Source organism: Achromobacter insuavis (genome assembly GCF_902859645.1).
Lineage (GTDB): Bacteria > Pseudomonadota > Gammaproteobacteria > Burkholderiales > Burkholderiaceae_B > Achromobacter > Achromobacter insuavis.
In genome coordinates, this window is record NZ_CADIJR010000038.1 from 1 (window position 1) to 55,193 (window position 55,193).

A 55,193-nucleotide genomic window follows, 5' to 3' on the forward strand; every position below is an offset into this window, starting at 1 on the left:
GGTCGCCGCGTGGCTGGCGCCCGGTCCGGCCAGGCTCGATGTGCAGGTGGCGGGCGTGCTGGCCGGCGGCGGCCGCGGCGCGGCGGTGCTGTCGGTCAACGGCGGCCCGCCGCAGGCCTACGCGATCGGCGACAAGCTCACCCGTTCGGCGCGCCTGGTCGGCATCGACGCGCAGGCGCTGATCGTCGAGCATGGCGGGCGCGAGGTCCGGTTGCCGCTGCCGACGCAGGCCGGCGACGACGGCGAAGGCATCAAGCGGGTGCCGTAGCGCCTCGGGTCAGAGGCCGAGCTCGGACAGTCCCGGATGATCGTCGGGGCGCCGGCCCAGGGGCCAGCGGAACTTGCGGTCGGCCTCCTGGATCGGCAGGTCGTTGATGCAGGCGTAGCGGCGCGTCATCAGGCCGTCCTCGCCGAACTCCCAGTTCTCGTTGCCGTACGACCGGAACCAGTTGCCGGAATCGTCGTGCCACTCATAGGCATAGCGCACCGCGATGCGGTTGCCGTCGTGGGCCCACAGTTCCTTGATGAGGCGGTAGTCCAGTTCCCTGGCCCATTTGCGGGCCAGGAAGGCGCGCGCTTCCTCGCGGCTGTTGACGAACTCGGCGCGGTTGCGCCAGCGCGTATCCAGGCTGTAGGCCAGCGCCACCTTGTCGGGGTCGCGGCTGTTCCAGCCGTCTTCGGCCAGGCGCACTTTCTGTATCGCGCTGTCGCGGGTGAAGGGAGGAAGAGGAGGGCGGGTGGTGGGGGTCGATGTCATCGCGCAGGCCTCGCAGGCGGGTGGGAAAAACGGGAACGCCACGGGCATGGCCGGGCGCTAGGGTCGGGCGGCGCCATCGCCTCAGTCGCCGGGACCCAGCAGCGTGGCGGCGGCGCGGCGCGCGCTGTCGGCGATGGCCGGATCGCGCGAGACCAGCGCCACGGCGATGGCGCCGTCGACCAGCACCAGCAGCTGCGCGGCGGCTTCGTCGGATTCGGGCAGCGCGGCCGCCCGGACCAGCGCGCGGATGTGATCGAGCAGCCGCGCCTTGTGTTCGCGCGCCACCGCCAGCACCGGGCTGGCCTCGTCGCCGATCTCGCCGGCGGCGTTCAGGAAGGCGCAGCCGCGGAAGTCCGCGCTGGCGAACCATTCGCGCAAGGCGTCGAACATGGACAGCAGCCGCGCCCTGGGCGTGGCCGCCCGCGATGTGGCGTCGATGAACCAGCGCATCCAGCGTTCGTCGCGCGCCCGCAGCGCCGCGGCCACCAGCGCGTCCTTGTTCGGGTAGTACTGGTACACGCGCTTGCGCGCCACGCCGGAGGTCTTGACGATGAGATCCATGCCGGTGGCGTGGATGCCGCCGGCGTAGACCAGCCGTTCGGTCGCCTGCAGCAGGCGTTGACGGGCGTCGTCGGCGGGGAGGTCGGGCGTGTCGGACATGATTGAGAATGATCGTTCTATCTGGATTGAGGGCAATCGTAGAACGATCGTTCTCCGCAGTCAAGCGGGTGTGTGGCGCAGGCAGCATCTCCGCACCATTCAGATACATAAGCAAAACTCAAGATGCTTGCTTTATCTGTTAATTAATACTAAAATCATTAGATCGTCACGCAAAGATCCGGAAACTATTTCGGATGCCTGCCAAGGCGTTGGCCGCCAAGCCAACCCAGTCCGCCAGGACCAAGACCGCTCTGGTCCTGGCCTTCCCCCAGGCGGTTCCATTGAAGCTCCATGCTTGGCCGCCGGCTTTTACCCGTCGACGACCCCAGGGCCATGCCCTGGCGCCCGTTCCTGATGCCTCCCTCGCATTGCCACCAGAGCATCCCGGGCGCGCTGGATATCCGAGTCGTTCCCTGCGCAGGGCAGGCCGACATCGCACACAGGAGTACGCACATGTCCCAACTGATCGCCAAGAAACCGCGCTTTGAAGTTCCGCCGCTGAACTGGAAGGCGCCAGGCTCGCGCCCGGACCCCGAAACCTCCTCCCGCCCGGAAACCACCGAGGCCACCCAGGACAAGAACGCGACCCGCGTCCCTGACTGACCCGCTTCAAGGCAAAAACGCCGCGTCGAATCCGACGCGGCGTTTTTTTTGGGCGGCGCGAAGGCGGCTGTCCGCCGTCAGCCGGTGTCTCCGGGCACCACCCGGTTCTTGCCATCCATCTTGGCGCGATAAAGCAGTTCGTCGGCGCGGCGGAACAAGGTGTCGGCCGTGCCGGCTTCGGGCCCGCGCGCCAGGGCCACGCCGAAGCTGGCGGTCAGCCCGAACACCGTGCCGTTCTCCGCCGTCACCCGGGCCTGGGCGATGCGCTGGCGCATGCGTTCGGCCATTTCCACCGCCTGGTCGGCCGTGCCGACGTGGCACAGCACGGCGAATTCCTCGCCGCCCACCCGCGCCACCACGTCCGCCTGCCGCAAGGTCTGCCGGCACAGCTCGGCGACCGTTTTCAGGGCTTCGTCGCCGCTGGCATGGCCGTAGGTGTCGTTGATGCCCTTGAAATCGTCGATGTCGAACAGGATGAAGGCCAGCGCCGCGCCGGCGCCGCGCCATTGCGACAGGGCCTGATCCAGGCGGCTCTCGAAGGCGCGGCGGTTGAGCAGGCCAGTCAGGAAGTCGGTCTCGGCCATGACCGCCAGGTCGACGATCAGGCGGTCGCGTTCCAGTTCGGCGCGCTTGCGCGCGGCGGCGTTGTCCTTGAGCACGCTCAGCGCCTCGAACATGCCGTCGACCTCGCCGCGGTACTTGCCCACCGGAATCGCGGCGGCTGGCGTGCCGTTGGCGATGGCGCCGATGATGCGGGTGGCCTGCACGAACGGCCGGATCACGCGCAGGCGGAATTGCCGCAGCGACAGCATCAGCGCCACCGCCAGCGCGGCGGCGGCCACCAGGGTGATGACCAGCAGCCGGATCGCATGGCGCCGATGCTCGCGCATGCTCGCCTCCATCTGGTCCAGCATCAGGTCGCGGAACTGGCTGATGGCATGCATCAGCGGCACGTAGGTCGCGGCCAGCTCGCGCGCGCTGATGGTGGCGCCGCCGGGTTGCAGCGCCGCCATGTCGCGCACCTCCGCCAGATAGCGCATGCCCTCGCCGAAATAGAAGTGCCGCAGGTCGCCATAGGCCAGCGACGCGCGCAGGTCCGGCCGCGCCGCCAGCCGCATTTCCAGCAGGTCGTGCAACTGGTCGATGCGCCCCAACACCCGCTCCATGCGGTATTCGTCGGATTCGGTCAGTTGGCGGTGCTTGGCCAGCGCCGGCGTGAAGGTCGAACCCAGCAGGCCCGCCTGTTCGCGCAGCTCGCTCGCCAGCAGCGCCAGGGTCAGCAGATTGGGCGCGTCGGCCTCGTTCTGCATCACCACGCCGGCGCTCTCGGCCATCGCCGCCTGCAGCTCGGGCACCAGCGCCACCATGCCGTTCACCGCCGCCAGCACGCGCTGGCCCGAGATGTCGGCGCGCGGCGTGGCGATCAGCGCGTCGGCGTTGTCGCGGGCCTTGATCAGCGCGTAGCGGATGCGCTGGATGTTGGTGAATTCCCGCGCGCTGTTCGGATTGAGCGGGGCGCGGTAAAGCGCCAGCAGGTCGGCGATGCGGGTATCGCTGCGCTCGCGCGCCGCCCGCAGCTCATCCAGCAGCGATTCGGCGACCGGGTAGTCGGCGCCCAGGGCGGCATTCATGGGGCCGCGCTCGGCGGACACCGTTTCCATGGCCGTGATGGTGGTGCGGACGATGGCGAAGGCGCGCAGCGCGTCGCCGGTGGCGAGATAGGCGGCGCGGCTCTGGAGCAGCAGGATCCCCGTCAGCACCGACATCGGCAGCAGCACGCCCGCCGCCAATATCAGGAAATAGCGTTCCAGTGACTTGATCGAGAATCTACTGCGCAGCATACGGGTGGGCCGGCCTGATGCGATGTGACTGTGCGCGCAGGATACTGTAATTGCGCGGCCCCCAGGCCCGCCGCGATACATGGCATTGCGTTATCGCCGCTGCCGGCGCAACAGTCTTGCAATTGAATGCAGCCGATTACGCCATGGCGCGAAATTCACGCAATCCGGCTGCCCGCGCGGGTAAAACACGCGCTCGGCGGCCCGCCCGACGGTTCATGGCCGTTCGAGGATGCGCGGCCCCGGTCCGTCGCGGCCCAGCACGTCGTCCGGATTGCGCAGCGGACAGTCCGTGAGCGACAGGCAGCCGCAGCCGATGCAGCTGTCCAGCTCGTCGCGCAGCCGGGTCAGCTTGCGGATGCGTTCATCCAGGTTGGCCCGCCATTGCGACGACAGCGCTTTCCATTGTGCTGGCGTCAGCTTGTTGCCGTCCTGCGGGAAGCGCGACATGGCCTCGCGGATTTCCTCCAGCGGAATGCCGGTGCGTTGTGCCACCTTGATGATGGCGATGTAGCGCAGCACGATGCCGGGAAAGCGGCGCTGGTTGCCGCCGCTGCGCGAGCTCTGGATCAAGCCCTTGGCTTCGTAGAAGTGGATCGTCGAGACCGGCACGCCGCTGCGCCGGGCGACTTCGCCCACCGTCATGAGCCGCGTGATGTCGATCGGCTTGTCGCCCGCCATGGAAGTTGACCTCAAGTTAGGTTGAGGTCTTATAGTCCGTCGCGCCGGATTTGGCAACCCGCCGGATCCGCATGCCGCCCCGTCCGCCGGGCGGGGCAGCGCCGACCATCAGGAACAGGACCCATGCAGACGCCGCAGTACATCGAATCCCTGCTTCAGAGCTCTTGGCTCTGGTTCATCGCCCGGCTGTGCCTGGCGGTGGTGTTCATCGCCTCGGGCGCCGCCAAGCTGATCGACTTTCCGGGCGGGGTGGCGGAAATGCGCGGCGCCGGGCTGGAGCCGGCGCGGCTGTTCAATATCGCGGTGGCGGCGCTGATGCTGGCCGGTTCGATCCTGATCCTGGCGGACCGCGCGGTCTGGCTGGCCGCCGCCGCGCTGGCGGTGTTCCTGGCGCTGACGATCTTCATCGTGCACGCCTTCTGGCGCCTGCCCGAACCGCAGGCCAAGCTGGCCCTGTTTTTCGCGCTGGAGCACGTGTCGGTCATCGGCGGCCTGTTCGCGGCCGCCATCGCCAGCCACTACCGGGCGCTGGCGGCGGCCTAGGGGGTGCCGTGCAGCACCACGCGGTTGCGGCCCTGCTGCTTGGCGGCATACAGGGCGGCGTCGGCCGCGTGGAACACCTGCACCACGTCCGGCCCGCTGGTCGGCCACTGCGCCACGCCCGCCGACATCGTGATGCCGCCCACCTGCGGGAATTCGCGTTCGGCGGTGCGCTGGCGCAGCCGCTCGGCCACGATCACCGCTTCTGTCGGCGCCACCCCCGGCAGCAGGATCAGGAATTCCTCGCCGCCGTTGCGGCACAGGATGTCGCCGGGGCGGGAGCAGTCGCGCATCAGCTGGGCGACGTCCTGGATCACCTTGTCGCCCGCGGTGTGGCCGTAGGTGTCGTTGACCTGCTTGAAGTGGTCGATGTCCAGCGCCAGCACCGAGAACGGCGTGCCCGAGGCCTGCAGGTGATCGACCGCGTCCTGCGTGCCGCGCCGGTTGCGCAGGCCGGTCAGCGGGTCGGTGATGCTGGCCAGGTTCAGCTTGCCGATCTTCTCCTGCAGGGTGGTGAAGCTCCAGATCACCGCGCGCTTGAGGCGTTCGGCCTCGAAATACCAGGCGCGCACCGATTTGACCCGTTGCATCGCCACCGCCACGTCATGGTGCTCGACGTTGGTGGCCAGTTGCGACAGCGGCAGCGAGATCTGCCGCGCGCACCACCAGATCGCCAGCAGGAACACCAGCGCCAGCGGCGCGGCGTAGCCCAGCAGCGCCCACAGCAGTTCGCGGATCGGTTCCAGGGTCACGGCGGTGGGGCGCTGGGCCACCACGCCCCAGCCGCTGGCGGGCACTGGCGCGTAGCCGGCCAGCATGTCCACCCCGCGTGAATTGACCACCCGGCGCGCGCCGGCCTGGCCCTCGATCACCGCCTCGATCACCGGATTGCCGCTCACCACCTCGCCGACCCGGCTCGCATCGGTGTGATAGATCAGCCGTCCGTCGCCATCCACCACGTAGAGGTAGGAGCCGTCTTTGTAGTGGTGCAGGCCCAGCAGGTCGTCCAGCGCGCTTTCCTTGCGCAGGTGCAGGGTGCCGGCGATATAGCCCAGGAAGCGGCCATCGGCGGCCAGTATGGGGTAGGACAGGTTGATCAGCAGATTGCCGGCGATCGAGACGTAGGGCTTGGTGATGACCGGATGGCGGCTTTGCAGCGCGGCGCGGCTGCCCGGGCTGTCGATGCGGGTGCCGAGAAAGCTGCGGAAGTCCTGGGTGGTGGCCAGGATCACGCCGTCGGGGCCGACCACGCCGACCGAATTGAAGGTGTCGCTCTGCTCCTGCACCCGCCGCACCTCGGCCGCCAGCATGTCCGGGGCGTTCATGTGCGCCGCGATCTGGCGCGCGCTGTAGCCCAGCTGGCGCTCGGCCGCCTTGAGGAAGCCGCCGGCGCTCTGCGCCAGCTTGGCGGCGTAGACGCGGTTCGCTTCCAGGGTGGTGGTGATGAGCTGTTCGCGCTGCAGCCGGTAGCTGGCGTACAGGGCATTGGCGGTAGCGGCGATGGCGCTGAATATCGTAAGCGCGAGCACCAGGCCGCGTAGATTGATTCGCATGGGGAGCACAGCAGGCATGGGTCTCGTTATGGGCGCGGCGCTGCGGTGTGCCGGCAGGCGCCATTGTATGCAAGCGCGCGCCGGGTCTCCCCGGGATCGAGCGGGTGTGGCTGGCGCGCTACGGTGTTTCGTCCCCGGATGGCGTGTCCAGCAGGCGCGCCGCGCGCGACCGGGGCGCGGCGCCGGCCCGGAAATACCCCATGACGGTGGCCACGCTGGCATGGCCGGTCATGGCCATGGCGTCGCCCAGCGGCACATTCTGGCGTCCGGCCTCGGTCACGAAGCCCGAGCGCAGGCTGTGGGCCGAGAAATCGCCCTCGATACCCGCCAGCCGGCAGCGCTCCTGGACGATGGCGCGCACCGCGGCGGCGGCCAGCGGCTCGCCGATCACGTCGCCGCGGCGGATGCGGCGGAACAGCGCGCCCTGGCGGATGCCGCTGGCGGCCAGCCAGGCGTCCAGGGCCCGCGCCGCCGCGCCGGCGATCGGCTTGCGGTCCTGGGCGCGGTCGGCGCCGGACTGGTTGGTCTTGGAGTGCGACAGCAGATAGAGGTAGTCCTCGCCCACCTTGCGGGTGTTCTCGACGGTGGCCCCGACCACCTCGGAGCGCCGCCGGCCGCCGCTGGACCAGGCGAACAGCAGCAACGCCCGGTCGCGCTGGCCGCGCAGGGAGTCGTCGCAGGTGTCCAGCAGGGCCTGCAGCGGCTCGCGCGTCAGGGCGTCCTTGCGGGCCGGCGTCGCGCCGCGGCGGGCGTAGGCGCGGCGGGTACGGGCCAGCAGCTCGCGCACGGCGGCGGCGCGGCAGGGGTTGGGCAGCCCGGCCAGTTCATGGGCCTTGGACAGCACCGACAGCCGCTGCAGCAGCGTGTTCAGGCTGGGCGGCCCGAGCCGGCCCTTGGCCTTGAGCCGCACCAGCTCGCTGTCCAGCGCCGGCGGCAGTTCCGAGGTCAGCCCGTGGGCGCCGGTGCGCTGGGCGTGGTCCACCACGAACTGGATCACCGCCGCCTCGGACAGGGGCAGGGCCAGCGGCTGGCCATAGCGCAGGCCGAACCAGGCCGACCAGTAGCGGATCGCGGCGCGATAGCTGGCGGCCGTATTGGGCGAACTGCCTTCGCGCAGCAGGTCGCGCATGGCGGCGTCGGCCTGGCGGTCGAGCGCGCGGGGGTCCAGCAGGGGCAGCGGGGCCGGGGAGGAGGGCAGCATGCGGGGCGGGAAATGACCGGGATCGCGGAGCCTGGCGTGGCAACGCCCGTGGATACTATCATTCCGCTACGTCGCTACCCGCCCCGAAGGTGCTGCCCGGATGCATGATTCCACCTACCGCATGATCGCCGCGCTGCGGATGCGCCAGTTCGAATTGCTGACGGTGCTGGCGGACACCGGCAGCATGCGCGCCGCGGGCGAGAAGCTCTGCGTGAGCACCGCCGCGGTCAGCAAGGGCCTGGGAGAAATCGAGACGCTGCTGGGCATCACCGTGTTCGAGCGCCATGGCCGCGGCGTGAGCCTGACGCGCGACGGCGACATCCTGGTGCACCGCGCCCGCCTGCTGCTGTCCGAGGTGGCCAATCTGGCCGATGACCTGCGCGACCGCAAGCTGGGACACGATGCGGTCCTGCGCATCGGCGCGCCGCCCTTCATCGCCTGGTCGCTGCTGCCCGACGTGCTGCGCGGCATGGCGGGCGACGCGGGATTGCCGCCGGTGCAGATCGTCGAAGGCCGCCTGGACGACACGCAGCGCAAGCTCGAAAGCGGCGAGATCGACGTCCTGCTGACCATGAACACCTCGTCCGAGCTTGGCGGGCTGTGCCAGGAGGGGCTGATGATCCGGCCGGTGGGCCGGGAACAGTGGATCGTGGTGTGCGCCGGCGATCACCCGCTGGCCCTGGCGCCGCGCGCGGCGCCGTGGACCTGGCGCGAACTGAAACAGCAGGCCTGGGTATTGCCGGCCCGGCCGACGCAGGCCCGGCTGATGATCGAGCAGTTGCTGCTGGACCACAACCTGCCGCCCATCGCGCCCGCCATCGAGTCCATGAACGCCATCACCAATCTCAAGCTGGTCGAACGCCGGCTGGGCCTGAGCCTGCTGGCCCGGCGCACGGTGGAGGAGCGCCTGGCCCGCGGCAGCCTGGTGGCGCTACCGGTCGAGGCGCTGCCGGAGCCGATCCCGATCGTGATGGTGTACCGGACGCCGTGGCACCAGGACGACATCATCGAGCGCTTTCACGATGCCGCGCACGCGCTCCTGCAGGCCGCCACCAGCGCCTCGGCCGACATGCCGTCGGGCAGCAGCGCGGCCAGCAGGTCATTGCGGTCGCGGAACGATTCGGCGTAGACCGCCTCCAGCAGGGTGATGCAGGCGGACAGCAGCGGGCAATCGATGCCCAAGAGGCGCGCCAGCCGTTCCTGGAACACCAGGCCGAACGGCACGTCCTCCAGCACGTAGCGATGCGCCAGCCGGGCCGGGCCGAGCGGGCCGGCGCCGCGTGCGTCGATGGCCCGCGCGATGTCCTCCAACGGGCCCAGCGGCACGTGGTACGAGCGCGAGTAATGCTGCGCCAGGGTCGGCAGCGTGAATCCCAGCGCCCCGGCCAGCGCCAGCCGTTCCCCATCCAGCGCCTGCGCCATGTTGGCGACCACGCCGGTGAAGTGGCCGAACAGCGGCCAGGCCTCGCCGCGGTCCATCCGGGTGAGGTTGGGGATCACCTCCGCCGCATGCGCGATCGGGTTGATGTTGGCCAGGGTGCTGGCCAGCAGGTTGTCGACCGGCGTGAACCGGTCGCCGAACAGGGTCCGGCAATCGGCCAGCGCGTCGCCGCCGCCCTCGGACGGGGCCAGCCAGGCCATGCCGATCTGGCCGCGCGGCGCGTTCAGGTGCAGGCGGCCGTCAGGCAGGAAGTGGGCGGTGGTGAGGGTCGTGCTCCAGCCGACCGCGGTGACGTCGGCGCCATGCGCCGCCGCCGTCCGCCGCAGCCACAGAGGCAGCAGCGACAGGGCGCCGCTGACGATCAGGGTCTGGCCGTCGCGCCAGTAGGGCGCCGCGTCTTGCAGGACCTGCCGGTACTGGGACGCGGGCAGGCAGATGAAGACATGGCTGTAGTCCGACAGGTCGGCCAGCCGCGCCAGCCGTTCCACCGCCACGGCGCCCTCCAGCGCGCCGACGCAGTCGAAGCGCGCCCGGCCGGGCTCGGCATGCGGCCGCAGGCGCCGCCCGGTGGGCGACCACATCGCCACCGGCAGGCCGCTGGCCCGCAGATAGGCCGCCGTGGCGCAGCCGATGCCGCCGGCCCCGACGATCGCGATACGGAAATCGTTGCGCGGCATGTCATTTCACCGAGATGTGGCGGTCGCTGATGATCTTGCCCCAGCGCTGGTTTTCACGCGTGGTGTAGTCGCGCAGCTCGGCCGGACTGGTGCCCATCACGATCACGCCCTGGTGGATCAGCTTCTGCCGCAGGTCGGCGTCGCCGAGCGCCTTGACCAGGGCGCCGTGGAGCCGGTCGATCACCGGGGCGGGAGTGCGCGCCGGCACGAACAGGGCGAAGGCGGTGGCGATCTCGAAGTCCTTGACGCCGGATTCGGCCACGGTCGGCGCCTCGGGCAGCAATGGCGAGCGCTGATCGCTGGAGACGGCCAGGGGCAGCAGCCGGCCCGACTTCAGGAACGGCAGCGAGACGCCCAGGTCCAGGAAGGCCATGTCGACTTCGCCGCTCATCACCGCCGTGGCGGCCGGCCCGCCGCCCTGGTAGGGAATGTGGGTCATCTCGATGCCGGTCAGGGCCATCAGCTGTTCGGCCGCCAGGTGGCTGGTGGACCCCTGGCCGCCCGAGGCGAAGGTCAGCCGGCCCGGCTTTTCGCGCGCCAGCGCCAGCAGTTGCGCCAGGGTCTTGACCTTCAGCGCGGGGTTGACGGTCAGCACCAGCGGGCTGGCGCCCAGCAGCGACACCGGCGCCAGGTCGCGTTCATGCTGGTACGGCAGCTGCTTGTACAGGTGCGGGCCGATCACGAAGGTGCTGTTGGTGGCGAGCAGGGTGGTGTAGCCGTCCGGCGCCGCGCGCACCGCCTGGGCGTGGCCGATCGAGCCGTTGGCGCCCGATTTGTTCTCGATCACGATGGGCTGGCCCAGCTCCTTGGCCAGGACGGTGCCCAGCTGGCGCGCCAGCAGATCCACCGCGCCGCCCGGCGGCCACGGCACGATCAGGTTGACGGGCCGTTGCGGGTAGGCGCCCGCGGCCGTGGCGGACTGGGCGCCGGCGTTGCCGCCCCATAGCAGGCAGAACGGAAGCAGCAAGGTTGCCAGGCGGATACTGCGCGGGAGGATCATGGCCATCTCCAGGGATTGACGGCCACAGTGTAGGAAGGCGGCGCGGGGCCGGCCATCGACAAATGGTCAACGCGCCTTAACGGGACGTTGAGCGTGCGGCGACGACGCTATACCGGGGTGACCGGCCCCCGTCCGAAGAACACGCCCTCCAGATTCAGCATGAAGATCCCGAACTGGGCGTCGATCGCCTCCGGCGACCAGCCGCCCACGTGCGGGGTCAGCAGCAGGCGGTCCTGCGCGATCAGTGCCGGGGGCGGGGCGGGTTCGCTTTCATAGACATCCAGCGCCGCCCCGGCGATGCCGCCGGACGCCAGCGCGGCGGCCAGGGCCTGCGTATCCACGATGCTGCCCCGGCCGACATTGACCAGATAGCCGCCCGGGCCGAGCTCCCGCAGCACGGCCGCATTGACCATGTGCCGCGTCGCCGCGCCGCCGGGCATGGCGCAGACCAGCACGTCGCACCAGTGCGCCAGCGCCAGCGCGTCATCGAAGTACTGATAGTCGAATTCCCGCCGCGCGCGGCGGTTGTGGTAGCCGACCGCCATCCTGAAAGCCTGGGCGCGGCCGGCGATGCGTTCGCCCACCGAGCCCAGGCCCAGGATGCCGAGGCGCTTGCCCGAGACGTTGGTGGGCAGGGCGATGGCCGTGCGCCAGACGCCTGCGCGGCACAGCCGGTCCAGGGTGCGGAAATCGCGCATCGCCGCGATTACCATGCCCATGGCGTGGTCCGCGACGCATTCGTCGTTGGCGCCGCGCCCGTTGGTCACCCAGATGCCGCGGGCCTGGGCCGCCGCCACATCGATGTTCTCGTAGCCGGCGCCCATGCTGGCGACCAGCCTGAGGCGGGGCAGCCGGTCCATTTCATCGGCGCGCAGCCCCAGCAGGCCGATGGTCAGCACCGCCTCGAATTCGGCGCCGCGGGTCTGCACGACGCGGGCCCGCTCTTCGGGCGTCAGCGCGAAGGTGGGTTGATGGCGCTGCCGCAGGGCCGCCTCTTGCGCGGGACCCAGCTCGCAGAGCACCAGAACGGAAATGCTCATAGACGGATTGCTCTCTCTGAAACTGCCACGATCTGCTCCTTGCTGTGCGTGTCGGGGTGCGACTGTAGTGGCCCGCTCAATGAAGAACAATCGCTAAAATCAACCGGAATTATTCAAAAAAACTGATCAATGACTTCCGACATCAATTTCAATCTGCTCCGCGCCTTTCTCCTGATCGCGGAGACCAGGAGCTTTCGCGGCGCGTCGGAACAGGCGCATCGCTCGCAGTCGGCGATCAGCGCGCAGATCAAATTGCTCGAGGCGCAGGTGGGCGCCGAGCTGTTCCACCGCACCACGCGCAGCGTCCAGCTGACGGCGGCCGGCAAGCAGCTGTTCGACGCCGCCCGGCGCGGCGTGCGCGAGGTCGAGGCGGGGGTGAGGGAGGTGCGGGAGACGCTGGCCCTGCAGGCCGGCCACGTGGCGGTCGCGGCCACGCCGATTGCCGCCGCCGCGTTGCTGCCGCCCGTGCTGGCCCGCTTCGAGACCCTGTATCCCGGCGTCCGGATGTCGGTGCGCGAGCGGCAGTCGGCGGACGTGCAGGCCCAGGTGCTGCAGGGCGAGGTGGATTTCGGCGTGGTGCCCGGTCCGATGGGCGCCGAATGCGAGTTCGAGCCGCTGGTGACCGAAGAGATCTGCGCGCTGATGGCGCCCCGTCTGTGCCCGGACGCGGCGGACCCGATGCCGTTGAAGGACGTCGCCCGCTTGCCCTTGCTGCTGCTCAGCGACGCCACGTCGCTGCGCATCCTGCTGGACCAGGCGGCGGCGCGGGCGCGCATCCGCCTGACGCCGAAGTACGAATGCATACAGGCCCATACCTTGATCGCGATGGCCGCGGCCGGGCTGGGCGTGGCCATTCTTCCGCGGCTGGCTTTGCCCGCCAGGCCCCCCAAGGGGCTGCGGATCTGCCGGTTGTCGCCATCGCTGACGCGCCAGATGGGGCTCCTGACCCTGCGGGGGCGCCGGCTGGCGCCCGCCGCCGACAAGCTGGCCGCCCTGGTTCGGGAGGCCGCGGCGAAGGTGGTCGCGCGCTAGGGTTGCCGCCGGGTCGTCGCCGCGCCGCGATGCTCGTCTCGCAACCGATGATTGCTTCCCCAAGGCCGCCATCGTCGCATCGTGGGGCGGCGACAACGGATCGCCTTTAAACTGTGTCTCTTTGCCAGATGCCGGAATCGTTGCCCATGAAAGTCCCCCGAGTCGATGACAAGCCGCCGCGCCCGCCGCGTACCAAACCCGCGGAGGTCCGGCTGGAGGAATTGATGGCCGCCGCCGAAAAGCTGTTCCTGGCCAACGGGGTCGAAGCCACCACCATCAATGCGATCGTGGAAGAGGCCCAGGTCGCCAAGGGCACGTTCTACCACTACTTCTCCGCCAAGACCGACATGCTGGCGGCGTTGGCCCAGCGTTACACGCGCCAGTACCTGGAAGCGCTCGAACGCGCCGTCGATGCCTGTGCCGCGGATGACTGGGTGGGCAAACTGGGGGCGTGGGTGCATGCCAGCGTCCAGACCTACGCCGACACCTACCGCACGCACGACATCGTCTACAGCAATCACCACCACCACGACCGCCAGAACCGCGACAAGAATGCCATCCTGGACCAGCTGCTCGGCATCCTGGAAGGGGGCAGGGCCGCCGGGGTGTGGGCGCTGCCCCGACCCCGGATCACGGCGCTGCTGATCTATTCGGGCGTGCATGGCGTGACGGACGACGCCATCGCGGCACGCCTGGAGGATTGCTCGGAATTCGCCCGTGACGTTGCCGCGGACTGCCTGTGCATGCTGGGCGTGCCGCCGCCAGCCATGTCTATGCGCTCCCCGCCAGCGCGTTGACCAGCGGGGCGACGCAGGGCGCCTGCGCCAGATCGTTGATCCGCGCGGCGACAAGGGGGGCGGCGCGGCGCATGGCGGCGCTGGCGGACAGGCTGCAGCACAGCATGAATTTGCGTTCGAGCGCGGCCTGGTCGAGCGGGTTTTCCGGCCATCCCCGTCCATACGCGGCCGCCACCACGACCGGCGCGGCATCGGCAGGCCGGATCTCCAGGCGGCAGGCATCGAAGCGCGCCAGCGAGGGATCTTCGATGATCTCCACCCGTTGCGCCAACGCCTGCACGGCCGGTTCCCGGGCCGCCCTGGCGGTGAACTGCGCCGGGGTGGCGGCGCCGCGCAGCAGGGCATTGGCCACGATATAGCGGGCGCTGAACTGCGCATCGATTTCGGCGGTTTCCGCCGGGGCATAGGGCGCGCCGCACACCATGCGCATGGTGGGCGACACATGCAGCCGCAAGGTGCTGCCAGCCAGCCGCGGTCGCGGCAGTTCATGGCGACGCGCCAGCAATGCGTCCGTCAGCGCCAGCAGGATGCTGCAATGCGGGTAGGGCTTGAAGCAAGTCGCCTCGCGCCCCAGGTAGCGGTGCCCCAGATCGGCCGTCAAGGCGCTCAAGTCCGGCTCACCCGGCGCGTAGAGTCGGAAAAAGCCATTTTCGCCGCCCAGGATGCGGCGGGGGCCGGTCAGGCCGGCCTGCGCCATTTGCGCGGCTTCGATCGCGTGGCGCGCCACCATGGCCTGGCCGATGCGGACCGCAAGGACCTTGTCCTGATAGTGCTGGAAGGTGCCGATGCCGGAATCGAACGCCAGCCCCACCGCCGACGTGAAGGATTCGCGCGGCAGGCGCAACAGCCTGGCCGCGATGACGGCGCCGGAGAACAGGCCCAGGACATTGGAATCGAAGCCGCGGTAGAAGAAACCGTGGGCCTGCGCGGCCAGATTGATACGCTGGCCGACATCCTGGCCGATGGCCAGCGCCGCGAGCAATTCGCGCCCGGAGGCGCCGCAGTGCTCCGCCATGGCCAGCGCGACCGGAATATCCGAGGAGCTTGGATGCCAGCCCGGAGAGATCACGTCGCAGAAATCCAGCGCCCGCGCGCGCACGGCATTGACGAAGGCCGCCTGGCCCGCGGCCAGGCGGGTGTCGGTGCCCAGCACGGTGGCTTCCTCGGCGCCGCTCCAGCGCCGCGCCAGCGACAGGGCGGCGTCGACCCCGGAGGCGTCGTAACCCGCGGCCAGGCAGGCCAGGTGGTCGAGCAGGCGCAGACGCTGGAACGCCAGGGTGGCAGGCGGGATATGGTCGCTGTGGACCGCGTGGGCGGCGTCGAGCAAGGGTGAGATCGGATCCTGGGCGTACATGGGGTTCTCCCGGTTCAAGGCATGAAGGCTGGGCGCGCGCCGACGGTGGCGCTGGCGTGGTCGTGGGCATGGCTCAGGCACAACGCATTCAGTCCGGCGTCCAGGCCCGAGTACCAGGCGCCGCCCGCCAGCATCATGCGTTCGCCGTAGTTGCGCAGATAGGCCTGCGCGCGCTCGGCGGCATGGCCAACGGGATAAAGCGCCAAGGTCTTGAGCAAGGCCGGCGCCTGGACGCCGGCCGCCGGGCGGATGGCGCCGAACGGCGCGTCCATGAGCCCGGCCGTGTTGGCGTTGCTGCCCGCCTGGCCGGCAAAGCAGTGGATGACCGCGCAGAGCAGCGGCGCGCCCGCGTTACCCTCGGGCGCGTGGCGCGGGCAATCGAACTTGGCCGTCCCGGCGGCGCCCGGCGGCACCAGCGCCCCGTCCGCCAGCCGGATCGCCCGCCAGGCGCCGGCGCGCGCGGACAGGTCGGCCTGCACGGCGTCGTTGTCGGGGATGATCTGGATTTCACCGTCCAGCAGCCGCAGGCCGGCGGTCCATTCCCACAGGTTGCCGCACAGGTCGGCAATGCCGTGCGCCGTGCCGTCGTGCCGCCAGCGGTCGGGCCCGGAGCCGGTCAGGGTGGCGGGGTTGCCCTGGGCGCAGCCGGGCGCGCGGCCATCGACCCGCACGCCATGCTGCCCGGGCGCCACGGCGTCCCGGCCTTGGTCGGTATTGCCGCGCGGGAGGTGGCCGCGTTCGCGGCACCATTGCGCCAGCGCGGCCCGTTCGGCATTGGTGGCCAGGTGCCAGCCGGGGCCGCAGGCCCGCGCGGCCCGATGGGCTTGATCGAAATCCATGCCGCTGCCGGGCGCCTGGCCGGGCAGGCTGAGCAGTTCGCCGGCGCGTATCACGCCGCCATAGGTGCCGTAGAAGAACACCTGCTGCTGCCGTCCGGCCAGAACGAATGCGGGGTGTTCGCCGCCGGGAAAATCCTGCCGCAGGATCAGGTTCATGTAGCTGGCCTGTCCGCGGCGGGTATACAGCACGGTGCGCCGTCCGCCCGAGGCGCGTTCCACGCGGGCGCGCAGCGCGTCCTGTTTCCAGTAGGTGATCATGGCGATGGCTCCGGTGAATTCTGGCGTAGCGAACCGTCGACAATGACCTGCCAGTGCCCTTGGGAGCAGGGCTCGACCCGCGCGTCGACGCCATAGACCCGCGCGAGCAAGGCCGGGGTGATGACCTGTCGCGGCGCGCCCTGGGCGAACACGCCTGTCTGGTGCAGCACCACGGCATGGTCGGCAAAGCGCAGCGCGTGATTGAGGTCATGGATCGCCATGACGATGCATAGCGACCGCTGGCGCGACAGCCCGCGCAGCAGGGCCAGCACCTCGTATTGGCGTTGCAGGTCGAGCGCGCTGGTGGGCTCGTCCAGCAGCAGGATGCGGGGCGATCGGATCAACGCCTGGGCGATCGACACCAGCTGGCGCTGCCCGCCGCTCAACGCCGCCAGTTCACGCCCGGCCAGGTCGCCGATCCGCAGGGCTTTCAGCAGATGCGTCACGGCGTCGAGTTCGGTCTCATCGACCGACCAGCCCGCCCCTTGCTTGGCCGCGAGCAGTACGGCCTCGAACACCCGCAGCGACGATCCGCTGGAGATGTCCTGCGGCACGTGGGCGGGGCGATTGGGGTGCTGCGGCGGCCACGACACGACCGACCGGCCCGCCACCGCGACCGCCCCCGGACCGGACAACTCCCCCGCGATGCGGCGCAACAGCGTCGACTTGCCCGCCGCGTTCGACCCCAGCAAGGCGGTCACGCTGCCCGGCATCAACCCGGGCAGGTCGATCCCGTGCAGCACGCGTCGGGCGCCGTATGACGCGCCCACGCCGCGCACGTCGAGCAGGGGCGCGCTCATGGCCGCCTCCGGCGCAGGATCAGGGTGAAGAACAGCGGCACTCCCACCAGCGAGGTGACAATGCCGATCGGCAAGGTCTGGCCGGGCAGCACCGACTTGCTGAGCACCGAGGCGGCGGACAGCAGCAGCGCGCCGCACAGCGCGGCGGCCGGCAGCAGGAAGCGCTGGTCTTCGCCCACCACCATCCGCGCGATATGCGGTCCCACCAGCCCGATGAACCCGATGGTGCCGACAAACGACACGCAGACCGAGGCCAGCAGGCTGCCCAGCAGGATGCTGCTCAGGCGCAGCCGGGCGACGGGAATGCCCAGGCTGGCCGCGCGCGCCTCGCCCAGCCGCAGCGCCGTCAGGGCCCATGCCTGGCGCGCAAAGACCAGCCAGACCCCGGCAAGCACGCCGCCCATGATGGCCAGCTTGAGCCAGTTCGCGCGCGACAGGCTGCCCATGGTCCAGAACACGACGGCCGATAACGCCTGGTCCGGCGCGACATACTGCAGGGCTTCGAGCAGGGCGGTAAACGAGAACACGAGTGTCGTGCCCAGCAGCACGATCATCTCGCTGCTGATGCCCGGTTTGCGGCTCAGGCGGTGGATGAACAGCGCGGCGCCCATGGAAACGAGAAAGGCATTGGCCGGGATGGCATACGCCACGGCCGCAGCGGGCAACAGCGTCACGCCCAGCACCAGGCCGATGGCGGCGCCGAAACTGGCGGCGGCGGACAGGCCCAGCGTAAAGGGGCTGGCCAGCGGATTGTTCAGCACGGTCTGCATCTGCACGCCGGCCACCGCCAGGCTGGCGCCGACCACCAGCGCGGACAGGGCGACCGGCAGGCGCAATTCCCAGAAAATGACCTGCACCGCCAAGGGCGCATCCGGCCGCCACAAGGCGGCCAGGATTTGCCCGGGCGGATAGACCGCCTGGCCGGTCGAGAGATCCAGGCCCAGGCAAGCCAGCGTCAACAGGGCGATGCCGAGCAGGATCAGGCGCCGGCGCCGGACCAGTCGCCGGTAGGCCCGCCGGCCTTGTTCGCGTTCGGCCGGCGAGGCGGGGTGCGGGGCGGACAGCGCAGAGCGTTCGTGTGTCATGAGTCGGTGTTCAGGCTGAGCCAGTAGCCCGGTTGATAGGCAACGGGCAGGAATCGCGCATGCAGTTCGCGAAAGGTGGCGTCGGGATCGAGCGTGGCGAAACGCTCGGGATGCAGCCACTTGGCGACCTTCTGCAAGGCGACGAAGTAGTAGGGGTTGTCATAGAAGGGGTGCCAGATGGCGTGTACCCGCCCCCGCCGCACGGCGGCGAGCGTGCGATAGGCCGGCCGCTGCATCAGGCGCCGCAGGCGCGCGTGGCCTTCGGACGGATCGGCGCCCGGGCCGAGATTGACCCAGTCGCCCGTCGGCGAATACAGCCTCCAGTCGGCCCCGGTCACCAGAATGACTTCCGGATCGGCGGCGATCACCTGCTCGGGGTGCAACGTGCCAAAGGTGCCGTGCAACCAGTGCGATCCCAGGTTGTCGCCGCCGGCGGCCGTGACCAGTTCGCCGAAATTGCCATCGCCATAGGAAAGGCAGCAATCGTCATACAGGCCGGCCGCCCGCTCGACCATGACGCTGGGGCGATGGCCGAGGTCCCGCAACGGCGCCATGACACGGTCGATCTGTCGCTGGCGAAACCGCAGGAAGGACTGGGCGCGGACAGGCTCGCCCAGCACCTCGCCCATGATTTCGATGCTGCGTCGGGTGTTCTCGAACATGCGCGTGCGGAAGTCGACGTAGGCCAGGGGCACGCCGGCCCGCGCCAGCCGCGCCGCCAGGCCGGACGATTCGGCGGCGGCGCGCGAGCTCAGGTTCAACACCACCACGTCCGGTTCCAGCGAAATCGCCAGTTCGATGTCGATGGCGCCCACATTGGAGCCGCGAAACGTGGGAATGCGGTCGATCGTGGGAAAACGCTGGCGATAAGCCTGGTAGCCCCCCAGGTCGGCGGAACGGAAGTTGTCGCCCCAGCCCACGATGGGCGTGAATGGATCGTCCGGACGCAGTAGCGCGACCACGTAGGCCAGCGGGCCGTCGCCCAGCACGATACGGCGGGCCGGCAGGCGCGCCCGCACCGGGCGGCCGGCGATATCGGTCAGCGTGGCGGTGCCCTGCGCGGTGCCGCCCGCCGTGGCCAGAGGCAGCAGCGCGGCGCCGGCCATGCCGCGCAGGATCGCCCGGCGGGGGCGGGAGGGTGTCACGGGCACGGCGTCACCAGCGGTAGCTCAGGGTCGCGACGGCGCTGCGGTCCTGGCCAATGAAGCAGTACATCGCCGATACGCAACTGGCGACGTAATGCTTGTTGGTCAGGTTGCTGACGTTCAGCCCCAGGCTGGCGCCGCGCAGGCCGGGCGAGAGCCGGGCCAGGTCATAGCTGACGGCCATGTCCAGCAGCGTGACGGCGGGCACCTTGAAGGTGTTGGCCGGGTCGCCGTAGGTCGAGCCCAGGTAGCGCACGCCGACGCCAGCCAGCAGGCCCGCCAGCGGGCCGCCGCCGACGCGGTAGTCCACCCAGGCCGAGGCGCTGTGGCGCGGGGTCTGGGCCAGGCTCTTGCCGCGATACGCCGCATCCTTGACCAATTGATTGTCCAGGTAGGCATAGCTGGCGATCAGGTTCAGGCCGGGAGCCAGCCGGGTGTTGGCCTGCAGTTCGACGCCTCGCGAGCGCACTTCGCCCGATTGCGTCCAATAGCCCAGATGCCGGGTATCCGATGTCTTGACGTTGGTCTGGTTCAGCTGGAACACGGCCGCGCTCAGCATCGTGCTCGAATTCGCGGGTTGGAACTTCACGCCCGCTTCGTACTGGGTCGCCTCGGTCGGCTTGAAGGCGCTGCCGCCGTAATCGTTGCCCAACACCGGGTCGAACGAGGTGGCATAGCTGAAGTAGGGCGAGAGGCCGTTATCGAAGACATAGCCCAGGCCCGCGCGCGTGCTCCATTTGCGGTCTTTCTGTTCGCTGCGCTTCCAGACGGGCGAATAGCTGCGCGATTCATCCTCGGTTCTGGAGGAGTCGTGCCGCGCGCTCAACGTCAGGCGCCAGCCTGCGTAGGCCACCTGGTCCTGGGCGTAGACGCCCACGCGGTCAAAGCGCTGGCGCACGTTGTAGGGCCAACGGGTCCTGCTGTCGGTGAAATCCGGTGTGGCGACAGGGCGATAGTGGTCGGGATCGTAAGGGTCGAACGCCACCGGATCCATGCGATACGAGTCGTTGCGCAACGTGCCCTTGGCGTAGTCAACGCCCAGCAGAAGGGTGTGCCGGGTCGGGCCGAGGTCGAAGCTGCCAGTGAGGTTGTTGTCGGCCGAGAAGGTGTTGGAACTGGCCGGGGCCAGGCCGTAGGTGCCTTCGAGCCACAGGTGGCCGGCCCGGTTCTGATAGCCGTAGATCGAGGTGCGCTGGATGTCGGAGTCGACGTACATGTAGCGCATGTTGCTGTTGAAGGACCAGCCATTGCCGAAATCATGGCTGAACAACGAGCTGATCGAATCCTGCTTGCGGCTCGATCCCTGGAAATCCATGTCGGTGTAATTGCGTCGGCGGTCCACCCGCGGATACGGGCTGCCATTCAGGCCCAGGGCGACCGCCGGCAGGCTGTTGTAGTCGGGAATCTCGGGCTCGCGCGAATGCGTGGCCAGCAGCGTCCACGAAGTCGAGGCCGTGGGCCGCCAGGTCAGGGCGGGCGCCAGATAGACGCGCTGGTGCCTGACGTCCTCGACCTGGCCCTTGGCGTCCAGGCCGATCGCGGTCAGCCGATAGAGCCATTGGCCGTCCTGGTCGAGCGGGCCGGTGGTGTCGATCGCGATCTGCCGGCGGCCGAAATTGCCCATCTGCAGATTGATCTCGTGGGCGGATTCCGCCTGCGGCCGGCGGCTGACCTGGTTGACGATGCCGCCGCCCGTGCCCTGGCCGTACACCGCCGAAGCCGGCCCCCGCAGCACTTCCACGCGCTCCAACGCGAACGGATCCACCTGCGTGGTCCAGGTCGATACGTTGGTGATCATGCGCAGGCCGTCCAGGTAGTAGTCCGCGTCCACGCCCCGGATCCGGGTCAGGTCCAGCTGGCCGCCGAATCCGCCGTACTTCTCGCTGTAGGCGCCAGCGGTATAGCGCAACGCCTGGCTGGCGCTGGCCGGCTGCTGCACGTCCATCTGCCCGCGCGTGATGACGGAGATCGACTGCGGCGTCTCCAGGATGGGGGTTGCGGTCTTGGTGCCGGCGCGGGATTGCTCCGCCACGTATCCGTGGACCGGCCCTTCGGCGCCCGCGTCGCTGTCGCCGCTGACCGTGACGCCGGCAAGGGTGGGTACTTCGGCGGCGGCGTCGCCAGGGTTGCCTTGCGGGGGCGCGGCCAGGCCGGGCGAGGGCAGGGCCAGCAGGGACGCCAGCAGCAGCCCGGCGCGGGCGGCAACGCCGCGAATTGCCTGGGCAGGGGGCGCGCAAAGGGGGCAAGCAGAGGCGGGGCGAGCCTCGAATCGGCAGGTCATCGTGTACATCCGTGTGGGCAGAAAGCGGTGCAGTATATTCATCGACCGACCGTCGGTCAATGTAAATAAATCGCATTTGCGCTTCGATGGGCGATGCCGCAGGAACGGGGCGAGCGGGTGGAGGAGGGGCGGATTTCGTGTACGAGAGGCAAATTCCCTCGAATACCGCCTCTGTCATGCTGAATATATAAAATCATACATATGCTGTATGATATAAAACGTATATATGAAATTAATCACGATAAGATTCCATTATCGTGAGTAAATAACCGACTTGAACCGGGAAATCGAGCCATGGCCACGGGAATTACGGAATTGGATGTCTGGCGCGCCTCCGACGCCTTGCTGCTGGAGGGCGCGCGGCCCACCATCGAGCGGGTGCGCCAGAAGATCGGGCGTGGCTCGCCCAATACGGTCAGTCCGCACCTGGAATCCTGGTTCCGATCGCTGGGCGCGCGCATCCAGGATCCGGGCGCGTTCGCGGCGCCCGCCGCGGTGCCCGAGCCGGTGGCCCAGGCCGCCGCGCATTTCTGGGAATCGGCGCTGGCCGCCGCCCGCGCCGAGCAGGCCGAGGCCAACCGACAGCGCTGGGCGGAACTACATGAAGAGGGCGAGCGGCTGGATGCGCTCACCGAACAGCTGCGCCAGCGCGAAGCCAATCTGGAACACCGCGAACGCGACCTGGAGGCCGGCCTGAAGGTCGCCACCGGCCAACTGGCCGCCACCGAGGAACGCCTGCGGGCGGCCGAGGCCCAGTTGCGCCAGCGCGACGAAGCCGTGGCGGTGGAGCAACGGCAGTTGGCGGACGCCCGCGGCGCCTTGCTGGCTCACGTGGCCGATGCCGAGCGCGCCCGGGGCGAGCAGGCCGAGGCCCTGGCCGCCACCCAGGAGCGTCATGCCGCCCATGAGCGCCGCTGGCTCAACGAGCTGGACGCCGAGCGCGGCCAGGTCAAGCGCCTGCAGGCCCGGCTGGACGAATTGCAGGCCGCCCAGCAGCAACAGGCCGAACAATCGCGCCAGGCCCTGGCGCAGGCGGCCGAGCGCCAGCGCGGCGCCGAGTCAGAGGCCGCCGAGCGCCTGCGGGCGGCCCAGGCCGAGGTCCTGGCCGCGCGCGGGGAAGCCCAGGCGCAGCTGAGCCGGCAACTGGCCGATGTGGCCGTCGCGCAGGAAGCGCTGCAGGCCTCGCGCCGCCGCGAGCAGGACCTGACCCAGCGCCTGGCGGCCAGCGATGCCCAGCAGGCGGACCTGCTGGGCCAGTTGCGGACCCGCGACGGGCAGTTGCTGGAACTGACGCGGCACCTGATTGCCGCCCGGGTCGCCGTGCGGCCCACGCCGGGCGGGACGAAATAGGGGGTACCGGCGGGGTTTTCGGATAAATTCGTACACGGCCCGATCCTTGCGCGGCCGTTGCCTGGAGCACCGCTTGAACCCGAACCCACGCCCGAACGCGGACCTTGCCCGCAACCTGCTCGTCATCGTCATCCTGTCGGCCTTGATGATCGGCAGCCTGTATGTGCTGAAACCCTTCCTGTTCGGGCTGATCTGGGCCACCACCATCGTGGTGGCGACCTGGCCGGTGATGCTGGCGGTGCAGAAGCGCTGCGGCGGCCGGCGCTGGATGGCGACGGTGGCCATGCTGATCGTGCTGCTGGTGGTGATCGTGCTGCCGCTGTACCAGGCCATCTCCACCCTGGCGCTGCATGGCGGCGCCATCATGACCGCCATCAAGAGCTTGCCCGACTACGCCCTGATGGCGCCGCCGGGCTGGGTGCAGGGCATCCCGCTGGGCGGGCCGCGCATCGCCCAGGAATGGCAGGCGCTGGCCGATGCCGGCGCGGGCGGACTGCTGGCGCGCCTGGAGCCCTATGTGACCATGGCGGCCAAGTGGCTGCTGAGCAATGCGGCCATCGTCGGCGTGTTCGTGATGCACATGTTGATCACCATCGTCATCGCCGGCATTCTCTATAGCCAGGGCGATGTCGCCGCCAATTTCGTGCAGCGCTTCGCCAATCGCCTGGCTGGCCATCGCGGCGTGTCGGCGATCCGCCTGGCGGGCCTGTCGATCCGCGCGGTGGCGCTGGGCATCGTGGTGACGGCGGTGGTGCAGTCGGCGCTGGGCGGGCTGGGCCTGTGGATCGCCGGGGTGCCGGCGGCCGGGATCATCACCGCACTGATGCTGATGCTGTGCCTGGCCCAGCTGGGGCCGTTCCTGCCGTTGCTGGGCGGCGTGGTCTGGCTGTTCCAGAACGACATGAAGGTGGCCGCGGTCCTGCTGCTGGTGTGGGCGGTGCTGGTGACCATGCTCGACAACCTGCTGCGGCCGATGCTGATCAAGCGCGGCGTGAATCTGTCGATGCTGCTGATCCTGGCGGGAGTGCTGGGCGGCATGTTCGCCTTCGGCATCGTCGGCCTGTTCATCGGCCCGGTGATCCTGGCGGTGACCTCGACGCTGCTCAAGGCCTGGGTCGACGAGGTGCCGCCGCCCGAGGCCAACGCGCCGGCCGTGGCCCGTCAGCCCACCGATCTCTGAGGCGTCGCGGGCCGGGCATCGGCCCGCGCCTGCCTGGCCGCCTAGGCGTCCGGCGAGACCGCAAGCTGGTGCAATTTTTATTGCCGCCAGGTCCGTATCCTTGGCGGGTGCGCCGCGATCCGCGGCGCGTCGCCCGCCCGCAACCAGGAGACCTCCGTGACGACCGACTCCCCGCAACCCTTCGATTGGCGCCTCGCCGTGGTCGATCCGACGCCACGGGCGCCCGCGGGCTTCCGCTCGCTGGTCACGCCGACCAGTCGCGGCTCGACCACGCTGTTCGAGCGCGCCGCCGACCTGCGCGACGATTGGGACGCGGAAAAGGCGCCGTATACCTATGGCCTGCACGGCACCCCCACCGTGCTGGAGCTGGGCGCGCGCATCGCGCAACTGGAGCAGGGGCGCCACTGCTTCATCACGCCGGGCGGGCAGGCCGCCATCGCCTTGATCTACCTGGCTTTCTGCGGCGCCGGCGACCACGCGCTGCTGCCGGATACCGCCTACGGTCCCAACCAGGGGCTGGCCGGCGGCCTGCTCAAGCGGCTGGGCATCGAGGTGCAAACCTACGATCCGCTGATCGGCGCGGGCATCGCCGCGCTGCTGCGGCCCAATACCCGGCTGGTCTGGTGCGAGAGCCCGGGCTCGGCCACCATGGAAATCCAGGACGTGCCGGCGATCGCGGCGGCCGCGCACCGGGCCGGCGCGGTGGTGGCGCTGGACAATACCTACGCCGCCGGCGTGCTGTTCGATGCCTTCGCCCACGGCGCGGACGTCACCATGCAGGCGCTGACCAAGTACATCGGCGGCCACAGCGACCTGCTGCTGGGCTCGGTGACCTGCCGCGACGAGGCGCACTACCGGGCGCTGGGCGAGGCGCGCAATTTCCTCGGCATGGCGGCCTCGCCGGACGATTGCAGCCTGGCGCTGCGCGGACTGCAGACTCTGGGGGTGCGGCTGGCGCAACTGGAGCGCGGCACGCTGGAGGTGGCGCAATGGCTGGCGCGCCGGCCCGAGGTGCGGACGGTGCTGCACCCGGCCTTGCCATCGTGCCCGGGCCACGAGATCTGGAGGCGCGATTTCACCGGCTCGGCCAGCGTGTTTTCGATCGTGTTGCGGGACGGCCCCAGCCGTGCGCAAATCGAGGCCTTCGTCGACCGGCTGGCGCTGTTCAAGATCGGCTACAGCTGGGGCGGCGTGACCAGCCTGGCGGCGCCATACTTCAACCTGCGCCGCACGCTGCGTCCGTATGGCGACCGGCTGGTGCGCCTGAATGTGGGGCTGGAGCCGCCCGCCGCGCTGATCGCGGACCTGGAACAGGCGTTCGCGGCGCTGGCCTAGGGCCTGTTCACGCGACCAGGAGCCGTGCATTGGCCCTGGCGCGGGAACGGCCGTCGCGGCGCCCGCTCGCGGCGGCGGCCGCCGGAAAGGGCGTAACATCTCGAGCCAGGCGCTGCCGCCGCGTTCGCGCGATGCCTCGCGGCGCCGGCCTTTCCCGTTTTTGACGCAGTTTCCAAGATGACGACGTACCCGCCGATTGCTTTCCCCTCCCGTTCCCTGGCCTCCCTCCGACAGGCGGACCGGCCATGAGCGACAGCGTCCGCCTGGCCAAGCGCCTGGCCACCGAACAATCCTGTTCGCGCGGCGACGCCGAACGCTATATCGAGGGCGGCTGGGTCGCCGTGGACGGCAAGGTGGTCGAGGAACCCGGCTATCGCGTCCAGCCCGGGCAGGCCGTCAGCCTGTTGCCCGGCGCCCGCCTCGAAGAGATGCGCCCGGTCAGCGTGCTGGTGCACAAGCCGGCCGGCCTGTCGGCCTCGGATCCGGCCGAATCGGCGCTGGACCTGGTCGTGCCCGCCAACCTGATGCCGGGCGACCGCTCGGGCCAGCGCTATCTCAAGCGCATGTTCAATGGCCTGAAGCTGGCCACGCCGCTGGAACGCGCGGCCAGCGGGCTGGTGGTCTACACCCAGGAATTCGCGGTGGCGCGCAAGCTCATCGAAGAGGGGCGCCACGTCGAGCAGGAATACATCGCGCAGGTGCGCGGCACGCTCGATGCGGCCGCGCTGGCGCGCCTGCAGCGCGGCCTGGCCTATGAGGGCCGGCCGGCCACGCCGATGAAGGTCAGCTGGCAGAATGAGAGCCACCTGCGCTTCGCGCTGAAGACGCCCGCCCTGGGATTCATCGAGTACGCCTGCGACAGCGTCGGGCTGCAACTGCAAGCCCTGCGCCGCATCCGTATCGGCCGTCTGCCGATGGCCGGACTGGCCGCGGGGCAGTGGCGCTACCGGCTGGAATACGAGCGCTTCTAGCGCCGCGGCGCGGGCGTGGCCACGGGACGGGGCGTTCGAGACGGCATTCGCCCGCCGCATGCGCTGTTACGGACTTAAAGTAGATTCTGGAATAAGTTGAAGTGGATTCTGGAATCATGCGATTCCAGACTTCATCCTGATTCTCCGTTTGTTATTTAATTTATTGATAAATAAGAATAATAAAAATGATCTGAAAGGGATGGCATATGCCGGCAAGGCAGCACGAGCGACACGCTCCGCAGGATCCGGCACGGCGCGGCCTGCTCAAGGCCGCCGGCGCGCTGGGCCTGTCCAGCCTGGCGCTGGCCGGTTGCGCGAGCCGCGTGGCCGCGCCGGCGGACCGTGGCGAGGCGGCGCCATCTTCCGGGCCGTCTTCGGCGGCGCCGCGGCGCGATGCGCCCGTGCCGGCCTTGCGTCCGGGCGGCCGTGTCGCCATCGTGGCGCCGGCCTCGGCGGCCGATGGCGCGGCCTTCGAGGCGGCGGAATGGCTGCAGGCGCGCGGTTACGACCCGCGCATCATGCCGGCCGCGCTGACGCGCAGCGATCCGCCCTATGACTACCTGGCCGGTGACGACGACGCCCGGCTGAACGACCTGCACGCGGCCTTTGCCGACCCGGCCATCGACGCCATCTGGTGCCTGCAAGGCGGTTTCGGCTCGTGGCGGCTGGCGGACCGGCTCGACATCGGCCTGCTGCGCCAGCACCCCAAGCCCTTCATCGGCTACAGCGACATCACCGCGCTGCACCTGGCGATCCAGCGCCATGCCGGCTTCGTGACGTTCCACGGGCCGATGCTGGCGCAGGACCTGGTGGCGGGCAAGCAGGAGCCCACCGCCAGCCACGTGCTGGCGATGGTCGGCGGCCAGTTCGGGCAGGGCGCCTGGATCGACGCCCCGCCGGAATCCAACCCGGTGGTGCTGGCGCCCGGCGTGGCCAGCGGCCGGCTGGTGGGCGGCAACCTGGCGCTGATCGCCGCCATGATCGGCTCGCGCCACGAGATCGCCACGCGCGACGCCATCCTGTTCATCGAGGACGTCAACGAGGCGCTGCCGCGCATCGACCGCTTGCTGTCGCAATTGCGCGCGGCCGGCAAGTTCGATCGCATCAAGGGCGTGCTGGCCGGCAATTTCACCCGCCTGGGGCTGCCGGGGGGTGACGCGGTCGGCCAGAGCCTGTTGTTCCCGCTGCTGCTGGAGCAATTCCAGGCGCGCGGCATCCCGGTGCTGGCGGCCTGGCCCAGCGGCCATGGCGACCCCAACCTGACGCTGCCGCTCGGCGCCCTGGTGACGCTGGACACCCAGCGGCGCGGCTTGCGGCTGGAACAGGCCGTGGCGGTCCAGGCCGCGCCGCTGTAGCCCGGAGACCCGCCGCATGAATCCTTTCTTCGATACCCTGAGCCGCCGGTTGAACGCGCCCGAACGCCAGCGCCCGCGGCAGCGGCATGCCCGCGCCAAGGCGTTCCATTGCGTTTGCGGCCAGCGGGTGTTCTTCAACAACACCGAATGCCTGAACTGCCATCGGCAACTGGGCTTCGATCCGCGCCACGGCCACATCGTGGCGCTGGACCCGGGCAAGACAGATGGTTCCTGGATCGAGGCCGGGCGGGTGCGCGGCAGGACCTTCAAGCGCTGCGTCAATTTCTCGTCGCCGGCCGCCTGCAATTGGCTGCTGCCGGCCGCGCGCGCGGATCATCTCTGCATCGCCTGCAGCCTCAATCGCACCATCCCCGACCTGTCGGTGCCGGGCAATGGCGCGCTGTGGCGCAAGGTCGAGAGCGCCAAGCGCCAGTTGATCGCCCAGTTGCTGACGCTGGGGCTGCCGATTCCGCGGGCGCGCACGCCGGGCGACGGCGGGCTGGCGTTCGACCTGCTGGCGCCCTCTGACGACGGCGCGCCGCTCCTGACCGGCCATGGCCATGGGCTGATCACGCTCAATATCCACGAGGCCGACGACGCCTACCGGGTCCAGGTGCGCGAGGCGATGCACGAGCCGTACCGCACCCTGGTGGGCCATTTCCGCCACGAGATCGGCCATTTCTATTGGGACCGGCTGGTGGCCGGCAGCTCCTGGCTGGCGCCATTCCGTCAGGTGTTCGGCGATGAGCGCGAAGACTACGCGCAGGCGTTGCGACGCCATTACGAGCAGGGCGCGCCGGCCGACTGGGCGCAACGCTTCATCAGCGCCTACGCCTCGTCGCATCCCTGGGAAGACTGGGCCGAGACCTGGGCCCATTACCTGCACATGATGGACGCGCTGGACACCGCTTTCAGCTTTGGCGTGGCGCGGGTGCCGCTAGAGCAGGCCAGCGATCCATTCACCCGGGCGTCGCTGTACGACCCGGACGATCCCGAGGGCCAGGGCTTTCTCGACCTGGTCAATGGCTGGGTGGCGCTGACCGGCGTGCTCAACGAGCTGTCACGCAGCATGGGTCAGCGCGACTTCTATCCCTTCGTGCTGCCCGCCGCGGTGGTGGGCAAGCTGCAGTTCGTGCATCGGGTGATCCGGGCCGCGGCGCGCTGATGCCGCGGCCGGTTGCGGCGCGGTGCGCGCTCAGATGCGCCGCGCCGACCATTCGCCCTTGCCGGCGGCGCTGCCCTGGATGGTGGTGCCGTTGACTTCCCCGGTGTAGCGCACGCCGTCGGCGGTGAACGAGATGGTGCGGCCGTCCATGCGCGCGTCCGAGATCTCGCTGGAGCCGAGCTTGCCCGACAGCATCTGGTACTGCTGTTCCAGTTGCAGCGTGCGGCCGCCCACCTGCCAGCGGCCGTCGACCTTGGCCGGCACCACCCACAACAGCGCGTTGCAGTAGGTCTGGCAGGCCTCGGTCACGGTCTCGGAGGCATCCGGCTCCCAGTCGCCCATGCGGAAGGTGTTGGACACGATGCGGGTGCCCGGCGGCAATTCCAGCAGCTTGGGCCGCAGCTTCTCGTTGATGGTCGACAGCAGGAACATGGTGATCACATCGGCCTGCGACAGGTCGGTCTCGAACAGGTCCGCGACCTCGAACGTGGCGCGGCGGGACATGCCGGCCTTGGCCGCGTTGCTGCGCGACAGCGCCACCAGGTCGGGGTTGTACTCGATGCCCTTGGCGGTCAGGCCGCGCTGGGCGGCGGTGATGACGGTGCGGCCGTCGCCCGAGCCCAGGTCCATCAGCCGGTCCTGCGGCGTGACCTGGGCCATGTCGAGCATCTTGTCCACCAGCGTCTGCGGGGTCGGCACCCAGATGACGTCCTTGCCGTCCTGGCCGACGTCGGGCACGTAGCCTTCGGCCGCGGCGGCCTGGGGCGCGGCGGGAGTGCCTGCGCCGGCGGCGCGGGCCTCGGCCAGGATCGACAGGGACAAGGCCAGCGCCAGCGCCGATGCCATGATGGTCCAGCGGCGGGCGGGCGAGAGGGACGAATGGGCACGTTGCATGATGAAGACTCCTAGGGCGAAGAAAAGCGGGAGGGGCGGCTCATTGCAGGTCGCGCCTGTCCGGGGCGCGCGTCTCGGCGGGGCGCAGCAGCCGCAGCATCGGCACCCCCAGCACCAGCACGCCCAGGCCGATCAGGGCCCCGGCGCCAGCGTAGGCGGCGCTGGAATAGACCAGGCCGGCGCAGGTCAGCGCCAGCAGGGCCGGGGTCAGCGGATACAGGGGCACGCGGAACGGCCGCGGGCGCGCCGGGTCACGCTGGCGCAGGCGCCATACCGACGCGGCCACCAGCAGCATGAACAGCCAGAACACCGGCGCGGTGTAGGCCACCATGGTCTGCACCGCGTTGTGGCTGAAGGCGCCCACCGCCAACAGGGCCAGGGTGATGACGCCCTGCGCCAGCAAGGCGCTGACCGGGGTCTCCTTGCGTTCGTTCCAGCCGGCCAGCGCACGCAGCCGCGGCACGTCGCGGCCCAGCGCGTAATAGACGCGGGCGCCGGTGATGATGGTGCCGTTGATGGTGCTGAGCGCGGTGGCGCAGATCACCAGGCTCAGCAGGGCGGCGGCATAGGGGCCGGCGGCCAGCTGCATCACCGCCGCGCCCAGCGCCGGCGTGTCGCGCAGGCCCTGCAGGCCGAACAGTTCCAGCAGGGCGAGATTGGTCAGGAGATAGGCGCCGGTCACCACCACGGTGCCGATCAGCAGCACCCGCGCCATGTTGCGGCCGGGATTGCGCAGCTCGCCGCTGAGATAGGCGGCCTCGTTCCAGCCGCCGTAGGTCAGCAGCACGAACACCATGCCCATGCCCATCAGTCCGGCCGGGTTGCCGCCCAGCGGCGCCGGCGCGGGCGCGGCGGGCGAGGCGGTGAACAGGGCGGCGCCCAGCACCGCCGTCAGCGCCACCAGCGTCAGGATCGTGAACAGCCATTGCAGGCGCTTGGAGTGGCGGGTGCCGGCCACGTTCAGCGCGGTCAGGCCGATCACCGACAGCGCCGCGTGCACGGTGGCCCCATGCGTGCCGAGCGGCAGCAGCTGCTGCGCGTAGTCGCCATAGATGAAGGCCACCACGGCGATCGCGCCGGTCTGGATCACGGTGCAGCGCGCCCAGGCGAACAGCAGGCCGACCCGCGGCCCCCAGGCGCGCGACAGATACAGGTATTCCCCGCCAGCGCCGGGATAGGCCGCGCCCAGCTCGGCATAGCAGAGCGCGCCCACCAGCATCACCAGCCCGCCCGCGGCCCAGTAGGCCAGGTACATCGCCTCGGACGTGGCGTGCTGCGCCACCAGCGGTGGGAAGCCGAAGATGCCGATGCCGATCACCACGCCCACCAGCACCACGGTCGCATCCATCACCGACAGACCGGGCGGGCCGAGCGCGTGCGCGCCCGCGCCGCTCCCCGCGCCGGCTGCACTGGGGCTGGGGCGCAAGGAACGGGGCAAAGGCGGCATCGAAGTCTCCCGGGGATCGCCAGCGCACGGGCGTGCGGCGTGCCAGGCATTCATCCTGACAATAGGCTGAATAAAGAGTGACCCCGGGCGGGGAAGGAAAGTTTCTACGGGATTTCCCGTAGCCGATGCGGGCCGCGGTCAGGCGCGGGACGAGCCCCCGCCGGGAGGCGGGCCCGCGAAAGGGCTTACTGCTTGGGCGAAACCGGCTTCAGGCGCGACGGCACTTCGTCCAGATCGCTGCAGACGGCCAGCACTTCGGCCGGCTTCTTGCTCAGCGACAGGTAGACGTGGCCGATGCCGCTGTCGAAATAGGCGGACTCCAGCCGGTTGAGCACCACGCTGTCGCCGTTCTCGAACTGGATGCGCACCTTGCCCGACAGCACCAGCGCGAACTCCTGGCCGGGGTGGCGGATGTAGTCCTCGAACTCGACCACCTTGCGCGAATCGATCAGCGCCAGCATGGGCATCATCTTCTTGCCCGGGTATTCGCCCATCAACAGCCGGTAGTGGTAGTTGTCGGTGGCGTAGTCGCGGGCGTCGCTGAGCTTGTTCTTGACGTAGGTGGGCGCGACCTCGGCCTGGGGCGCGTCGCCCAGCATGAACATGCGCGTCATGTCGATGTCCAGCGCCCGGGCCAGCGCGGCGAACTTCTCGTAGCTCAGGGCGATCTGGCCCAGTTCGGCCTTGGACAGCGTCGATACCGCGATGCCGCTGGCCTGCGACAGTGCCTGCAGCGTCATTTTCCGGGCCTTGCGCTCGGCGCGCAGGCGGGCGCCCATTACTTCCTTGCCCACGATGTCGGGTGGGGCCGTCTTGCGGGTAGGGGCCATGTAGCGGTCTGGGCGTCTAGGGGTTTGGGAGGGAAAGCGGACGGGGCCCGCAAGCCCCGCCGCGCATACGCCGGATTGTATAAGGCGGCGCCGGTCAGGCGGGCGTGCGCGCCAGCACCCGGCCGGCATGCTCGCCGGTGAAGGCCTGCTCGCGCCAGACGGGCACGCCGTTGACATAGACCGAATGGATGCCGGCGGCGCGTTCGGTCGGCCGCTCGAAGGTGGCGGTGTCGGCCACGGTGGCCGGATCGAACACCACCAGGTCGGCGAAGTAGCCCGGCCGCAGCTGCCCGCGCTCGGCCAGGCCGAAGCGCTGGGCGGTCAGGCCGGTCATTTTCCAGACCGCCGTTTCCAGCGGGAACAGGCCCAGGTCGCGCGCGTAGTGGCCCAGCACCCGCGGGAAGGTGCCCCACAGCCGCGGATGGGGGCGTTCGTCGTGCGGCAAGCCGTCCGAGCCGATCATGGTGGGGCCGAACGCCAGGATGCGCTGCACGTCGGGCTCGTCCATCATGAAATAGATCGCGCCGGCCGGCTGCAGCTCGGGCACCACGTCGTACTTGGACTTGCCGCGCTCGGCCGCGACCTCTTCCAGGTCGCGCCCGCTCAGTTCGGGGAAGGGCTTGCACCAGGTGATGATGGTGCGGCCGGCCAGCAGCACGCGGTCCTGCTTGAGCATGGTGGAGCCGGCCACGTAGGGATAGGCGTCCAGCGACACGTCCTGGCGCGCCATGGCCGCTTCGATCAGCGGCAGGGTTTCGCGCGAACGGCCGAAGTTGGGCTGGCCCATGACCTTGTGGTGCGAGATCACCACCGGCACGTCCAGCTCGCGGCCGATGCGGAAGGTTTCCTCCAGCGCCGCCACGATGTGCTCGCCCTCGTCGCGCATGTGGGTGGCATAGATGCCGCCATGCGTGCTCAGGGGGCGGCAGACCTCGATGATCTCCTCGGTGGTGGCGCGCGCCGCGGGCGGGTAGAAGGCGCCGGTCGAAATGCCGATGGCGCCGCTGGCCATGGCTTCCTCGGCCAGCGCGCGCATGGCGTCGATCTCGGCGTCGGTGGCTTCGCGCTGCAGGTCGGGCATGACGGCGGCGCGCAGCGTCGAGTGGCCCACCATGCAGGCGGCATTGACCGCCGCGGGCGTGGCGCGCAGGGCGTCCAGGTAGTCGGCGAAGCGGGCGAATTGATAGGAGCCGCCTTCGTCCAGCAGGTCCAGCGGCGCCGGCGGGTTGGCGTGCGCCAGCGGCGCCAGGCTGATGCCGCAGTTGCCCGTGACCACCGTGGTGACGCCCTGCGAGATCTTGGGCGTCATGTCGCGGCGCTTGAGCAGGTAGTTGTCGTCGTGGGTGTGCGAGTCGATGAAGCCCGGCGCCAGCACCTGGCCGGCGACGTCGATCCGGTGGCGCGCGGGGGCGTCCGACAGGTCGCCGATGGCGGCAATGCGGTCGCCGCGCACGCCGACGTCGGCGCGCTGTCCGGGGGTGTTGGCGCCGTCGATGACGGTGCCGCCGACGAACAGGTAGTCAAAGGGCTGCGATTCGGATGAAGTCATGGGATCTCCGGTGAATGTCGAGGCGGCTCAGGCGAAATGGCAGGCGACCAGCTGGCCGGCGCCGACCGGGCGCGCCACGGGCGTTTCCTGGGCGCAACGCGCCTGGGCCTGCGGACAGCGGGTGCGGAAGGCGCAGCCGGACGGCGGCGCCAGCGGGCTGGGAATCTCGCCCTTGAGCACCGCCACCGGGGCGCGTTCGCCGCGGCGGGCCGAGGGCACCGCGGCCAGCAGGGCGCGGGTGTAGGGGTGGGCCGGGTGGTTGAAGACCGCGTCGCGGGTGCCGGTCTCGACGATCCTGCCCAGGTACATCACCGCCACGTGGTGGCTGATGTGGCGCACCACGCTCAGGTCGTGCGAGATGAACACATAGGTCAGGCCCAGGTCGCGCTGCAGGTCCATCAGTAGATTGATGACCTGTGCCTGCACCGACACGTCCAGCGCCGAGACCGGTTCGTCGCAGACGATCAGGCCCGGCTCCGGCGCCAGGGCGCGCGCGATGACGATGCGCTGGCGCTGGCCGCCGGAGAATTCGTGCGGATAGCGGTCGGCCGCGTCCGGCCGCAGGCTGACCCGCGCCAGCAGTTGCGCCACGCGCTCGCGGATGGCCTCGCGGCCATAGCCGAAATTGCGCAGCGGTTCGCCGATGATGTCGCGCACCCGCATGCGCGGGTTCATCGACGAAAACGGATCCTGGAAGATGAACTGCATCCGGCGCCGCATGGCGCGCAGCTGGTTGCTGTTCATGCCCGCCAGGTCGGCGCCTTCGAGCAGAATGCGGCCCTCGGTGGGGTCGGTCAGCCGGATCAGGCATTTGCCGGTGGTCGACTTGCCGCAGCCGGACTCGCCCACCAGGCTCAGGGTCTGGCCGCGCGCGACCGACAGCGACACGCCGTCGACCGCGCGCAGCACCTTGCCGCCGTCCACGGGGAAATGCTTTTTCAGGCCGACCACCTCCAGCAGGGGGGCGGACGGGGCGGATGCCGCGGCGGCGGCGGGGAAAGGCGCATCGTGCAGGTTCATCGCGGGGCTTGCTCCATCGTGGCGGCCGGCGCGGCCTGGCGCGCCCAGCACCAGACGCGGTGGCGGTCGCCGCTGGCGACCTCGGGCGGCGTCTCGTCGGCGCAGCGCGGCAGGGCCTCGCGACAGCGCGCGGCGAAGGCGCAGCCGCGCGATTCGGGCGTCACCACCGGCACGATGCCGGGCAGCTCGGCCAGGCGGGCGGTATGGTCCTGGCCGTCGACGAAGTCGGGCAGCGAGCGGATCAGCGCCTGGGTATAGGGATGGGCGGCATGGTCCAGCACGTCGTCGACGCTGCCTTCCTCGACCTTGCGGCCGGCGTACATGACGATGACCCGCTGGCACATCTGCGCCACCACGCCCAGATCGTGGGTGATCAGCACGATGGCGGTGCCCAGCCGCGCCTGGATGTCGCGCAGCAGGTGCAGGATCTGCGCCTGGATGGTGACGTCCAGCGCGGTGGTCGGCTCGTCGGCGATCAGCACCTTGGGCTGGCACGCCAGCGCCATGGCGATCATGGCGCGCTGGCGCATGCCGCCGGACAGCTGGTAGGGGTATTCGTGCACGCGCCGCGCCGGGTCGGAGATCTGCACCAGTTCCAGCAGTGCCTCGGCCTGCTTCATGGCCTCGCGCCGCGACAGGCCCTGGTGCAGCATCAGCGGCTCGCTGATCTGGCGGCCGATCGTGAACACCGGGTTGAGCGAGGTCATCGGCTCCTGGAAGATCATCGACAGCTGGTTGCCGCGCACGGCCCGCATGGCCTTCTCGGGCAGGGCCAGCAGGTCGCGGCCGTCGAATTCGACGCTGCCGCGCGCCACGCGCCCGGGCGTGCGCAGCAGCCGCATGATGGACAGCGACGTGACGCTCTTGCCGCAGCCGGATTCGCCGACCAGGCCGAGGGTCTCGCCCGGCATCAGGTCGAACGACAGGCCGTCCACGGCCAGCACCGTGGTCTCGTCGCCGTCGAAACAGGTGGTCAGGTCATTCACTTGCAGGACAGGTTGGGATGGCATGCGCGCTCCTACAGCTTTTTCGCCAGGCGCGGATCGAGCATGTCGCGCAGCCCGTCGCCCACCAGATTGACGGCCAGCACGGCCACGCCCAGGAACAGGCCCGGATACAGGATGATGTGGAACGCCACCGCGACGAAGTTGCGGCCCTCGGCCATGATGTTGCCCCAGCTCGGGGTCTGCGGCGGGATGCCCACGCCCAGGAAGCTCAGCACGGCCTCGGTCAGGATGGCCGAGGCGGCGATGAAGGTGGCCTGCACCATCAGCGGCGCGAACAGGTTGGGCAGGATGTGGCGCAGCAGGATGGCCGGCACGCGGGTGCCGGCGGCCACGGCCGCCTCGATATAGGGCTGTTCGCGGATGGTCAGCACCAGGGCGCGCACCAGCCGCACCACGCGCGGCACCTCGGGCACCACGATGGCCACGATCACGGTGCCCAGGCCGCCCTTGAGCGTGGCCATCAGCGCGATCGCCAGCAGCACGCCGGGAATCGCCATCAGGCCGTCCATGATGCGCATGATCAGGGCATCCAGGCGGCGGAAGTAGCCGGCCAGCATGCCCAGCAGGACGCCGCCCGCGGTCGACACCAGCGCGACCACGACGCCGACCAGCAGCGACACCCGCGCGCCCCACAGGGTGCGCGCATAGACGTCGCGGCCCAGCGCGTCGGTGCCGAAGAAGTGTTCGGCCGACGGCGGCTTCATGCGCGCCATCGGGTTGATGTCCTGCGGATCGACCGCGGTCAGCCAGGGCGCGGCCAGCGCGATCACCGCGAGCGCCAGCAGGATGGCGCAGCCGATGTACAGCATCGGATGGCGCCGCAGCGAGCGGGCGGCGCGGCGCCAGCGCGGGCGCGGCACGGCCAGGGGCAGGGTGGTGGTGGTCATGGATCGCCCCTCTTCAATAGCGGATGCGCGGGTCGAACAGGCGGTAGCTCAGGTCGACCAGCAGGTTGATCAGCACGTAGATGCCCGAGGCCACCAGCAGCACGCCCTGGATCACGGGGTAGTCGTGGCGCAGCACGGCGTCGATGGTCAGGCGGCCCAGGCCGGGAATGGCGAACACGGTTTCGGTGACCACCACGCCGCCGATCAGCAGCGCCACGCCCACGCCGATGGTGGTGACGATGGGATTGGCGGCGTTCTTGAGCGCGTGCCAGACGATCGGGCCGGCCGCCAGGCCCTTGGCGCGGGCGGTGCGGATGTAGTCTTCCGACAGCGCCTCCAGCATGGTGGCGCGGGTCATGCGGGTCAGCAGGGCCATGTACACCAGCCCCAGCGACAGACAGGGCAGCACCAGGTGCCGCAGATACGGCGCCAGGCCGTCGGCCAGCGGCTTGTAGCCCTGCACCGGCAGCCAGCCCAGCTTGATGGAAAAGCCGTACACCAGGCTGTAGCCGATCAGGAACACCGGCACCGAGAACGCGCAGACCGCGCCGACCATCACCAGCCGGTCGAGCCACTTGCCGGCGTTCCAGGCCGCCAGCACGCCCAGCGGCAGCGCCGCCAGCACCGCGAACAGCATGGTGAAGATGGCGATCGACAGCGTCGGGCCCATGCGCTGGCCGATCAGTTGCGCCACCGGCATCTGGGTGGCGATCGAGGTGCCCAGGTCGCCCGTGGCGAGATGGCCGACCCAGATGCCGAACTGCAGCAGCAGCGGCTTGTCCAGGCCCAGGTTCTGGCGGATTTTCTCGACGTCCTCGGTGGTGGCGTTGTCGCCCGCGATCACCGCCGCCGGGTCGCCCGGCGACAGGTGGATCAAGAGGAACACCACGACCGCGACCACGGCCATGACGGGTATGATGGCCGCGATGCGGCGCAGAATGGTTTTCACGCTGGGTTTCCCCCCGGCCTGACGCGGCGCGCACGGGGCGCTGGGCGGCGGCCTGATTGTCCAGGGGCGGGGCGCGCGTGGCGATCACGCGCGGCCCCGCGCCGCGTTATGGTTTTTCCACGTTCCACATCACGGGGATGCCGGTCTTCATCAGCTCCGTGTGCGACAGCCCGCGGATCGCCGACACCGGCTTGAATTCGCCCCACATGACGTACGGCACCGACTCGTAGGCGCGCGCCTGCAGCCTGGCCGCGATGTCCTTGCGCTTGGCGGCGTCGGGTTCCTGGATCCACTGCGTGCGCAGCGCGTCCAGTTCCTTGTCGCAGGGCCAGCCCGGCAGGCTGTTGCCGCAGGCGGCCGACAGCCAGGGGTTGGTCAGCGGCGTGCTGGCGTCGTAGTAGCCGCCCCAGGTCAGGAACAGGCTCCAGCCGCCTTGCTCGGGCGGGTCCTTCTTCAGGCGGCGCGCCGCCAGCGAGGCCCAGTCCATGGATTGCAGGTCGACCTTGAGGCCGGCCTTCTTCATGTTCTGCGTCAGCACCATGACGGCGGGCGCGCTGATGTGGTCGGTCGGGTACAGCACCACGATCTTCTCGCCTTTGTAGCCGGCCTCCTGCAGCAGCTGCTTGGCGCGCGCCAGGTCGGGCTTGGCATAGGGCGCGGCGCCGGCGTCGGTGGCCAGCGGCGAGCCGCAGATGTAGAGCGTGGCGCAATAGTCGACGCGGTACTTCTCCGGGTAGCCGATGGCCGCCAGCATTTCCTTCTGGCTGAACAGGTAATACAGGGCCTGGCGCGCCTGCGGCTTGTCGAACGGCGGATGCAGCGCGTTGACGATGGCCATGCCCTGGGTGGCGACGGAGGTGTTCAGGGTGATGGCGGGGTTGGTCTCCAGCACCGGCAGGAAGTCGGGCGTGGTCTGCTCGATCATGTCGACTTCGCCGTTCATCAGCGCGGCGGTGGCGGTATTGCCGTCGGGGATGTAGATCCACTCGATGCGGTCGACCTTGGCGACCTTGCCGCCGGCCAGGCCGTCGGCCGGTTCGTTGCGCGGCACGTAGGCCGGGTTCTTGACGTAGACCACCTTGTTGCCCGGCACCCACTCATCGCGCTTGAACAGGAACGGGCCGGAGCCGACCATTTCCGTCACGGGCGTGTTCGGGTCGGTCTGCGCCAGGCGCTTGGGCATGATGAACGGCGGCATGCCCGACGGCTTGGCGAGCGCGTCCAGCACCAGGCCGAACGGCTGCTTGAGCGTCAGCGAGAAGCTGTCGGGGCCGGTGGCTGCCATTTCGGCGCCCGCGGCCATCAGGGCCTGGCCCATCGTGTCCTTCTTGGCCCAGCGCTGCAGCGAGGCGATGCAGTCCTCGGCGGTCACCGGGGTGCCGTCGTTGAACTTCAGCCCCGGGCGCAGCTTGAAGGTCCAGGCCTTGCCGTCGGGCGAGGCGGTCCAGCTTTCCACCATCTGCGGCTTGGGCTGGCCCTGGCTGTCCTGCGCGAACAGCGTGTCGAACACCATGTAGCCGTGGTTGCGGGTGATATAGGCGGTATTGAACAGCGGGTCCAGCGTCTTCAGGTCCGCGTGCGGCACCATCCGCAGCGTCTTGGTCTGGGCCTGGGCCGGCTGGCCCGCGGCCAGGCCGCAGGCCAGCAGGGCGGCGGCGCCCAGCAGGCTGAATCGTTTCATCATGGTCATCCCCTTGTTTTGTCCGGTTGCCTGCGTGGGCAATGGTTGGATATCAGCCCTTGAAGGGCCATTTCGGCAACTTGCGCTTGGTGAACGGCAGCGCGTTGTAGTCCTGCGTGATGGCGCCGGGCGTCTCGACGTAGATGACGTGGCGGCCGAGCTTCGAGTACGAGGCGTAGAAGTGCTGCGACGACTTCGGGATGACCAGCTTCATCGCGCCCAGATCGACGCCGAACTGCGTGAACAGGTCGGTGTCCATGGCCTGGGTGCGGTTGGTGGTCATGACGATGGTCACGCCCTGGCTGCGCACCACGGCCACGTCGCCCAGCAGCGCGGGCGTGCCGGCCAGCCCGGTCATGATGGCGTCGCGCTTGAGCGCGACGATCTCACAGGCCAGGTCCAGCGGCTGGCCCGACACCGGCGCCACCTTGCCGCCGATGCGCAGCGAGATCTGCGCGCCGTCGCCGGCCTCGAAACAGAGCTGCACCGCCACCGGGTCCCAGAACGGGCCGGTCGCCACGTCCTGGATGCCGCGCGCCAGCACGCGTTCCAGGATGAAGGTGGCGTCGCTGGGCGCGCCGCCGCCGGCGTTGTCGGCCGAGTCGGCCAGCACCACGGGGAAATCGGCCAGCGCCAGCGCCTGGTCCAGCGCGTCGTCGGCGCCGGGGTAGGGCGGCGCCAGCTGGTCGCGGAAACCGATGATCTCCTCGCCCAGCGCGCGCGCCAGCCGCTCGGCCTGGCCGGCGTCGCCGTCGGTGTAGACCAGCACCTTGGAGCCCATGTCGGGCGTGTCGCCCCACGGGAAGCCGTGCGCGATCGACACCGACAGCACGCCTTCCTTGCCTTCCATCGCCAGCAGGCGGTCGACGAAGCCGCGCATCGGTTCGCGGCTGGTGTGCATGATGGAGATCATTTCGCAGTCATAGACCGCGCGGGCCGGCTTGATGCGGCCCTCGGCGCGCGCCACGCACAGGTCGACCAGGTCGTAGGCACGGTCGAGGATGTCGGTGTGCGGATATTCCTTGAAGCACACCAGGAAATCGGCGCTGTTCACCATGGCGTCGGTCAGGTGGCAGTGCGGATCCAGCTCGGCGCCGATCACCGTGTCCGGGCCGACGATCTCGCGCGCCCGCCGCAGCAGGTCGCCTTCGCAATCGTCATAGCCGTCGGCCACCATGGCGCCATGCAGGCCGAACAGCGCGATGTCGACCTTGCCGGCGCGGCGCAGGTCTTCCAGCAGTTCGTCGCGCAGGGTTTCGTAGGCGTGGCGGGTGGTCAGGCCGGCCGGGGTCGCGCCCGCCGTCATGCCCTCGATCAGCGTCCAGTCCTTGCCCTGGGCGCGCTGGCGCGCGGCCCACAGGGGACCGGAGAACATCTGCATGCGGTCCGGGTGCTGGCCGGCCGGGTAGTAGCCGCGCGACCGATAGGCCGACAGGCCGGTCGGAATGGGGGAGAAGGTGTTGGTCTCGGTCGCCAGGGACCCGGAAAAAATCTTCATGCGATCGCTCCGTTCTGGATGGTTGTCGGTCTGTACGCTTCAGTCCTGCCCGATATACGCCTGCACTTCGATTTCCACGTCGACGTTCAGGGCCAGCGCCGACGCCACCGTCGAACGCACCGGCAGCGCCGCGCCGAAGAATTCCTTGTAGACCTCGTTGAAGCCCGCGAAATGGCCCATGTCCGACAGCCACACGGTGGCCTTGACCACCTGGTCCAGGCGCGCGCCGCCGGCCGCCAGGCTTTCGACAATGCGCTCGCAGGCGGCGCGGGTCTGGGTCTGGATGTCGCCGCGCACCACCTCGCCGGCGGCGCTCATCGGCACCTGGCCGGACAGGAACAGGAAGCCGCCGGCCTTCACGGCCCGCGAGAACGGGAAGGGCAGGCTGCTGGGCAGGCGCTGGATGGCTTGGCTCATGGAACGGGCTCCTATCAGGATGGGGAAAAACGGGCCGGCGACAGGCGCGCGGGGTCGACGCCCTGCGCGGTCAGGCTGGCATTCAAGGGCAGGTCGAGCAGCAGGTCGGCGGCCAGGCGCGAGACGCCGGCGGCGGACTGGATGCCGTAGCCGCCCTGGGCCGCCAGCCAGAAGAAGGCGGGCGTGGCGCTGTCCCAGCCGATCACGAAATCGCCGTCGGCCACGAACGAGCGCAGGCCGGCCCAGGTGTGGCGCGGGCGGCGGATGGTCAGCGAGGTGGCCGATTCGATGCGGTAGATGCCCGTGGCCACGTCCAGTTCCTCGGGCACCACGTCGTGCGCCGGCACCGGATCGGCATTGGCGGGCGAGCCCAGCAGCTGGCCGGCGTCGGGCTTGAAATAGAAGCTCTCGTCCACGCCGACCACCGCCGGCCAGTGCGCGAAGTCGACATCGTCCGGCCCGGTGAAGGTGAAGGCGGTGCGGCGGCACGGCTGCAGGCCCACCGGCCGCACGCCGCACAGCGTGGCGGCATGGTCGGCCCAGGCGCCGGCCGCGTTCACCAGCACCCGCGCCCGCAGCGATTCGCCGCCCGCCAGCGTCAGGGTCCAGGCGCCGTCCGCGTAAGCGGCCGCCATCAGTTCGGCGTGGTTGCGCAGCACCGCGCCCTGGCGCGTCATGCCGCGCAGGAAGCCCTGGTGCAGCGCATGCACGTCGATGTCGCGGGCGTCCGGTTCCTCGATGGCGCCGCACAGCTGGTCCGGGCGCAGGCACGGCACCCGCGCCATGGCCTGTTCGGCGTCGATCAGCGTGACGTTGGGCGACTGGCTGCGGAAATCGTCGTAGACCTCCTGCAGCAGGTCCTGCTGGCCGGGCGCGGCGATGTACAGCACGCCGCGTGGGCTCAGCAGGGGATGCTCGCAGAAGCCCTGCGGCGGATGTTCGTAGAAATCGCGGCTGGCGCGCGTCAGCGCCTTGATCTGGGCGGTGCCGTAGGTCTCCATGAACATGGCGGCCGAACGGCCGGTGGAGTGGTAGCCGGGCTGCGCCTCGCGCTCCAGCACCACCACGGAGGCGGCCGCGCTCAGGCGGTAGGCCACGGAGGCGCCGGCGATGCCGGCGCCGATGACGGCGTAATCGTAGGTTGTGTCTGCGGCCATTTTGTCGGAAGCGAGAATTCTCTTATTTGATAATTCTCGAATACGATAGTTGTTTGGGCGGGCGCGGGTAATAGGGGTTGTCCCGATGGCTCGCCGTGCGCGACGGGGCGCGGGCTGGTCTTGCTGCCGTCATCGCGCCGGGCGGGGGGATCCGCTATGATCCGGCCAGCCCGGGGCGCGTGGTTGCTCCGCCGCGCGTCCACTCCTGGCCCGCTGGGTCGTTTCCCCGCCATGATTCTTCCGTCGCGTTCCCGCCGCCTGCAAAGGGCGGCCGTCCTGGCCCTCCCGCTGTTGGCCGCCTGTTCGACCCAGCCGAAAGCGCCCAAGGCGCCCGAACGCGTCACGGGCAATGGCGGCAGCATGGTGCGCTACAGCTCGAAGCAGACCGTGATCGACCTGACGGCGGACGAGCGCGCCGCCCTGGACCGCATCCGCGTGCGGGCCTATCCCGCCGTGGCGCCGGCGCGGGCCCTGCGGGCTTGCGTCGAGGCCTTGACTGCCGCCGGCTACACGCAGGTGGCGGCCGATTCCGCGACCGAGATCGTCAGCGGCGAACAGCACGAAGCCCTGGTCAGCAAGCGCCGCGAAATGCTGCGCGGCCTGCTCAAGTCGCAAGGCCTGGCGTATGGCGCCAAGCCCGATCACAAGAGCACCTATGCCCAGCTGGTGCTGCGCGAGGAGGGCGGCACCACCCGCGTCTGGGCCAACCTGAACGAGACCGTCTGGGACAGCAATGGCGACGCCCGGACCCGCCAGGTGACCGATCCCGAGCGTTACGAGGCGTTCTTCAGGCGCCTGGACGCGCTGGTGTCCGGCACGCCGTAAAATCGCGGGCATGCTTCCCACTCAAGTCATCGTTGCGCTGCTCGTGCTGCAGCTTGCCCTGGTCGTTCCGCTGGTCGCCGTCGTGATCCAGCTGCTGCGTTGGTGTCACTGGTATTTCCGCGCCGATCCGCAGACCCGCGGCGAACGCCCGCATTTCACCGGCCCGGCGCTGGCGCTGCTGTTCAGCGCGCTGGCCGCCAGCGACTTCATCGGCTACGAGCCGTTCCCGACGCTGTCACGCCTGAATCCGGTGCCGCTCGAGGCGCGCGCCTATTTCACGGTGGCGATGCTGGCGCTGGCGGTGTGGTGCTGGGCCTATGCCGGCGCCATTCGCGAGCGCGTGCGCCGCTGGTTCTGACCGTCACGCAACCCGGCGGCTCAGCTTGAGCCGCGCCGTTCCCGCGCCGCCCGCCTGAGCAGGCGTCAGGCCGCCGCGCTGTCGGCCGGCTGCGCCAGCCCCGCCACGCCCCCCCGCAGGGATTCCAGCAGCACGCGCTTGTTCTCGCGGCTGCGATAGGCGTGCTCGCGCATCAGGTTCTCGGCGCGCGCGGCCTCGCGCCGCGTGATCGCCCGCAGCAGGTCCTCGTGATCCGATTGCGCCCGCAGCACGAAAGGCGTTTCCAGCTGCGATGGCGTGGACGGCAGCGTCAGCGCGGCCGGGCCGGCCAGCGGCGTCTTGTTGTTATGTTCCAGCGCCGACAGCAGGGCGCGGTTGCCGGCCGCTTCGCACAGGATCTCGTGGAAGCGGCGGTTGATCTGCCCCCAGGCGCGCGCATCCACCGTGGCCTTGGGGTCGCGCCGCGCCGGCGCCAGCAGGGCGCGGCCTTCCTCCACCGCTTGCGACAGCTGCTCCAGCACCTCGGCGCTGGCGCCGCGTTCGGCCAGCAGCCGCACCGCCATGCCTTCCAGCACCCCGCGCACTTCCACCGCGTCGCCGATCTCGTCGACGGTGAAAGCGCGCACGCGAAAGCCGCGCGAGGGCAGGCGCTCCAGCAGGCCTTCCTTTTCCAGCTCAGTCAGCGCGATGCGCAGCGGCGTGCGCGACACGCCCAGGCGCGCCGAGAACTGCAGTTCCACCACGCGTTCGCCGGGCTGCAGGGCGCCGGAAAGCACCATGTCCCTGAGTTCGGAAATCACTTTGTCGATCTGAGCGGCCATAGCGGGGCGTCGGCGGGAGCGTGTCTGAAAGGACCTCCAGTGTACCTACAAAATTGCATGCAATCGCTCAAGAAAAAAACAATTCAGCCTTGCGATTTATCAAAATTGCATGCAATAATTCGGAAAAACAGCGGTCAAGGCACTTAAAAGCCACTGAATGCATGCAATGCGTCACTCAATTGCATGCCAGGAGCGCCGCCCACAGGACAGGAGACAAGATGAAGCTGATCAGCTTCGAACACGCGGGCCAACCGGCCTGGGGCGTGCTGCGCGACGCCGAGGTCGTGCCGTTGACGCGGTACTGGCCCGACCTGGCCACGGCCCTGGCGGCGGGCATCGAGGCCATCGCGCAAGCGGCGGCCGGCCATGACGGCCCCGGCATTGCGCTGGCCGGCCTGCAATGGCTGCCGCCGGTGCCGGCGCCGTGCAAGATCCTCTGCGTCGGCCTGAACTACGGCCGCCACGTGGCCGAGGCCGGCCGCGAGCTGCCGCGCCATCCCTCGCTGTTCGCCCGCTATCCCGACAGTTTCGTCGGCCACGGCGCGCCGGTCTGGAAGCCGCGGGCCTCCGACCGCTTCGACTACGAGGGCGAACTGGCCGTGGTGATCGGGCGGGCAGGGCGCCACATCGCGGCGCGCGACGCCCTGGCCCACGTGGCCGGCTACACCTGTATGGCCGAAAACTCGGTGCGCGACTTCCAGAAGCACAACGCCCAGGTCACGCCCGGCAAGAACTTCGAGCGCAGCGGCGCGATCGGCCCCTGGCTGGTCAGCGCCGACGAGATCGGCGACCCGGCGGGCCTGCGCATCCAGACGCGCCTGAACGGCGAGACCGTGCAGCAGGGCGAACTGGCCGATCTGATCTTCCCGATTCCCGAACTGATCGCCTACATCAGCGCCTTCACGCCGCTGGCGCCCGGCGACGTGATCGCCACCGGCACGCCGGAAGGCGTCGGTTCCAGTCGCCAGCCGCCGCGCTTCCTGGCGGCCGGCGACACGCTGGAGATCGAGGTGCCGGGCGTCGGCACGCTGCGCAACACGGTGGCGGACGAACCCGCCCACCCCCACTGACACGAAGGACACAGGCATGACCGAGGCATTGCGGTATCTCACCGAAAAAGACGTGGTGGCGGCGCTGACCATCCCGCGCGCCATCGACGCGCTGCAGCGCATGCTGGTGGCGCAGGCGAAGGAGGGCGCGCGCAACGTGCCCAAGGCGCTGGCCACCTGGGGCGACGGCAGCTCGATGCATGCATTGGGCTCGGTGCAGCCCGGCCCCGGCGGCTATGCCGGTTTCAAGACCTGGGTCCACACCAAGGCGGGCGGCGGGTCGCTGTTCAGCCTGTTCGACGCCGACACCGGCCTGTTGCGGGCGGTGATCGAGGCGCGCGCGCTGGGCATGCTGCGCACGGCCGCCATCAGCGGCGTGGCGACCCGCGCCCTGGCGCCCGAGGGCGCGACGCAGGCCGCGCTGATCGGCACCGGGCCGCAGGCCGTGACGCAACTGGCGGCGCTGGCCGCGGTGCGCCCGCTGCAGCGCGTGCGGATCCACAGCCCGACCCCGGAAAAACGCCGCGCCTTTGTCGAGGCGGTGGCCGGCAAGTACGCCTTCGCCATCGAGGAATCGCCCACCCTGGAACACGCGCTGGACGGCGCCGAGATCGTGACGCTGATCACCCGCGCCGTCGAGCCTTTCGTCGACGCGGCCCGGCTGGCCGACTGCCGCCACCTGAACGCGGTGGGCGCGATCCTGCCGGCCAAGGCCGAATTCAGCCAGGACGTGTTCGAGCGCGCCGACCGCGTGGTGGTGGACGACCTGGAAAACGCCCGGCGCGGCTCGCGCGAATTGCGCGAACGCTATGGCGCGGACGGCGCGCCATGGGATGGCGTGGCGGTGCTGGGCGACCTGCTGGCGCGCGGCGAGACCCGCGCGCCGGATGCGCGGCTGACGCTGTTCAAGGGCATGGGCATGGGCCTGTCGGACCTGGCGATGGCGCGGGTGGCGTACGAGCACGCCCGCGATAACGGGCTGGGCGTCGCCTTGCCGCCCCAGACCCGCGAGAACCTGCTGCTGGCGCAACCCTGATTCCAATCACCCCCTTCAAATCATCATGACGCCGGCGCGAACCGCCGCCGGCCACAGGAGACAGACATGTTCATCGACGTCAGCGGGGCCGCGCCCCGCGAGCAGAACAAATGGCCATCGATCGTGATCCCCAAGGAGGAGATCGACCTGGAGATCGCCCGCCTGATCGACGCGCCGCGCCCCGACAACGGCCGCCGCGCTTCGCTCATCGCCCATCCGCTGGCGACCGCGCCGGGCCTGGGCCTGGCCCCCGGCACGGACGTCACCATCAACGTCGTCAACCCCGGCGAATGCACCTTCAACCTGCGCAAGAACTCCAACATGCTGGAGATCTGTATCAGCGGCGAGGGCGTGGCCACGGTGGCCGGCCGCGATATCCCGGTGGGCCGCTGGGACGTGTGGAACACGCCGGCGATGCAGGTGCATTCGTACCGCAATGACGGCCAGACGCCCTGGGTGCGGCTGTCGTACTCCAACGCGCCGCTGCTGGAAAAGCTCGAGATTCACTACGTCGAGGAGTTCGAGGGCGACGTGCCGCCGGCCGACGCCAACACCCGCCCGGCGCCGGCCCGCTCGCCCGAGGCGGCGCGCGCCCGCGACCTGGCGCTGCGCGAGCAGATCACGCCGGAAGGCGCCTGGCTGATGGGCTACGAGTGGCTGATCGACATCGACGTGCTGGAATCGAAGGCGCTGCACTGGCCCTGGGCGGCGGTCTCGCGCCACCTGCCCAGCGTCGAGGACATGGCGCGCGGCTACAACGGCCGCCGCCTGTTCGTGCTGTACAACCCGGCCACCGAGCGCCGCATCGGCACCACCCACAGCTTCTTCGCCACGATCTCGTCGTCGCCGCCGGACAACCACCACGTGCCGCACCGCCACAGCTCGTCGGCCATCAACTACTACCTGCGCGGCAACGGCTACAGCAAGGTCAACGGCGTGCGGCTGGACTGGAAGGCCGGCGACCTGATCCTGTCGGCGCCCGGGTGGGCCATGCATTCGCACCACTCGGGCACCGAGACCACCTCGGCCCTGACGGTGCAGGACCATCCCCTGCAGATCGCCATGGAATCGCTGATCTGGCAGGAGCGCATGCAGGAACCGATCCTGGCGCTCGGCAGCCAGGGCGGTTTCGAAAGCAACCTGGCGCAACTGGCCGCCGCGTCCTGAGCGCGCCGCTCGCATCCCGGAAATTCCCATGACCCAGATCCAACTGCCCGACGACACCTCGCTGCGCGCCCGCCTGCGCGACTTCTACGACGACTACGCCTACTGCCTGGACGAAGACCGGCTGGAGGAATGGCCGGACTTCTTCACCGAGGACTGCCACTACCGCGTGCTGTCGCGCGAGAACCACGACGCCGGCCTGCCGCTCGGCCTGATCTATTGCATGAACAAGAACATGCTGCGCGACCGCGTCACCGCGCTGCGCGAAACCACCATGTTCGAGCCGCGTTCGTTGCGCCACTTCATCAGCGGCGTGCGCGTCATCGAGGCGCAGGGCGAGCGCATCGTGGCCCAGGCCAATTTCGCCGTAATGGAGTCGCTGTCCGACCGCGAACCCACGCTGAACATGGTGGGCCGCTACCTGGACGAGCTGCGCCTGACGCCGCAAGGCCTGGCGCTGACCCGCCGCGACTGCGTCTACGACAACTACCGCGTGCGCACCTCGCTCATCGTTCCCCTCTGATCCCGCTGCCAGGAAACCCGCCATGACCTGTTCCGATTCCGCCGTGCTGGACGCGCCCGCCGCGGCCCCCATCCATATCGAGCGCCGCTGGCCCAAGGAGGGCTACACGCGCATCCCCAACTGGGTCTACACCGATCCGGCCATCTTCCAGAAGGAAATGGACGTGTTCTTCGGCGGCCGCACCTGGAACTACGTCGGCCTGGAGTGCGAGGTGCCCGAGACCGGCTGCTACAAGCGCAACTGGATCGGCAACCGTCCGGTCATCATGGTGCGCACCGAAAGCGGCGAGATCAACGTGCTGGAGAACCGCTGCGCCCACCGCGGCGCCCAGATCTGCTGGCAGAACACCGGCCAGGTGACCGACTTCACCTGCCCGTACCACCAGTGGAACTACGACCTGGACGGCAACCTGCAGGGCGTGCCGTTCCGCCGCGGCGCCATGGGCAAGGGCGGCATGCCGCGCGACTTCGATCCCAGGCAGAACGGCATCCGCAAGCTGCGCAGCGTCAATCGCGGCGGCTCGATCTGGGCGACGTTCGCCGACGATGCGCCCAGCTTCGAGGAATACTGCGGCGCCGAGGTGCTGGCCGAGATCGACCACATGCTGCCGGGCAAGAAGCTCAAGCTGCTGGGCTACAGCCGCCAACTGATCCCCAGCAACTGGAAGATGTACCTGGAGAACCTGAAGGACCCGTACCACGCCACCTTGCTGCACACCTTCTACATCACCTTCGGCCTGTGGCGCGCGGATTCCAAGTCCGAGTGCATTCCCACCGGCGGCGGCGCGCACAGCGTGATGGTGTCGCACAACGAGGGCAAGAAGAAGACCGAGGCCACCAGCGAGATGAGCCGCTTCCGCGACGACCTGGAGCTGCTCGACCTGGAAACGGTTACCCCGCGCGCGGAATTCAACCGCGGCCGCGTCGGCGGCGCCTGGGTCTTTCCGGCCGCCCAGTTCGGCATCCAGGCCAATTCGCTCAAGACCCGCCACGTGATCCCGCGCAGCCCGACCGAGCACGAGCTGGTGTTCACCTACTACGGCTACGAGGACGACGACGAGGAAATGACCCGCCTGCGCCTGAAGCACGCCAACCTGCTGGGCCCGGCCGGTTTCGTCTCGATGGACGACAGCGAGATGCTGAACCAGGTGCAGATCGGCGTCACCGGCTACCCGGAGGCGCGCGGCATCGTCGAGATGGGCGGCCGCGACACCGAGCCGGCCGACTACATGGTGACCGAGGTGCTGATCCGCTCGTTCTACGACTATTACCGCAACGCGATGGGGCTGTGACCATGGCGACCTGGACTCCGGTCGCCCAGGTGGGCGACATTTCCCCCGACACCGGCACGCTGCGCGTCGCGCTGGAGGGCGAGGCGGTCTGCCTCTATGACCTGCAGGGCGAGATCTGCGCCACCCAGGACCGCTGCCCGCACGGCAACGCCAGCCTGGCCGACGGCTATATGGAAGACGGCACCATCGAATGTCCCTTGCATCAGGGCGTGTTCGACATCCGCAGCGGCAAGCCGCAATGCCCGCCCGTCACCACCGACCTGCGGCGCTATGCGGTGCGGGTCGAGGCCGGCACCATCTACCTGAGCCCGGAGGCGGCGTGAGCGCGGGCGCCATCGTCATCGTCGGCGCGGGGCAGGCCGGCGGCTGGGCCGCGGCGACGCTGCGCGGTCACGGCTACGCCGGCCGCATCGTGCTGCTGGGCGACGAGCCGCACGCGCCGTATGAGCGTCCTCCCTTGAGCAAGGCGGTGCTGGGCGGCCAGGCCGCGCCGGAAAGCACCGAGCTGTTCTCGCGCGAAAAGCTGGCCGAGCTGGACATCGCGTTCCGGCCCGGCGTCGCGGCGACCCGGCTGCGGCCCGAGCGCCATCAGGTCGAGACCTCCGAGGGCGCCGTGATCGACTACGACAAGCTGATCCTGTGCACCGGCGGCCGGCCCATCGTGCCGGCCTTGCCAGGCGCCGAAAGCCGCGCCGTCCACGTGCTGCGAACCCGCGACGATGCCTTGCGCCTGCGCGCCCGGCTGGGGCCGGGCCGGCGCATCGTCATCGCGGGCGGCGGCTGGATCGGCCTGGAAGTGGCCGCCACCGCGCGCCAGGCGGGCTGCGCCACCACGGTGCTGGAGCAGGCGCCGCGCCTGTGCGCCCGCAGCGTGCCGCCCGGCGTGTCGGCGCATCTGGCCGCATTGCACACCGGGCAGGGCGTGGCCCTGCGCCTGAACAGCAGTCTGCGCGCGGTGCATGCGCGGCCCGAGGGCGGCTGCGTGGCCGAACTGGCCGATGGCAGCCGCCTGGAAGCGGACGCCGTGGTGCTCGGGGTCGGCATGCAGGCCAACGACGCCCTGGCGCGCGAAGCCGGCATCGCCTGCGAGCGCGGCGTGCTGGTGGACGAATACTGCCGCACGTCGGCGCCCGATGTGCTGGCGGCCGGCGACGTGGCGGTGGCGGCGCCCGCCGGCGGCGGCCCCATCCGCCTGGAATCCTGGCAGAACGCCCAGGACCAGGGCGCGGCGGCGGCGCTGTCGGCGCTGGATGCCGGCCAGCCTTACCTGCCCAGCGGCGCGGTCTGGTCGGAGCAATACGACGCCATGGTGCAGATCGCCGGTTTTCCGGCGCGGGCCGAATGTGAAGTGCTGCGGCCCCAGGCGGATGCGCGGGCGCTGCTGTCGGTGGCGCTGGACGAGGGCGGCCGCGTCGTCGGCGCCGTGGCGGTGAACGCGGCGCGCGATCTGCGCCAGCTGCGCCAGTGGATCGCCCAGGGCGTCCAGGTGGACCCCGCGCAACTGGCGCGCGCCGACGCGCCGCTGTCCAGCGCCCGGATCGGCTGAATCTGATGGAGAACCGAATGCAGACCGAACGCGTCAAGGCCGCCTGCGAGGCGGTGGTGCTGGCCTTCTTCCATGCGCTGGATACGCGGCGCCACGAGGCCGCCGCCGCGCTCATGGCGCCGGACGGCACCTGGCTGCGCCAGGGCCAGTTGCTGACGGGGCCGGCCGACGTGCTGGCGGCCCTGGAGGCGCGCCCGCCGCAGCGCACCACCTGCCACGTCATCACCAACCTGCGCCTGCTCGAACACAGCGGCTCGCAGGCCACGCTGGGCTATTTCCTGACCGCCTACGACAGCGACCCGCAGGCGCAGGGCGGGGCGCCGCGCCTGGTCGCCATCCGCGACTGCCAGGACCGGCTGGTCGCCAGCGGCCAGGATTGGCTATTGGCGGAAAAGCGCAGCCGGCGCCACCTGCCGCCCGAATGACATTCCCGAAACCCTGCCGGAAAATCCCATGACACCCCAAGGAGCCCCCATGGATGCCGCCACCATCAAGGCGCTGGCCCAACGCCTGGACCAGGCCGAACGCAGCCGAACCCAGGTGCGCCAGCTGTCGCTGGAGCATCCCGACATCACCATCGCCGACGCCTACGCCATCCAGCGCGAATGGGTGGCGGCCAAGATCGCCGGCGGCCGCCGGCTGGTCGGCCACAAGATCGGCCTGACCTCGCGCGCCATGCAGCTGTCCTCGCAGATCGACGAGCCTGACTACGGCGCCTTGCTGGACGACATGCTGTTCGACGACGGCGCCGAGATCCCTCGTGACCGCTTCATCGTGCCGCGGGTGGAGGTCGAGCTTGCCTTCATCCTGGACCGGCGGCTCAAGGGCCCCGGCGTGACGCTGTTCGACGTGCTGGACGCGGTGCGCTACGTGATCCCCGCGCTCGAGATCATCGACGCGCGCTCGCACCAGATCGACCCCGACAGCAAGCGGCCGCGCAAGGTCTTCGACACCATCGCCGACAACGCCGCCAATGCCGGCGTGGTGATGGGCGGACGGCCGGTGCGCGTCGACGCGGTCGACCTGCGCTGGGTCGGCGCGATGATGTCGCGCAACGCGGTGATCGAGGAAACCGGCCTGGCGGCGGGCGTGCTCAACCATCCCGCCAACGGCGTGGTGTGGCTGGCCAACAAGCTGGCCGGCTACGACGTCGCGCTCGAACCCGGCCAGATCATTTTGAGCGGCTCGTTCACGCGGCCCGTGTTCGCCCAGCAGGGCGACACGTTCCACGTGGACTATGGCGCGCTGGGCGCGGTCAGCTGCCGCTTCGTGTGAGCCGGCCGCCCGGAGACCGCCCCGAACCTGTTTTTCATTCCGCGCGCCCGATACACCAAAACCAGCGGACGCGCGCCCCGCACCCCCAAGGAGACAAACCATGACCCCCTTCAAGACCTCGATCCGCCTGGCGGCCGCCTGCCTGGCGCTGGCGGCCGGCCCGACCCTGGCGCAGACCGCCAACTGGCCCACCCATGCCATCACGCTGGTCGTCCCGTTCGCCGCCGGCGGCGGCGGCGACACGCTGGCGCGACTGGTGGCCGAACCGCTGGCGCGCGAACTCGGCCAATCCATCATCGTCGAGAACCGCCCGGGCGCCGGCGGCAACATCGGCACCTCCATCGCCGCGCGCGCCAACCCCGACGGCTACACGCTGTCCTATGGCACCAACGGCACCCAGGCCACCAACCACTGGCTGTACAAATCGCCCGGCTATGCGCCGGGCGACTTCGAGCCGATCTCGCGCTTCACGGTGATCGCCGCCGCGCTGGTGGTCAACGCCACCGACGACCGCTTCAAATCGCTGGCGCAGCTGCTGGACTACGCCAAGTCGCACCCGGGCGAGCTGACCTGTGGCTCGGCCGGCAACGGCACCTCGTCGCACCTGGCCTGTGAACTGCTGAACCAGATGGCCGGCGTCAAGATCATGCACATTCCCTACAAGGGCGGCAGCGCGGCGATGACGGACCTGCTGGGCGGCCGCATCTCGCTGCTGATCGACGTGATGCCGAACGTGTCGGGCCAGATCGCGGCGGGCAAGCTGCGGGCCCTGGGCGTGACCACGCCGGAACGGGTGCGCTCGAATCCGGATATCCCGACCATGAGCGAGGCCGGGGTCAAGGGCTACGAGTTCTTCGCCTGGGACGGGCTCTATGCGCCCAAGGGCACGCCGACCGCCATCCTCGACAAGCTCAACGCCGCCGTGGGCCGAGCCCTGGCGCGCCCCGAGGTCAAGCAGGCGCTGGAATCGCGCGGGGCCATCCCGTCGCCGACCACGCGCCAGTCGCTGGCCGAGTTCGGCGCCGAGGAATACACGCGCCTGGGCAAGGTGGTGAAGACCGCCGGCGCGGCGATCGACTGAGCGGCCAAGCCAGCGTGGCGATCCGGGTTGCCCCGAGCCTGGACCGCCGCGCCGGTTGCCGCGGCCGCGCCGCTACAGCGCCGGCTTGGCCACCATCAGGTAGTAGACGACCACCATCGCGATGAACGCCGGATAGCCCAGCCATTCCCACCAGCGCGCGAATCGCCAGTAGCGCGGCGGCAGCGCCGTGGCGCCGTCGGCCTGGGCGCTGGCGGCCATCCTGGCCATCTCGTACTGCAGCCACACCACCGGCAGCCAGCAGGCGCCCGCCAGCAGATACAGGCCGATCGACAGGCCGATCCACGGCGTGCTCCAGTGCCAGCCGGCGGCATGCGCCAGCCACAATCCGGACAGCGGCTGGACCACCACGGCCGGCGTGGTGAACCACAGGTCGGCCCGCACCACCAGCTTCGAGACCGCCGCGATGGCCGGCACCGAGCCGGTGCGGTTGGCGAAGAACAGGTAGAACGCCGTGCCGAAGCCGGTTCCCACCAGCAGGACGGACGACAGGATGTGCAGGGTCTTGATCGTGAGATAGGTATTCATGGCTGGGTTTCCTCGCAGAGCAGGATGAACAGGAGCGCGATGACGGCGGCGTTTTTCAGCAGCGGGCCGAAGGGATGCCACAGGAATTCCGGCAGCGCGATGGCGATCACCGCGGAATACGCCAGCACCAGCGCGAGTTGCGCGGCCCATAGCCGCCGCCCCGGCCGCCACAGCGTGGCCAGGCCCAGCGCGGCGTCCAGCGCCGCGGCCAGGTAGAGGGCCGCCAGGGCCGCCGATCCGTGCAGGCCGACCGGCGCCAGCAGCGCCAGGCTGCCCGCGACCGGATAGACGAAGGCGCTGCACACGGCGGTCCAGAGCCAGATCAGCGCCAGCGCGCCGCGCAGCAGCGCGGGCCGCCAGGCCGCCAGGGCCTGCTGGCGCAACGCGGGCGCCTCGGCGGCGGGGATGAAGGTCTCCAGCCCCGCCGGCATCCGCCCCAGCGCCCGCGCCGTGGCGGACGGGTCGGCGCTGTTGCCCGCGCGCAGCATGCGCCAGGTGTCGCGCGTCAGCAGCGAACCGGGCACGCGATCGAGCAGCACGGCGCCGGCGCTGATCAGCGCGCCGGGCACGGCGAGGGTCCACGCGGCGGGGAACCCCAGCAATTGCCGGTAGGTCGCCAGCATGCGCTTGAAGCTGACTTCGGCGCCGCCCACCAGGTCCAGCACCGCCGGGGCGTCCGCCGCGCCGCGCACCAGCCGGACAACGACCTCGGCCAGTTCGTCGACGTGGATCGGCCGCAGCGCCTGCCGTCCGCCGGCGGGCAGCAGATGCAGCGGCAACGACGCCACGGCGCGGAAAAAGCGCGCCGACGCGCCGTGCGCGCCATAGACCAGCGCCGGCCGCAGGATGTGGTGCGCGATCGGCAAGGCGCGCAGATGGTCGTCGGCCGCGCGCTTGCTCTGGAAGTAGGGGGTATCGCCGCGCTGCGCGCCCAGCGCCGACAGTTGCAGCACCTGCCTGACGCCGGCCTGTGTCGCGGCCTGGAACAGCGCGATCGGCGCGCGGCGGTGGATGCGGTCGAAATCGCGGCCGCCGCCTTCGACCAGAATGCCGACCGCGTTGATGACGACGTGGATGCCGCGCAGGCGGTCCATCCAGTCGGCGGGGGCCGTGTCCGCCAGATAATCCACCGCGATCTCGTCCTGCCGCCGGGGCTGGCGCACGCCCCTGAGCACCCGGTGGCCATCGCGCGCCAGGGCCTCGCACAACGCCCGGCCGATGAAGCCGTTCGCGCCGCATACCAGGATGTTCATGGATTCCGCCCTCCGTGAGTGTTCATCATCGATTCTTTTATTTCTGATATTTCTGTACAGGCAGAAATTCGTGGATAAAAAAAGGCGGGATCGAGGTCCCGCCATGTCGTCAGCCCTTGGTGCGGCGCATCGTCTTGCTGATCTTCGCGCCCATGCCGAGCGTCTTCATCAG

55 protein-coding genes (1 of these 55 running past the window's edge) are annotated in these 55,193 nt (G+C 69.8%); 24 read left to right on the forward strand and 31 right to left on the reverse strand.

Going from position 1 to position 55,193, the window contains the following annotated elements; all coding sequences use genetic code 11:
• On the forward strand, positions 1 to 268 hold a 268-nt coding region (locus H0523_RS18655; RefSeq protein ID WP_306670202.1), incomplete at its 5' end, for a type II secretion system protein N.
• Positions 269 to 277: 9 nt separating this feature from the next.
• Here H0523_RS18655 and H0523_RS18660 read toward each other — a convergent pair.
• A complete protein-coding gene (locus H0523_RS18660) occupies positions 278 to 757 on the reverse strand; it encodes a nuclear transport factor 2 family protein (protein ID WP_054430655.1) in 480 nt (159 codons plus the stop codon).
• 81 nt (positions 758 to 838) lie between these two features.
• On the reverse strand, positions 839 to 1,417 hold the full coding sequence (locus H0523_RS18665) for a TetR/AcrR family transcriptional regulator (protein WP_054430355.1): 579 nt from the start codon (positions 1,415 to 1,417) through the stop codon (positions 839 to 841).
• A 453-nt stretch (positions 1,418 to 1,870) separates the two neighbouring features.
• Between H0523_RS18665 and H0523_RS18670 the strand changes: the two genes are divergently transcribed.
• Positions 1,871 to 2,020, forward strand: coding sequence for a hypothetical protein (locus H0523_RS18670; protein ID WP_180180120.1), 150 nt, complete (start codon positions 1,871 to 1,873; stop codon positions 2,018 to 2,020).
• Between the two features lie 77 nt (positions 2,021 to 2,097).
• Here H0523_RS18670 and H0523_RS18675 read toward each other — a convergent pair whose 3' ends face one another.
• Positions 2,098 to 3,861, reverse strand: coding sequence for a GGDEF domain-containing protein (locus H0523_RS18675; protein WP_054430356.1), 1,764 nt, complete (start codon positions 3,859 to 3,861; stop codon positions 2,098 to 2,100).
• 213 nt (positions 3,862 to 4,074) lie between these two features.
• The gene (soxR, locus tag H0523_RS18680; RefSeq protein ID WP_054430357.1) at positions 4,075 to 4,539 is read right to left on the reverse strand and encodes a redox-sensitive transcriptional activator SoxR; all 465 of its coding nucleotides are present in this window, start codon (positions 4,537 to 4,539) and stop codon (positions 4,075 to 4,077) included.
• A 123-nt stretch (positions 4,540 to 4,662) separates the two neighbouring features.
• On the opposite strand from soxR, the gene H0523_RS18685 reads away from it, so the two are divergent.
• Positions 4,663 to 5,082: a DoxX family protein gene (locus tag H0523_RS18685; protein ID WP_054430358.1), complete on the forward strand. Its 420-nt coding sequence runs from the start codon at positions 4,663 to 4,665 to the stop codon at positions 5,080 to 5,082.
• Here the strand turns inward: H0523_RS18685 and H0523_RS18690 are convergent.
• Positions 5,079 to 6,632: a sensor domain-containing diguanylate cyclase gene (locus H0523_RS18690; RefSeq protein ID WP_054430359.1), complete on the reverse strand. Its 1,554-nt coding sequence runs from the start codon at positions 6,630 to 6,632 to the stop codon at positions 5,079 to 5,081. The genes H0523_RS18685 and H0523_RS18690 overlap by 4 nt on opposite strands.
• A gap of 118 nt (positions 6,633 to 6,750) precedes the next feature.
• Positions 6,751 to 7,833: a site-specific integrase gene (locus tag H0523_RS18695; RefSeq protein WP_054430360.1), complete on the reverse strand. Its 1,083-nt coding sequence runs from the start codon at positions 7,831 to 7,833 to the stop codon at positions 6,751 to 6,753.
• A gap of 100 nt (positions 7,834 to 7,933) precedes the next feature.
• Between H0523_RS18695 and H0523_RS18700 the strand changes: the two genes are divergently transcribed.
• Positions 7,934 to 8,962 (forward strand): LysR family transcriptional regulator, encoded by a 1,029-nt coding sequence (locus H0523_RS18700; RefSeq protein WP_054430361.1) that lies wholly within the window; start codon positions 7,934 to 7,936, stop codon positions 8,960 to 8,962.
• Here H0523_RS18700 and H0523_RS18705 read toward each other — a convergent pair.
• From H0523_RS18705 to H0523_RS18715, 3 genes are all read right to left on the reverse strand, one after another.
• Entirely contained in the window at positions 8,851 to 9,951 is a 1,101-nt protein-coding gene (locus H0523_RS18705; RefSeq protein ID WP_054430362.1) for an NAD/NADP octopine/nopaline dehydrogenase family protein, read from the reverse strand. The two genes, H0523_RS18700 and H0523_RS18705, sit on opposite strands and share 112 nt — an antisense overlap.
• 1 nt (position 9,952) lies before the next feature.
• Entirely contained in the window at positions 9,953 to 10,951 is a 999-nt protein-coding gene (locus H0523_RS18710; RefSeq protein WP_054430363.1) for a Bug family tripartite tricarboxylate transporter substrate binding protein, read from the reverse strand.
• 107 nt (positions 10,952 to 11,058) lie between these two features.
• Positions 11,059 to 11,991: a 2-hydroxyacid dehydrogenase gene (locus tag H0523_RS18715; RefSeq protein WP_054430364.1), complete on the reverse strand. Its 933-nt coding sequence runs from the start codon at positions 11,989 to 11,991 to the stop codon at positions 11,059 to 11,061.
• A gap of 129 nt (positions 11,992 to 12,120) precedes the next feature.
• Here H0523_RS18715 and H0523_RS18720 point away from each other — a divergent pair, with 129 nt between their 5' ends.
• Positions 12,121 to 13,023 carry a LysR family transcriptional regulator gene (locus H0523_RS18720; protein WP_054430365.1) on the forward strand — a complete coding sequence of 301 codons (903 nt, stop codon included), beginning with the start codon at positions 12,121 to 12,123 and terminating at the stop codon, positions 13,021 to 13,023.
• A 146-nt stretch (positions 13,024 to 13,169) separates the two neighbouring features.
• The gene (locus tag H0523_RS18725) at positions 13,170 to 13,820 is read left to right on the forward strand and encodes a TetR/AcrR family transcriptional regulator (protein WP_156333409.1); all 651 of its coding nucleotides are present in this window, start codon (positions 13,170 to 13,172) and stop codon (positions 13,818 to 13,820) included.
• Here the strand turns inward: H0523_RS18725 and H0523_RS18730 are convergent.
• The 6 genes from H0523_RS18730 to H0523_RS18755 are packed head-to-tail and all read right to left on the reverse strand — an operon-like array spanning position 13,795 to position 21,582.
• Entirely contained in the window at positions 13,795 to 15,174 is a 1,380-nt protein-coding gene (locus H0523_RS18730; RefSeq protein ID WP_054430367.1) for an MmgE/PrpD family protein, read from the reverse strand. The genes H0523_RS18725 and H0523_RS18730 overlap by 26 nt on opposite strands.
• Before the next feature lie 14 nt (positions 15,175 to 15,188).
• Entirely contained in the window at positions 15,189 to 16,271 is a 1,083-nt protein-coding gene (locus H0523_RS18735; protein ID WP_054430368.1) for a hypothetical protein, read from the reverse strand.
• On the reverse strand, positions 16,268 to 17,071 hold the full coding sequence (locus tag H0523_RS18740) for an ABC transporter ATP-binding protein (protein WP_054430369.1): 804 nt from the start codon (positions 17,069 to 17,071) through the stop codon (positions 16,268 to 16,270). The genes H0523_RS18735 and H0523_RS18740 overlap by 4 nt, the downstream gene beginning before the upstream one ends.
• Entirely contained in the window at positions 17,068 to 18,156 is a 1,089-nt protein-coding gene (locus tag H0523_RS18745) for a FecCD family ABC transporter permease (RefSeq protein WP_054430370.1), read from the reverse strand. The genes H0523_RS18740 and H0523_RS18745 overlap by 4 nt, the downstream gene beginning before the upstream one ends.
• Complete coding sequence (locus H0523_RS18750; protein ID WP_231689839.1) at positions 18,153 to 19,301, reverse strand: ABC transporter substrate-binding protein; 1,149 nt, start codon at positions 19,299 to 19,301, stop codon at positions 18,153 to 18,155. Before H0523_RS18750 ends, H0523_RS18745 begins: the two co-directional genes overlap by 4 nt.
• Positions 19,302 to 19,311: 10 nt before the next feature.
• Positions 19,312 to 21,582, reverse strand: a complete 2,271-nt coding sequence (locus H0523_RS18755; RefSeq protein WP_082404463.1) for a TonB-dependent siderophore receptor — start codon at positions 21,580 to 21,582, stop codon at positions 19,312 to 19,314.
• A gap of 294 nt (positions 21,583 to 21,876) precedes the next feature.
• Between H0523_RS18755 and H0523_RS18760 the strand changes: the two genes are divergently transcribed.
• The 6 genes from H0523_RS18760 (at position 21,877) to H0523_RS18785 (ending at position 28,938) form a co-directional block, all read left to right on the forward strand.
• Positions 21,877 to 22,932, forward strand: a complete 1,056-nt coding sequence (locus tag H0523_RS18760; RefSeq protein WP_054430372.1) for a DNA-binding protein — start codon at positions 21,877 to 21,879, stop codon at positions 22,930 to 22,932.
• A gap of 73 nt (positions 22,933 to 23,005) precedes the next feature.
• Complete coding sequence (gene ydiK / locus H0523_RS18765; protein ID WP_082385656.1) at positions 23,006 to 24,112, forward strand: AI-2E family transporter YdiK; 1,107 nt, start codon at positions 23,006 to 23,008, stop codon at positions 24,110 to 24,112.
• 156 nt (positions 24,113 to 24,268) lie between these two features.
• The gene (locus H0523_RS18770; protein ID WP_082385657.1) at positions 24,269 to 25,447 is read left to right on the forward strand and encodes a cystathionine beta-lyase; all 1,179 of its coding nucleotides are present in this window, start codon (positions 24,269 to 24,271) and stop codon (positions 25,445 to 25,447) included.
• Between the two features lie 245 nt (positions 25,448 to 25,692).
• Complete coding sequence (locus tag H0523_RS18775) at positions 25,693 to 26,418, forward strand: RNA pseudouridine synthase (protein WP_054430373.1); 726 nt, start codon at positions 25,693 to 25,695, stop codon at positions 26,416 to 26,418.
• A 401-nt stretch (positions 26,419 to 26,819) separates the two neighbouring features.
• Positions 26,820 to 27,773, forward strand: a complete 954-nt coding sequence (locus H0523_RS18780) for a S66 peptidase family protein (protein ID WP_054430659.1) — start codon at positions 26,820 to 26,822, stop codon at positions 27,771 to 27,773.
• A gap of 16 nt (positions 27,774 to 27,789) precedes the next feature.
• A complete protein-coding gene (locus H0523_RS18785) occupies positions 27,790 to 28,938 on the forward strand; it encodes a zinc-binding metallopeptidase family protein (protein ID WP_054430374.1) in 1,149 nt (382 codons plus the stop codon).
• A gap of 30 nt (positions 28,939 to 28,968) precedes the next feature.
• Here the strand turns inward: H0523_RS18785 and H0523_RS18790 are convergent, their stop codons facing one another.
• From H0523_RS18790 to H0523_RS18845, 12 genes are all read right to left on the reverse strand, one after another.
• Positions 28,969 to 29,832 carry an SAM-dependent methyltransferase gene (locus tag H0523_RS18790; protein ID WP_082385658.1) on the reverse strand — a complete coding sequence of 288 codons (864 nt, stop codon included), beginning with the start codon at positions 29,830 to 29,832 and terminating at the stop codon, positions 28,969 to 28,971.
• 40 nt (positions 29,833 to 29,872) lie between these two features.
• A complete protein-coding gene (locus tag H0523_RS18795; RefSeq protein ID WP_054430375.1) occupies positions 29,873 to 31,180 on the reverse strand; it encodes an APC family permease in 1,308 nt (435 codons plus the stop codon).
• A 284-nt stretch (positions 31,181 to 31,464) separates the two neighbouring features.
• On the reverse strand, positions 31,465 to 32,109 hold the full coding sequence (locus H0523_RS18800) for a helix-turn-helix domain-containing protein (protein WP_054430376.1): 645 nt from the start codon (positions 32,107 to 32,109) through the stop codon (positions 31,465 to 31,467).
• A 94-nt stretch (positions 32,110 to 32,203) separates the two neighbouring features.
• Entirely contained in the window at positions 32,204 to 33,658 is a 1,455-nt protein-coding gene (locus H0523_RS18805; protein ID WP_054430377.1) for an N-acyl-D-amino-acid deacylase family protein, read from the reverse strand.
• Positions 33,659 to 33,685: 27 nt separating this feature from the next.
• Positions 33,686 to 34,678: an ABC transporter ATP-binding protein gene (locus H0523_RS18810; RefSeq protein WP_054430378.1), complete on the reverse strand. Its 993-nt coding sequence runs from the start codon at positions 34,676 to 34,678 to the stop codon at positions 33,686 to 33,688.
• Entirely contained in the window at positions 34,675 to 35,688 is a 1,014-nt protein-coding gene (locus H0523_RS18815; protein WP_054430379.1) for an ABC transporter ATP-binding protein, read from the reverse strand. The genes H0523_RS18810 and H0523_RS18815 overlap by 4 nt, the downstream gene beginning before the upstream one ends.
• An 8-nt stretch (positions 35,689 to 35,696) precedes the next feature.
• Complete coding sequence (locus H0523_RS18820; protein ID WP_054430380.1) at positions 35,697 to 36,572, reverse strand: ABC transporter permease; 876 nt, start codon at positions 36,570 to 36,572, stop codon at positions 35,697 to 35,699.
• Between the two features lie 13 nt (positions 36,573 to 36,585).
• Positions 36,586 to 37,521, reverse strand: a complete 936-nt coding sequence (locus H0523_RS18825) for an ABC transporter permease (protein WP_156350016.1) — start codon at positions 37,519 to 37,521, stop codon at positions 36,586 to 36,588.
• Positions 37,522 to 37,627: 106 nt separating this feature from the next.
• On the reverse strand, positions 37,628 to 39,205 hold the full coding sequence (locus H0523_RS18830) for an ABC transporter substrate-binding protein (protein WP_180180121.1): 1,578 nt from the start codon (positions 39,203 to 39,205) through the stop codon (positions 37,628 to 37,630).
• Positions 39,206 to 39,254: 49 nt separating this feature from the next.
• Positions 39,255 to 40,700 carry a M81 family metallopeptidase gene (locus tag H0523_RS18835; RefSeq protein ID WP_054430381.1) on the reverse strand — a complete coding sequence of 482 codons (1,446 nt, stop codon included), beginning with the start codon at positions 40,698 to 40,700 and terminating at the stop codon, positions 39,255 to 39,257.
• 39 nt (positions 40,701 to 40,739) lie between these two features.
• The gene (locus H0523_RS18840) at positions 40,740 to 41,117 is read right to left on the reverse strand and encodes a RidA family protein (protein ID WP_054430382.1); all 378 of its coding nucleotides are present in this window, start codon (positions 41,115 to 41,117) and stop codon (positions 40,740 to 40,742) included.
• 14 nt (positions 41,118 to 41,131) lie between these two features.
• Positions 41,132 to 42,274 carry an NAD(P)/FAD-dependent oxidoreductase gene (locus tag H0523_RS18845; protein ID WP_054430383.1) on the reverse strand — a complete coding sequence of 381 codons (1,143 nt, stop codon included), beginning with the start codon at positions 42,272 to 42,274 and terminating at the stop codon, positions 41,132 to 41,134.
• Between the two features lie 291 nt (positions 42,275 to 42,565).
• Here H0523_RS18845 and H0523_RS18850 point away from each other — a divergent pair, with 291 nt between their 5' ends.
• Positions 42,566 to 43,099, forward strand: coding sequence for a hypothetical protein (locus tag H0523_RS18850; RefSeq protein WP_054430384.1), 534 nt, complete (start codon positions 42,566 to 42,568; stop codon positions 43,097 to 43,099).
• A 10-nt stretch (positions 43,100 to 43,109) separates the two neighbouring features.
• The gene (locus tag H0523_RS18855; protein WP_054430385.1) at positions 43,110 to 43,457 is read left to right on the forward strand and encodes a hypothetical protein; all 348 of its coding nucleotides are present in this window, start codon (positions 43,110 to 43,112) and stop codon (positions 43,455 to 43,457) included.
• A 65-nt stretch (positions 43,458 to 43,522) separates the two neighbouring features.
• Here the strand turns inward: H0523_RS18855 and H0523_RS18860 are convergent, their stop codons facing one another.
• Complete coding sequence (locus tag H0523_RS18860; protein WP_054430386.1) at positions 43,523 to 44,257, reverse strand: GntR family transcriptional regulator; 735 nt, start codon at positions 44,255 to 44,257, stop codon at positions 43,523 to 43,525.
• A 218-nt stretch (positions 44,258 to 44,475) separates the two neighbouring features.
• Between H0523_RS18860 and H0523_RS18865 the strand changes: the two genes are divergently transcribed.
• The 10 genes from H0523_RS18865 (at position 44,476) to H0523_RS18910 (ending at position 53,222) form a co-directional block, all read left to right on the forward strand.
• Complete coding sequence (locus H0523_RS18865) at positions 44,476 to 45,327, forward strand: fumarylacetoacetate hydrolase family protein (RefSeq protein WP_054430387.1); 852 nt, start codon at positions 44,476 to 44,478, stop codon at positions 45,325 to 45,327.
• 16 nt (positions 45,328 to 45,343) lie between these two features.
• On the forward strand, positions 45,344 to 46,342 hold the full coding sequence (locus H0523_RS18870) for an ornithine cyclodeaminase family protein (protein WP_054430388.1): 999 nt from the start codon (positions 45,344 to 45,346) through the stop codon (positions 46,340 to 46,342).
• A gap of 66 nt (positions 46,343 to 46,408) precedes the next feature.
• Entirely contained in the window at positions 46,409 to 47,509 is a 1,101-nt protein-coding gene (locus H0523_RS18875; protein WP_054430389.1) for a cupin domain-containing protein, read from the forward strand.
• Positions 47,510 to 47,537: 28 nt separating this feature from the next.
• On the forward strand, positions 47,538 to 48,029 hold the full coding sequence (locus H0523_RS18880) for an aromatic-ring-hydroxylating dioxygenase subunit beta (RefSeq protein ID WP_054430390.1): 492 nt from the start codon (positions 47,538 to 47,540) through the stop codon (positions 48,027 to 48,029).
• A 22-nt stretch (positions 48,030 to 48,051) separates the two neighbouring features.
• Complete coding sequence (locus H0523_RS18885; RefSeq protein WP_054430391.1) at positions 48,052 to 49,320, forward strand: aromatic ring-hydroxylating dioxygenase subunit alpha; 1,269 nt, start codon at positions 48,052 to 48,054, stop codon at positions 49,318 to 49,320.
• 2 nt (positions 49,321 to 49,322) lie between these two features.
• The gene (locus tag H0523_RS18890) at positions 49,323 to 49,643 is read left to right on the forward strand and encodes a non-heme iron oxygenase ferredoxin subunit (RefSeq protein ID WP_054430392.1); all 321 of its coding nucleotides are present in this window, start codon (positions 49,323 to 49,325) and stop codon (positions 49,641 to 49,643) included.
• Positions 49,640 to 50,866: an NAD(P)/FAD-dependent oxidoreductase gene (locus tag H0523_RS18895; RefSeq protein ID WP_054430393.1), complete on the forward strand. Its 1,227-nt coding sequence runs from the start codon at positions 49,640 to 49,642 to the stop codon at positions 50,864 to 50,866. Before H0523_RS18890 ends, H0523_RS18895 begins: the two co-directional genes overlap by 4 nt.
• A 17-nt stretch (positions 50,867 to 50,883) precedes the next feature.
• Positions 50,884 to 51,291, forward strand: a complete 408-nt coding sequence (locus tag H0523_RS18900; protein ID WP_231689838.1) for a nuclear transport factor 2 family protein — start codon at positions 50,884 to 50,886, stop codon at positions 51,289 to 51,291.
• A gap of 49 nt (positions 51,292 to 51,340) precedes the next feature.
• Complete coding sequence (hpaH, locus tag H0523_RS18905) at positions 51,341 to 52,141, forward strand: 2-oxo-hept-4-ene-1,7-dioate hydratase (protein ID WP_054430395.1); 801 nt, start codon at positions 51,341 to 51,343, stop codon at positions 52,139 to 52,141.
• A 100-nt stretch (positions 52,142 to 52,241) separates the two neighbouring features.
• Positions 52,242 to 53,222: a Bug family tripartite tricarboxylate transporter substrate binding protein gene (locus H0523_RS18910; protein ID WP_054430396.1), complete on the forward strand. Its 981-nt coding sequence runs from the start codon at positions 52,242 to 52,244 to the stop codon at positions 53,220 to 53,222.
• A gap of 72 nt (positions 53,223 to 53,294) precedes the next feature.
• On the opposite strand, the gene H0523_RS18915 is transcribed toward H0523_RS18910, so the two are convergent.
• The 3 genes from H0523_RS18915 to H0523_RS18925 all read right to left on the reverse strand — a co-directional run.
• Positions 53,295 to 53,768 (reverse strand): DUF2269 family protein, encoded by a 474-nt coding sequence (locus H0523_RS18915; protein WP_054430397.1) that lies wholly within the window; start codon positions 53,766 to 53,768, stop codon positions 53,295 to 53,297.
• Positions 53,765 to 55,021 (reverse strand): SDR family oxidoreductase, encoded by a 1,257-nt coding sequence (locus H0523_RS18920; protein ID WP_054430398.1) that lies wholly within the window; start codon positions 55,019 to 55,021, stop codon positions 53,765 to 53,767. The genes H0523_RS18915 and H0523_RS18920 overlap by 4 nt, the downstream gene beginning before the upstream one ends.
• A gap of 109 nt (positions 55,022 to 55,130) precedes the next feature.
• Positions 55,131 to 55,193, reverse strand: the 3' portion of a protein-coding gene (locus H0523_RS18925; RefSeq protein WP_054430399.1) for a GbsR/MarR family transcriptional regulator. Its footprint extends 468 nt past the window's final position; only the last 63 of its 531 coding nucleotides appear in the window; the start codon falls outside the window, past its right edge; it ends in the stop codon at positions 55,131 to 55,133.

What these genes read in the sequence shown, in the direction of transcription:
- H0523_RS18660 (WP_054430655.1), bottom strand. Translation starts at nt 757, where the DNA reads ATGACATCGACCCCCACCACCCGCCCTCCTCTTCCTCCCTTCACCCGC.
- H0523_RS18665 (WP_054430355.1), bottom strand. Translation starts at nt 1,417, where the DNA reads ATGTCCGACACGCCCGACCTCCCCGCCGACGACGCCCGTCAACGCCTG.
- H0523_RS18670 (WP_180180120.1), top strand. Translation starts at nt 1,871, where the DNA reads ATGTCCCAACTGATCGCCAAGAAACCGCGCTTTGAAGTTCCGCCGCTG.
- H0523_RS18675 (WP_054430356.1), bottom strand. Translation starts at nt 3,861, where the DNA reads ATGCTGCGCAGTAGATTCTCGATCAAGTCACTGGAACGCTATTTCCTG.
- soxR (WP_054430357.1), bottom strand. Translation starts at nt 4,539, where the DNA reads ATGGCGGGCGACAAGCCGATCGACATCACGCGGCTCATGACGGTGGGC.
- H0523_RS18685 (WP_054430358.1), top strand. Translation starts at nt 4,663, where the DNA reads ATGCAGACGCCGCAGTACATCGAATCCCTGCTTCAGAGCTCTTGGCTC.
- H0523_RS18690 (WP_054430359.1), bottom strand. Translation starts at nt 6,632, where the DNA reads ATGCGAATCAATCTACGCGGCCTGGTGCTCGCGCTTACGATATTCAGC.
- H0523_RS18695 (WP_054430360.1), bottom strand. Translation starts at nt 7,833, where the DNA reads ATGCTGCCCTCCTCCCCGGCCCCGCTGCCCCTGCTGGACCCCCGCGCG.
- H0523_RS18700 (WP_054430361.1), top strand. Translation starts at nt 7,934, where the DNA reads ATGCATGATTCCACCTACCGCATGATCGCCGCGCTGCGGATGCGCCAG.
- H0523_RS18705 (WP_054430362.1), bottom strand. Translation starts at nt 9,951, where the DNA reads ATGCCGCGCAACGATTTCCGTATCGCGATCGTCGGGGCCGGCGGCATC.
- H0523_RS18710 (WP_054430363.1), bottom strand. Translation starts at nt 10,951, where the DNA reads ATGATCCTCCCGCGCAGTATCCGCCTGGCAACCTTGCTGCTTCCGTTC.
- H0523_RS18715 (WP_054430364.1), bottom strand. Translation starts at nt 11,991, where the DNA reads ATGAGCATTTCCGTTCTGGTGCTCTGCGAGCTGGGTCCCGCGCAAGAG.
- H0523_RS18720 (WP_054430365.1), top strand. Translation starts at nt 12,121, where the DNA reads ATGACTTCCGACATCAATTTCAATCTGCTCCGCGCCTTTCTCCTGATC.
- H0523_RS18725 (WP_156333409.1), top strand. Translation starts at nt 13,170, where the DNA reads ATGAAAGTCCCCCGAGTCGATGACAAGCCGCCGCGCCCGCCGCGTACC.
- H0523_RS18730 (WP_054430367.1), bottom strand. Translation starts at nt 15,174, where the DNA reads ATGTACGCCCAGGATCCGATCTCACCCTTGCTCGACGCCGCCCACGCG.
- H0523_RS18735 (WP_054430368.1), bottom strand. Translation starts at nt 16,271, where the DNA reads ATGATCACCTACTGGAAACAGGACGCGCTGCGCGCCCGCGTGGAACGC.
- H0523_RS18740 (WP_054430369.1), bottom strand. Translation starts at nt 17,071, where the DNA reads ATGAGCGCGCCCCTGCTCGACGTGCGCGGCGTGGGCGCGTCATACGGC.
- H0523_RS18745 (WP_054430370.1), bottom strand. Translation starts at nt 18,156, where the DNA reads ATGACACACGAACGCTCTGCGCTGTCCGCCCCGCACCCCGCCTCGCCG.
- H0523_RS18755 (WP_082404463.1), bottom strand. Translation starts at nt 21,582, where the DNA reads ATGACCTGCCGATTCGAGGCTCGCCCCGCCTCTGCTTGCCCCCTTTGC.
- H0523_RS18760 (WP_054430372.1), top strand. Translation starts at nt 21,877, where the DNA reads ATGGCCACGGGAATTACGGAATTGGATGTCTGGCGCGCCTCCGACGCC.
- H0523_RS18775 (WP_054430373.1), top strand. Translation starts at nt 25,693, where the DNA reads ATGAGCGACAGCGTCCGCCTGGCCAAGCGCCTGGCCACCGAACAATCC.
- H0523_RS18785 (WP_054430374.1), top strand. Translation starts at nt 27,790, where the DNA reads ATGAATCCTTTCTTCGATACCCTGAGCCGCCGGTTGAACGCGCCCGAA.
- H0523_RS18790 (WP_082385658.1), bottom strand. Translation starts at nt 29,832, where the DNA reads ATGCAACGTGCCCATTCGTCCCTCTCGCCCGCCCGCCGCTGGACCATC.
- H0523_RS18795 (WP_054430375.1), bottom strand. Translation starts at nt 31,180, where the DNA reads ATGGATGCGACCGTGGTGCTGGTGGGCGTGGTGATCGGCATCGGCATC.
- H0523_RS18800 (WP_054430376.1), bottom strand. Translation starts at nt 32,109, where the DNA reads ATGGCCCCTACCCGCAAGACGGCCCCACCCGACATCGTGGGCAAGGAA.
- H0523_RS18805 (WP_054430377.1), bottom strand. Translation starts at nt 33,658, where the DNA reads ATGACTTCATCCGAATCGCAGCCCTTTGACTACCTGTTCGTCGGCGGC.
- H0523_RS18810 (WP_054430378.1), bottom strand. Translation starts at nt 34,678, where the DNA reads ATGAACCTGCACGATGCGCCTTTCCCCGCCGCCGCCGCGGCATCCGCC.
- H0523_RS18815 (WP_054430379.1), bottom strand. Translation starts at nt 35,688, where the DNA reads ATGCCATCCCAACCTGTCCTGCAAGTGAATGACCTGACCACCTGTTTC.
- H0523_RS18820 (WP_054430380.1), bottom strand. Translation starts at nt 36,572, where the DNA reads ATGACCACCACCACCCTGCCCCTGGCCGTGCCGCGCCCGCGCTGGCGC.
- H0523_RS18830 (WP_180180121.1), bottom strand. Translation starts at nt 39,205, where the DNA reads ATGATGAAACGATTCAGCCTGCTGGGCGCCGCCGCCCTGCTGGCCTGC.
- H0523_RS18835 (WP_054430381.1), bottom strand. Translation starts at nt 40,700, where the DNA reads ATGAAGATTTTTTCCGGGTCCCTGGCGACCGAGACCAACACCTTCTCC.
- H0523_RS18840 (WP_054430382.1), bottom strand. Translation starts at nt 41,117, where the DNA reads ATGAGCCAAGCCATCCAGCGCCTGCCCAGCAGCCTGCCCTTCCCGTTC.
- H0523_RS18845 (WP_054430383.1), bottom strand. Translation starts at nt 42,274, where the DNA reads ATGGCCGCAGACACAACCTACGATTACGCCGTCATCGGCGCCGGCATC.
- H0523_RS18855 (WP_054430385.1), top strand. Translation starts at nt 43,110, where the DNA reads ATGCTTCCCACTCAAGTCATCGTTGCGCTGCTCGTGCTGCAGCTTGCC.
- H0523_RS18860 (WP_054430386.1), bottom strand. Translation starts at nt 44,257, where the DNA reads ATGGCCGCTCAGATCGACAAAGTGATTTCCGAACTCAGGGACATGGTG.
- H0523_RS18865 (WP_054430387.1), top strand. Translation starts at nt 44,476, where the DNA reads ATGAAGCTGATCAGCTTCGAACACGCGGGCCAACCGGCCTGGGGCGTG.
- H0523_RS18870 (WP_054430388.1), top strand. Translation starts at nt 45,344, where the DNA reads ATGACCGAGGCATTGCGGTATCTCACCGAAAAAGACGTGGTGGCGGCG.
- H0523_RS18875 (WP_054430389.1), top strand. Translation starts at nt 46,409, where the DNA reads ATGTTCATCGACGTCAGCGGGGCCGCGCCCCGCGAGCAGAACAAATGG.
- H0523_RS18880 (WP_054430390.1), top strand. Translation starts at nt 47,538, where the DNA reads ATGACCCAGATCCAACTGCCCGACGACACCTCGCTGCGCGCCCGCCTG.
- H0523_RS18885 (WP_054430391.1), top strand. Translation starts at nt 48,052, where the DNA reads ATGACCTGTTCCGATTCCGCCGTGCTGGACGCGCCCGCCGCGGCCCCC.
- H0523_RS18890 (WP_054430392.1), top strand. Translation starts at nt 49,323, where the DNA reads ATGGCGACCTGGACTCCGGTCGCCCAGGTGGGCGACATTTCCCCCGAC.
- H0523_RS18900 (WP_231689838.1), top strand. Translation starts at nt 50,884, where the DNA reads ATGCAGACCGAACGCGTCAAGGCCGCCTGCGAGGCGGTGGTGCTGGCC.
- hpaH (WP_054430395.1), top strand. Translation starts at nt 51,341, where the DNA reads ATGGATGCCGCCACCATCAAGGCGCTGGCCCAACGCCTGGACCAGGCC.
- H0523_RS18910 (WP_054430396.1), top strand. Translation starts at nt 52,242, where the DNA reads ATGACCCCCTTCAAGACCTCGATCCGCCTGGCGGCCGCCTGCCTGGCG.
- H0523_RS18915 (WP_054430397.1), bottom strand. Translation starts at nt 53,768, where the DNA reads ATGAATACCTATCTCACGATCAAGACCCTGCACATCCTGTCGTCCGTC.
- H0523_RS18920 (WP_054430398.1), bottom strand. Translation starts at nt 55,021, where the DNA reads ATGAACATCCTGGTATGCGGCGCGAACGGCTTCATCGGCCGGGCGTTG.